The organism is Bacteroides sp. MSSM.1001136sp1_RTP21357st2_D2_RTP21359_211015, assembly GCF_040913205.1.
Taxonomy (GTDB): Bacteria; Bacteroidota; Bacteroidia; order Bacteroidales; family Bacteroidaceae; genus Bacteroides; species Bacteroides ovatus.
Genome location: NZ_JBDFVF010000006.1, coordinates 115,343 through 173,013, shown reverse-complemented (window position 1 = coordinate 173,013; position 57,671 = coordinate 115,343). Strand labels below are relative to the sequence as shown.

Here is a 57,671-nt window from a genome sequence, read left to right as displayed (position 1 = left end):
TAGTTGATAAGGCACTGCCCATGCGCATCCCGCTTCCTGTCCGTTGATGCGGACACGGGCACTTTCGCGTACATCTCCCAAATCAAGAATCCAGTCGTCGGCCTGCAAAGTCGGCAATTCGATGTCTAAGGAATAAACACCGGTTCCCATGTTCGTTTGGGCTGCCGGATGATCGATATGGGTCCATGAACAGGGGCGATCTATATCAAATGTTCCTTGAATTTCCGGTTTGCTTTCGGCGAAGTGTAACTTCCAACCATGATCCAGACGAAGACTGAAAGGTTGCTCTTTGACATACTTCCACGGTTTGGATGCCTGCAAAGGTTGTTGATATGTTTGCAGAATGAACGATTCACCGGATTTTAATTGCAGATAGACTTGTGTTTTTCCGTTTGCCTGTCTTACCTTAGCTTCACCACATTCTCCGGTCATGGGATTGAAGAGAGCGGCTGCGGCTGCATTCGTTCCCAATGTGATCCAACCGTCCACTCCTTTATTTTGCAAGGAAGAGATGAAATAGTGGTGTCCCGTATCATTCACTCTTCGGATCGCTTGTAGTCCGAATTTGGTTTTCATTTCTTCGGGAGAAATATTGCAGCTGGCCAATGTGCGTGCATAATCCGTTCCTGTGATAATCTTCCCCTTTCCGATTGGAGTAACGGTTGTTTCCGAGAAAGAAACAGCCGGAAGTTGCCGGAGCGTACGCTGGTAACTTTGGCGTTTTTGTTCCAACTGACCGTATCCCGGTACATCTGTCGGATAATTTTCGAGGAATACGATAGTAGCTCCCTGTTTGGCCAGTTCATAAAGATGTGCCAATACATCACTCGGCATTAGGTGTGCAGCAGGCACTACCAATGCTTTGTAGCCCGTTCCGCCTGAAGTAACCAACTGTCCGTCTTTGAAACGTGTACTGCGAATAAAGTTATCGGAAATATAATCCCCGTCATACCCGCTGTTGTTGATGCGATGGATAGCGTCGATAAACTTAGGAGCCAGTTTATCCATGTGGTGTATCGTGAATAATAACAATCGTCCCGGTTGCTCATTCCACATATCATATACCGGAAGATAAATCAGGAAATCATTATCCGGCCGTCCCATTTGCAGAAAGCTCTGGCAACGGGTGATATAGTTGAAGAACGAAGGGGCATCACGCCAAATACTGTTTGTCGGACTCATATTGATAGAAGCGTAGAACAACCATCCGGGCCATTCGGCTTCTTTCGGAGAATACGGAGTGCCGTGGAAAAACATGTGATTGACTCCGGAAACAAACATCAAATCCATATCCGGTTTACATTGCGACAGGGAAGTACGGAAATGCTCCGTCAGCCATGTAAATGTCTCGGAAGAAGTATACGTTTTTCCTGCAATATGAGCTGCCGAGGAGGCATATTTCAGCATAGACAGGTCCGAATCATTCTTTTTGGTCAATGAGTCCTGACGCAATCCTTCGATGTGGAACTGCGACAGTCCGAAACCTTCACATTCCGGAATATCCACGGAAGCATAGATATCAATCAGATTACCGGGCGAACCATGTGCCTGATTACGGGTGATACTACCGTTTTTGTGTGCCCAGTCTGTCCATTGATGACTGAAGTTCTCCAATAAGAGGTCGGAAATGGTTTCCCGGTAATCCGACACGATACGTCTGCTAACTTCCGGACGGTTTTTATCCAGGAATTCGGGGAAATGTTCTTCCAGTTTATACCCCCGTCTACGAGCGAACTGTTCCAGGAAATCATCCGTCCAGTCAGCTTGATAAACTTCGTATGAATCGTTGAAGAAAGTATGTGGATAACTTGTCTTGCTACTTTTGAAAGCACGGTCAAAGCGGGAAAGATAATTTTTTACCGCCTTTTTTGAGAGATGATTCATCACATAGCCTTCTCCTCCCGGAGCTGCCCGTTTCACTTTCTGCCTTGTTTTTCCGATGTAAAGAGCGATCACTTTCCATTTGCCGGCAGGCGCTTTCCATTGCAGTTTGTCTTTTTTGACGTGAGCAGTCAGGTTGATACATTTGCCTTTCTCATCATATGCCATCACCCGGCTTAGTACAGAAAATGGTTGTTGCTTGGGATCGGTCACATTAATATCCTGTTCAATCTCTTTGCCGCCCTCTATTTCGTATGTCTGGAAGATAGCCTTGGTAGCCGCATCTTCTATACTAACTTCAGGTCCGCCAAAAGGCCATCCGGTTCCGGTATTCATATCAATCTCAATACCCGTACGTTTTCCTTCCGTTTGTGTATGCTTAAGCATTTCCATCCAGCGGGGAGAAAGGAACTGAATTTCATTCGCGTCATTGCCTTGCACCCCATAGATAGGAGTAATTTCTACTGCTCCCATTCCGGTACGTGCGTATTCTTCCAGATTATACGTCAGATTCTTTTCGTCTACGGCACTTCCCAGCCACCACCATCTGGCGCCGGGACGTGCTTCCACCGGAGTGTCCGGCCATTGTTGTGCTTGCATTACTCCACCTGCGGCGAGCAGGCAAAGAACTATCAATTCTCTTTTATTCATCATTCTTTCGGTGTGTTATAGTATTCTATATTTTCTGCGTCATCAGTTACAAAAAGCGGTCGTCCGTCCGGCTGTTCAAAGTGGAAGCGGATGCCGTCGAAGGTAATGTTCCGTGCGTGGCGGATATAAAACCCTTTGGCGGGAATAGTGCCGAACATCCAGGGTTCGGGGTATACTTTCTCCTGTTCGGGCGGAATACGTTTGCCATCCTCTTCGCTATATCCTCCTTTATAATAGAGGTGAATATTCCGAAAAGTTACGTCCTCAATACATGCACCCGGCACTCCGTTGATGATAGAAGCATACCGGCTGTCGGCATTCCATACATTGATATCGCTGATAAGAATACGTTTCATGGTACCTACAGGAGTACCTTCAGGACTGCGCATACGTGCGCCCAACCGAAGGAAAATAGGCGCGTTGACTATATTTCTCATTGTAATATTACTGATTACAATATCTTCCAGATGTCCTCCGTCTACCGTTTCCAATGCCAATCCACGGCAATGTTCAAAGATACAGTTCGTAATCGCAATATTGCGGAAACCTCCACTACTTTCTGTGCCGAGTTTGATGCGTCCCGTACGGAAACCATGATCGGGAGCCTGCGGTTCGTCCAACTGCCAAGTGCCGTCCATTACACTGCCTTTGTCAAAGCCGCTGACATAACAATCACTGATCGTCACATTTTCCGTATCTTGGAAGCGTCCTAATCCATAAGAGGCTTTCAATACAATGGCATCATCCCAGGGGGAGTTCACCGTGCATTGGCTGATACGTACGTTCCGGCAGCAATCAATATCAAAGCCATCCCGGTTGGTGTCTACTTTCAGATTCTGAATCGTCAGATGATCCACTCCGGTAGCCAACAGGGCGAAATGCCCGCAATGCAGCATGGATAAATCTTTCAGGGTCACATTTCTGCAATCTTTCAGGCTGATAGCCTTATTGCCTACCCCCGGTAGGCGACTCTCTTCACGGGTCAAGCCTTTGCCATAGATTAAGCCGGGACCACTGATCGTAATATTCTCCAGTCCGATTCCCCAAATTAAAGAGTTTTTCCAATGGCTGTGACCGAAATCCTGATACTTATTATGTTCATTCGGTTCGGCGGTATCATATCCTTCCTCTTTTCCGGGAAAGGCGGCAATGATACGGGTGCCCTGTTCCAAATAGATATGAATGTTACTTTTTAACCGGATGGAATAACACGCATATTCTCCCGCAGGTAGATATACTGTGCCTCCTCCGGCCTGTGCGGCCGCTTCAATCGCACGATTGATGGCAGGCGAATCAATCGTTTTCCCATCCGCTTTGGCTCCGAAGTCCATTACATTATAAATGGCTGCATGTAGATAGATGCAACCTATTAACAGACTGAATAATAAATAGATCCTTTTCATTTTTTGTCGATTTTGGCAAAAATATCCGGTAACATATAGTAGTTGTAATCCGCTTTTTCATTCTGTTCGTAGAAACAGAAGTAAAGCCGGAAAGGCTTGCTTCCTTCGTTTCGCGAAGAAGCCGGGGAGAGACTGCAACGTCCGGCCAGTACAGGGCGGTCGGTTCGTTTGCCTGATTCGTAAAGCATCAGGGGAGTTGCATCCTTATGTCCGTCACTCAAGCGAATATCATCGGTAGGAGTGACAGCCTGCAGCGTCCGTAATTGCATACTTTCTCCGTAGTAGCAAGTGAAGGCTTGTCCCTCCACGCTGAATACATTGATGTCCGAATCCGGTTGGCAATCGCCGAAACTCCAAAATAGGGCATCGGCTTCCGGAGCAGAGGCGACTTCTACTTCCAGAATAAATCCACGACTATCGGGCAGTGCTTTCCATTGGAAGGACACTCCCCGTATCTTTTCTTTAGGCTTTAGCCAGTGGCTTTCATTTCCTTTTGATATACCCAACCGGAAAGTGCCGGCAGGTGGCGTCAGTGCTTGTGCTTGCGCATCAATGAGCAAGATTCCCAGCAGTACGATGGTCAGGAGATGTCTTAACATAGTTGAAGTTGATATTACTTTGTTCATTCTCTTTTAGTTCAATGACATTCTTTTCTTCTGTCTTTAATGTGATTTCAGACAAGTTGAAATTCTTCGTATAGCAGATTTTGCCCGGTTTGTCGGTCTGCGCTTCGATGGCATAAAGATAGAAATTTTCCAGACGTAACGAATCATTCCATCCCGAAGCGGAGATAAATTCGTCCACATTTTCCGCTTTTACCTTTGATACGTAGACATTGCGGAAACGCGGATAACCTTTTTCGGGAGGCGTTACCGGAGTCAGCATGATTCTCCAGTGCTCCGGGATTTCTTTCCCTTCATACTCTTTGGGTAAAGTGCTGTAACTGTAACTGGGGTTCCAGTTCAAGTCCGCCGCCAGCACGTGACGGACGTTTTCCGCTTTTACTTCGGTCATATAAATGTTTTCGATTGTCCCTCCACGGTTCATGGCGCTTTTCAACCGCAGCACGGCGGAGGTGCCGATTGCTTCCAGATTATATCCCAATACATTCCGTATGCTACCGGAAGTTTCGCTTCCGCAGGTGATAAGTCCGGCACCTTTGCGGGCGATGCAATTGCGTATGACCACATTTTCCGTAGGAAGGTTCACCCGCAGTCCGTCTGCATCCCGTCCCGATTTGATACAGATATTATCATCGTTACAGTCTACATCGCAGTTTTCGACCAAGATATTGCAGGAAGAATCAATGTCGATACCGTCCGTGCTCGGACCGTGTCCACCTATATTGTTGTTGATGGTCAATCCGTCTATCGTGCAATAATCGGAGTAAAGAATCTGACATCCCCAAAAACCGGTACGCATCAGGGTAAATCCTTTCAATGTAATGTCCGAGCTACGTTCTATGAGGATGCCCCGTACCCGTTTGCAGTCGTAATCCACAATCCAGCGCAATCCTTTTGCTTCGTATTCTTTCCGCATTTCCCAATATTTATCCCAAAATACTTTTCCCCGGCAGTCCAGCGTTCCTTCTCCGCTGACGGAAGCGTTCTTTTCATTGACAATGTTGATAACTGCCGCGGGCCATGTCATCTCGATTCCTGCAATCCGCGAACGGAATTCGGGATAATGATGAATGGATGGGCTGGCCAGTAAAGTCACCCCTTTGTCCAGTTGCAGGTTGACACCGCTTTTTATGAACAGTGCGCCAGTCTGATAATATCCCGGCTGGAGAACTACCGTTCCTCCACCGCTGACGGCACAACTGTCAATTGCTTTCTGGATAGCTTCCGTGCTAAGCACCGTGCTGTCTGCTACTGCGCCAAAAGAATTAGCGGATAAAATTACATGGTTTCCGGGCATTTGCCGGCTGCCTACACTATCGGCCCATGACAAATCCGGTTGTTGCGGTACTTGCCCCCATTCGAAGCTGTTGTTTCCTGCCTGTTTAACCGTTGGGGTGGCGCAAGCTGCTGTCAAAAGTGTGCCTGCCAATAGGAACAGGGGGAAGATGCTTTTGGTTTTCATATTTATCTAATGCCTGATTCTTAATACTTAATACCTACTACTTATCTCTTAATTTCCGTCCGGTTTTTCAATTTCCGTGAATGGTGATTCGTTCCAGTGGAAACCATTTACATCGTCCGGCTGTGCCGGATTATAGGACGGGTCTATTTTCAGGTGTTTAGCCAGTTCCGGTACGGCTTTCTTCATTCCTTCAATCACACATTGGGCTATTTGATAGGCTCCGTATGGATTGAAGTGGGTGTTATCCTCAAAAGCTTTGGTCTGTCCCGGATAAGTGCCTGCCGGATAGTGTACGAAAGCACGTTTCGACGTTTCTGTTCCCAAAGCTTCATAAAGCGTACGGGTCATTTCGTTGAGGTCGATCAACGGAACATTTTCTTTAGCTGCCAGCCAGCGCATGGCTTCCGGATAATCTTCGTGTGTGTCACGGATATGTCCGGTTGCGTCGAAACTCCGGCGTTGGGTGGGAGTGACCAGTACGGGGTATGCTCCCCGTGCACGAGCTTCATCAATAAATGTTTTCAGGCTGGTCATAAAAGAGTAATAAGCTCCTTTGCCCGGTCCTTTTTGCTTTTGGTCGTTATGCCCGAATTCCATGAAAAGATAATCTCCTTTCTTTATCTGGCTCAATGCTTTTTTCAAACGTCCTGCGGCAATAAACGTATTGGCTGATTCGCCCGATTCCGCATAATTGGCGATACAAACGTCCGTACCGAAAAAATGAGGTATCATTTGTCCCCAGCTTGCCCATGGCTCGTTGTCCTGGTCGACTACGGTACTGTTACCGCATAGAAAAACGGTAATCACCGACGGATCGGCAGGCTCGATGCTGATACTCTGGCATACGGGTGCATCGCCGTTAAATTCCAGCGTCAGTTTATCGTCCCAGTTCAGTTTGGCTTTTTCGCGGGGTTTGATACGTACGGATTCTTTTTCGGAAATGCGGGGGTTGCGTTTGTTGATGATAAATGTTTCATCTACGAATTGTCCCTTTTTAGTAGCGAGGTTATCAATGAACAGTCGGCGTGATTCGCCTCTTACTGTTGTCACCCCTGCCTGTTTCTTGCTTCCCAGGCGAACGGTTACTTGATAGTTACCGTCCGGCACGCGGACAGAAAAGAAGAAGGGTGCCTTGCTGCCTTTTTCGGGAGTAGCGACGAGATCATATCCATATCCCGTCTCCTCACTGTAGCGGGGAGCATCTGCCAACTGGTATGTTTGGGCTTTCTCCTGTGCATTGACACTTGCCGTAGCTAAGAGTAGCAAGCCTATGATCGTAGTTTTCATGTAAAATGATATTTAATGTATATTGTTTATGGAATTTAGGCACGGATTACACGGATTTCACGGTTTTTAGAATTACGCTTTTATAAAGCAACAGCGTAATCCGTGTAATTCGTGCCTGATAATTCCCATTTAGTTAATTTTCGGTTTGAGCTCGTCAGGAGAATCTTTGGTATAAGATTTCACATCTCCCGCCACTTTGGTGAATAATGCTTGTATCAGCTCCGGAGCTATCTTGTCTGCCGGACGGAAAGCATCCGAATTCATATAATTCAGGATTGCTTTGTGCATCTGGCGGGCAACGATTCGTTTTTCCGGTTGGGAAGTAATGTCCATACTGGTCATCATCAATTTACCGTTCAAGACCTTTGCTTCGAACAACATGCCGATTTTCCGGCTGATAAACCAAGTATCAATACTTTGAACCGTTGGCTGGAATGTTGCCGGGAAGTCGGTGAATTGCATCACCTGCGCTTTGTTCAGCAGTTCCCACCATTGAAGGTTACTATGATATTCGGTAGGGAATTCGCGGAAAAGAGGGTGATATTCATTCAGGAAAATACCGGTTGTGTGCGGCGGACGCATCTTGAACCAGGAAGTATTCCAGAATACGGGAGTGAAGTATTGTTTGACTTCTTTGCCGTATTGTATCTTTCCGGCAGCCGTAATCAGCACATTTCCTCCGTCTTGTAACACAGCCAATGCCTTGGCGTCCAAGGTGTCGGTGGTATATACTGTTCCTTGTACCAGTTCCACTTGTGCCGGATATACCCAGAAATCCCAGTCGTTTACGGCATCACAGCCTTCGATACGTACTTCCAGATTTAGTTTCTGCGGTGTATCGATTCCTTCCAGAGTCATATCTACACTACCCAGAGAATAAAGATTTCCGATGGGAATGTGATGGGTGCCGACAGTTCCATGAGCATATACTTTTCCGAATTTATCCTTAATGGTATATACTGTTTTTGCACTTTCTAAGGGAGCAGCTCCGAAATGAGATACTTCAATGTCGGCATGGAATGTTTCATTGTTGGCATATACAAATTTAGGAATACGTGCCAAAAGTACGGTCGGACTGCAAAAGCGTCTGAACTGTTCTGCGTTGATATATCCTTTTTCTTCAAAGAACACGTCCAGTACACCGACTAATGCAGTTCCCTGGCCGGAATAATCATTGAGAGCCAGCAACTGGAATCCCGCATAGTCCGGAGTACGCAAGGTCTTTTCAATCTCATGTTTGTAGCAGAGTGCCTGCAATTTGCCCGAAGCCATCATAAAGTCGTGACTCTGGCTTCCCATGTGGTTATCGTTCAGAATATCCCGGAAGATTTCAAAGTTCTTCGCTTTGTTGACTCCGGTATATTTACGGATCTCATTGAAATTCGGGAATACGCACCATTGACCTGTTTCGTGTGATACATACGGTTGTTTCACCGTGTCGATTCTTGCACGATAATCCGATTCACTTTCCGGTTGCGCACCTGCCCAACTAAGTCCGCGTGCGCCGGCTTTCACATGATACTCATTGTGAGGTTGCCATTGCCAGCTGTTTCCAACGGAGGCTCCTGTGTATACACGACGCGGATCGGTTGCTTTCCAATAATCCACGAACTTGCTGACCCATGCCACCCAACGACCGGAAGGTTCATTGCCGCAAGCCAGCATGCAGTAAGAAGCGTAATTCCCATATTCCTTGGTCAGTGCAATGGTTTCGTCCATCAGGTATTTGTCAATCGGTTGTCCGTTACCCAGTCTCGGACCGTGGTTCGGCCAGCTCGGTCCTTCCGGTTGCAGATAGAAACCGACCAGATCGGCAGCGATGAAAGCTGCTTCCGGCGGACAGAAAGAGTGGAAGCGCATGTGATTCAGGCCATAGTTACGACAAATGCGGAACACCCGTTCCCAAGAAGCTACATCCATCGGCGCATAGCCTGTCAATGGGAAGTCACAGTTTTCCACCGTACCGCGAAGCATCGTTTTGCGACCATTTACATAGAACCATTTCCCTTCTATCTTGAAATCACGCATACCGAACTGTACTTGTTGTGTGTCAGTTTGCTTGCCGTTGGTTAATTTTGCCGTCAGTTTATAAAGTGCCGGACTGAATTCATCCCACGTCAGAAACTCTTTTCCCATCGGAAGTTCCATTTCCACCGGATTATCTCCCGGACGGATGTTGAAACTTTGATGTACGGGAGCCACTTTGTGCTGAATGTCCGTGTTAAAGCTCGCAGCGGAAAGGGTGATCTCTCCCTTGGTGGAAGAAGCAGACCGTATATTCATGCGAACCAGCGCTTTCTGATTGCTCAAATCGGGATATACCTGAATATCTTCTAAATGGACTTTAGGAGTAGCTTGTAATTCGATTCGTCCGACGATACCGTTCCAGTTACCTTGTGTCTGGTCGGTGATGCTGTGAGAATCTGGACCTACGTTGATTTCTTTGATTCTATTATCGATACGGATGGTAATCAGGTACGTTTTTCCGGGGGTGGTTGCAGCAGTCAGGTCATAGACATGGGGAACACAAAGACTGTTTTGCATACCAAGCTCCTGCTGATTTACCCATACAGTAGTTTCGATGTGCGGACGTTCCAGAAAAAGAGTGATTCTTTCTCCTTTCCAGTCAGCCGGAATTGTCACTTTCTTTTGATACCAGGCCACACCTACATAATGTTTGTCGGGAGTCAGAAAGAAGGGTAGCTTTACTTGTCCCTCTATCTTGTATTTTTCCATATATGGGTTGAAGTAGTAAGAACTGTCGTAGAGGCTTCCGGTCCATTGGGTACGGACGGTCACTTCATCTCCTTTCAGTTTTTCGGGCATGGAGCCGGGCAGGTTGATAGAATCGTCGAGGGATTTTTTGAACCATTGTTCCTTGACGCCGGTATCTTCCCGGTCTATCCGGAAATTCCATTTGCCGGATAAGCTGAAAGAGTGATTTTGTCCCGCTACGGTCAGTATGGAGATAAATACGATAGCAATACTTACTAAAAGTCGTTTCATGATATATAGAGTTGATATGTTTTTCATTCTTTTTAAAATCTGCCGCTAAAGTAGAGCTTTTTAAGGGTTTAGTAAATAGAAAGATGTACAGATACATAGAATATTGTATCAAAATGGACATCTAAAAGCGTTCGTGTACAAAACTACATGGATTTGAAATATTGTCCATGCTCTTTATCTTTGAGGAGGGGCGGAGATGCCTTATCTTTGCAAGGTAAACTTTTTAATCTTAATAAGGAACCATGAAAAAAGTAGTAATCTGGATAGCTCTAAGTCTTTGGTCGGTGATGACAGTCTTTGCCGGTGAGACAGCTTACCTCTTTTCTTATTTTATCAATGACAGTAAAGACGGACTGCATTTAGCATATAGTTATGATGGATTGAACTGGCTGCCTTTACATGGCGGACGTTCTTATCTTACCCCTGCGGTTGGTAAAGATAAATTAATGCGTGACCCCAGCATTTGCCAGTCGCCGGACGGAACTTTTCACATGGTCTGGACTTCCAGTTGGACGGACCGGATTATCGGATATGCCTCTTCACGCGATTTGGTTCATTGGAGTGAGCAACAAGCAATCCCTGTGATGATGCACGAGCCGGATGCACATAACTGTTGGGCTCCCGAACTGTTTTATGATGAACCTTCACAAACCTATTATATCTTTTGGGCAACTACGATTCCCGGCCGTCACAAAGAAGTGGCTACCAGTGAAAGTGAGAAGGGACTGAATCATCGTATTTATTATGTAACAACGAAGGATTTTCGTACTTTCTCAAAGACGAAGATGTTCTTCAATCCAGATTTCAGTGTGATTGATGCCGCTATTGTGAAAGACCCGAAGCGGGAAGACCTGATAATGGTAGTCAAGAATGAAAATTCCAATCCGCCGGAAAAGAATTTGCGTGTGACGCGTACAAAGAAGATAGAAAAAGGATTCCCGACCAAAGTATCGGCACCTATTACAGGAAAATATTGGGCGGAAGGTCCAGCTCCTCTTTTTGTAGGTGATACGCTTTATGTCTATTTTGATAAATACCGTGACCATCGTTATGGAGCTGTTCGTTCTTTGGACTATGGTGAAACATGGGAAGATGTGTCCGATCAGGTCTTTTTTCCGAGGGGGATTCGTCATGGAACGGCGTTTGCAGTGGATGCCTCCATTGTGGAGTCACTGATTGCCGACCGGAACTATAATCCGCTTATTCCCGATAATCTGGCGGATCCGTCTGTCTCCAAATTTGGTGATACCTATTATCTTTATGGCACTACCGATCTGGATTACGGACTTGGACGTGCCGGAACTCCTGTCGTATGGAAATCGAAAGATTTTGTGAACTGGAGTTTCGAAGGTTCCCATATCAGCGGGTTCGACTGGTCGAAAGGATATGACTACACGAATGATAAAGGTGAAAAGAAAAAGGGCTATTTCCGGTATTGGGCGCCTGGAAAAGTGATTGAGCAGGACGGCAAGTTTTATTTATACGTTACGTTTGTGAAACCGGATGACAAGATGGGAACTTATGTACTTGTAGCTGATCGCCCGGATGGTCCTTTCCATTTTACTGCGGGACAGGGGCTTTTGCCTCCCGGAGAAGAAGGAACAGATAGCCCGGCTGTCGTTGATGATATTGACGGAGAACCTTTTATTAATGACGATGGTTCAGGATATATCTTCTGGCGTCGCCGGAATGCGGGACGGCTTTCTGCGGACAGGCTTCATCTGGATGGTGAGCCGGTAGCTCTGGCAACAGCCCGCCAGGGATATTCCGAAGGTCCGGTGATGTTTAAGCGTAAAGGTATCTATTACTATATTTATACGTTGAGTGGTCATCAGAATTATGTCAATGCTTATATGATGAGCCGCGAGTCTCCTTTGACGGGTTTTGTAAAGCCGGAGGGGAACGACATTTTTTTATTCTCTTCTCCTGAAAATCAAGTGTGGGGACCGGGACATGGCAACGTGTTTTATGACGAGGGAACGGATGAATATATTTTTCTCTATCTGGAATACGGAGATGGCGGAACTACCCGTCAAGTGTATGCTAACCGGATGGAATTTAATGACGATGGAACGATAAAGACATTAATCCCCGATATGCGTGGTGTAGGTTATCTGGCTGCTTCCCAAGAGACCCGGCCGAATCTGGCATTACAGTCGCATTTTTATGCTTCCAGTGAGAAATCTCCCCGTACTTCCGTGGTCAATATCGAAACGCAACCCAATCAACCGTTGCCGGAAAAAGGTTCGGTGAAGAGCTATACCCGCACGCATACTTATCAGGCTACCCATGTAGCTGACGAATCGAATGGAACCCGTTGGATGGCGGCTGATACGGATAGCAGTCCGTTTATTACAGTCGATTTAAAGGAAATCCGTAAGGTCGGGGAGTGCCAGCTCTATTTTACCCGTCCTACTGAAGGACATACCTGGCGACTGGAGAAGTCTATCGACGGAAAACATTGGCAGATGTGTGCCGAACAAGGGAAAGTACAAGTATGCTCTCCACATATTGCTAAGGAGATAGGAGAGACACGTTATCTCCGTCTTCATATTCGTAGGGGAGATGCCGGTTTGTGGGAATGGAAAATATATGAATAACGTTTTATAACGCTAATAATCAATCGAATTTATGAAGTATATGGTAAAAAGTAAAATTCTGGCTACTTTCTGTGCCGGTCTATTAACCGTTTCTACCGGAATACAGGCAGCAGAGAGACTGGCAACCGGAACTCAACAGAAGCAAGCTCAAAAGACTGTAATTGAAACTTCTCCCTGGTTTGATGATAAAGACCTGACTTTGACGGGTGTCTATTATTATCCCGAACACTGGGATGAGAGCCAGTGGGAACGTGACTTCAAGAAAATGCATGAATTGGGATTTGAATTTACCCATTTTGCCGAGTTTGCCTGGGCGCAACTGGAACCGGAAGAGGGACGCTATGATTTTGCATGGCTGGACAGGGCTGTAGCTTTGGCAGCCAAGTATGATTTGAAAGTTATCATGTGTACTTCTACTGCCACTCCTCCTGTATGGATGAGCCGGAAATACCCCGAAATTCTATTGAAGAATGAGGATGGAACGATACTTGACCACGGTGCTCGCCAGCATGCTTCATTTGCTTCGCCTCTTTACAGGGAATTATCATACAAGATGATTGAAAAACTGGCGCAACATTATGGCAATGACTCCCGTATTATCGGATGGCAACTCGACAACGAACCTGCTGTACAGTTTGATTATAATCTGAAAGCGGAGCTTGCTTTCCGTGATTTTCTCCGTGCCAAATACAATAATGACATTCAACTTTTAAATAATGCATGGGGCACTGCTTTCTGGAGTGAGGTTTATTCGTCTTTTGATGAAATAACGCTTCCCAAGCGCGTACAGATGTTTATGAATCATCATCAAATTTTGGATTACCGCCGTTTTGCTGCATCACAAACCAATGATTTCCTGAACGAACAATGTCTGTTGATAAAGAAATATGCAAAGAACCAATGGGTGACTACGAATTATATACCGAATTATGATGAAGGTCACATTGGTGGTAGCCCCTCGCTTGATTTTCAAAGTTATACCCGTTATATGGTATATGGTGATAATGAGGGGATTGGTCGTCGAGGCTACCGGGTAGGTAATCCGTTGCGGATAGCCTGGGCAAATGACTTTTTCCGTCCGATACAGGGAACTTATGGTGTGATGGAATTACAGCCGGGACAGGTGAACTGGGGCAGTATCAATCCCCAACCTCTTCCGGGCGCAGTTCGTCTGTGGATGTGGAGTGTGTTTGCCGGTGGAAGTGATTTTATCTGCACCTATCGTTATCGCCAGCCTCTTTACGGCACGGAACAATATCATTACGGAATTGTCGGCACGGACGGAGTGACTATAACTCCCGGTGGAAGAGAATATGAGACATTTATAAAGGAGATTCGTGAACTTCGTAAACATAGCTCTTCCCGTGAAACCAAACCTGCCGATTACCTTGCCCGTCGTACAGCTATTCTTTTTAACCATGAAAACTCCTGGAGCATTGAGCGACAGAAACAGAACCGGACATGGGATACTTTTGCACACATCGAAAAGTACTATCGTACCCTAAAATCATTCGGAGCTCCTGTCGATTTTATTTCCGAAGCAAAGAACTTGTCCGATTATCCGGTCGTTATTGCACCGACTTATCAATTAGCTGATAAAGAACTGGTAGACAAATGGATCACTTATGTAAAGAACGGCGGAAACCTCATTCTGACTTGTCGTACGGCACAGAAAGACCGTTATGGTCGTCTTCCGGAAGCTCCCTTTGGTTCTATGATTACTCCGCTGACCGGAAATGAAATGAACTTTTATGATTTGCTGCTTCCCGAAAATCCCGGTACTGTTGTTATGGACGGAAAAGAGTATATTTGGAATACATGGGGAGAGATTCTGAATCCTCCGGCAGATGCTCAAGTATGGGCTACTTATAAAAACGAATTCTATGAAGGAAGTCCGGCTGTGACTTTCCGCAAACTGGGGAAAGGTACGATTACCTATGTAGGAGTGGACAGCCACAATGGAGCATTGGAAAAAGATATATTGAAAAAGCTATATGTACAGCTGAATATCCCGGTAATGGATTTGCCTTATGGCGTGACAATGGAATACCGGAATGGGTTGGGAATTGTATTAAACTATTCAGATCAGCCTTATACCTTCAACTTATCGAAGGGAGCCAAAGCATTGATCGGGACTACAGAGATTCCTACAGCGGGTGTATTTGTGTTTTCAGTGAAATAAGTGTTGAAAAGAATTATGTTACAATTAAATTATTTATTATGAGACTGTTGAACTATTGTTTTTTGATTGGAGGAATATTAATTGCTTCTTGTGTTGGTAATTCGAGTAATAAATCTCAAAATGATAAGAAAATAAATCCGGCGGATACTATTTATTTAGGAGATTTACGTGAAAAATTTGAAGGAGATTCTGTCTTTTTTGCAAAAGTGGCACCGGATCTGATATTGACAGATTATCAATATTTCTGGGCGGCAACAGAGTCAGATGCCATAGCCAATGGGTTAACAAAAGATTATTATAAGAAAGTAAAACAAGAAATTACTGCCACAAATGAAGCAATAAAGAAGGGAGTAATGAAAGGCGCTAATGTGAAACGAATTCCCGATTTTCAGAGTGTGAAATAGCTAAGAATGTTTTATCTTGGTATGTTGGATAATAGAGTAATGATATGATTAAAAGATATTTTCTAAGTTTAATAACTTGTACTTGTTTTTATTTGTTAGCCGCTTCTTTTACTTCGAAAAATGGCAACTATGAAGTGCTTAAAGTAACCGCTCCTTTTCCGATGCAACCTATTAAAGTGTTTATCTATCCTGATAAGGACTTTATAATTACAGACTTCGGTGCCGTCAATGGAGGAAGAGTAGATAATACAAAAGCAATTACTAGTGCTATTGAAGCGTGTAACCAATCCGGTGGCGGACGTGTTGTTGTTCCGGCAGGTACATGGCTGACCGGTCCCATTCATTTTAAAAGTAATGTGAATCTTTATTTGGAGGAGAATGCGGTTTTGAATTTTACGGATAATCCTTCTGATTATCTTCCGGCAGTGATGACTTCATGGGAAGGCTTGGAATGTTATAATTATTCGCCATTACTCTATGCTTTTGAATGTGAGAACGTGGCGATTACAGGTAAAGGGACTCTTCAGCCGAAGATGGATACCTGGAAAGTATGGTTCAAACGTCCTCAGTCTCATTTGGAAGCATTGAAGGAGTTGTATACAAAAGCTTCGACTAATATCCCTGTGATCGAACGTCAGATGGCAATAGGGGAGAACCATCTTCGTCCGCATTTGATTCATTTCAATCGTTGCAAGAATGTTTTATTGGATGGGTTTAAGATTTGTGAAAGTCCGTTTTGGACCATTCATCTCTATATGTGTGACGGGGGATTAGTGCGTAATCTCGATGTAAAAGCACACGGACATAATAATGACGGTATTGATTTTGAAATGAGCCGTAACTTTTTAGTGGAAGATTGCTCTTTCGATCAGGGGGATGATGCAGTAGTGATTAAAGCCGGACGTAATCAGGATGCTTGGCGGTTGAATACTCCTTGTGAAAACATCGTTATCCGTAATTGTCAGATTCTAAAAGGACATACTTTACTTGGTATCGGAAGCGAAATATCGGGAGGAATACGGAATATTTATATGCATGACTGTACTGCTCCGAATTCTGTGATGCGCCTTTTCTTTGTGAAAACCAATCATCGCAGAGGTGGATTTATAGAGAATGTTTATATGAAGAATGTAAAGGCAGGAACGGCTCAACGTGTACTCGAAATAGATACCGAAGTGTTATACCAATGGAAAGATCTGGTACCTACTTATGAAGAACGAATTACTCGTATTGATGGTATTTATATGGATAAGGTGACTTGTGAATCGGCAGATGCTATTTACGAACTGAAAGGTAACTCCAAACTTCCGGCTAAGAATGTAATGATTAGGGATGTAAAAGTAGGAGAGGTAAAGGAGTTCGTGAAGAAAGTGAATAATGTAGAGAATGTAGTGGAAAAGAATGTGACTTATGATAGGAAAGGGAAATGACCCTTTCCTGAAAGTAGTAGAAAATTTCATGCTATAATTTTAGTATAATGTAGTATCTTAGCAGCAAAATTGAAAACTTTATGCTAAGATGAAGAAATCCTTTTATTATTACTGCTAATCACTCTATATAGCAGTATCAGCTTTGCTCAAAGCCTGAAATCTATATCTATTTTAGGCGATTCGTATTCAACATTTGAAGGATACCTGCAACCCGATACCAATAGCATTTGGTATTATGTTTCTCCGCGACAGCAAACGGATGTAACTTCCGTAAAGCAGACCTGGTGGCATAAATTCATCAAAGAGAATAACTGCCGCCTTTGTGTCAACAACTCCTTTTCCGGTGCAACGATTTGTAATACCGGTTATAATCAGGCTGATTATTCGGATCGTTCTTTTATTACCCGTATGGATAAGCTGGGATGTCCGGATATCATCTTTATTTTCGGTGCAACGAATGATTGTTGGGCCGGCTCACCGCTTGGGGATTACAAGTATGAAGGGTGGACCAAGGAAGATTTATATACATTCCGTCCGGCTATGGCATATCTGCTTGACCACATGATTGATCGTTATCCTAATGTTGAAATCTACTTTCTGCTGAACTCTGGTTTAAAGGAAGAGTTTAATGAATCAGTCAGAGCTATCTGCAATCACTATAACATTGATTGTATTGAACTGCATGATATTGACAAAAAGAGCGGTCATCCTTCGATAAAGGGGATGGAGCAGATTAGTGAACAGATTAAGATGTTTATGAGGAAGACGAAGTGAAAAACAACGGAAATATAAGAAATAATATTGCCACTTGCTACTCTTTGATTAGGAATACTATTTCAAAGAGTGCCAAGTGGCAATAAGTTTAGTTGTTTATCTTAATATCCCGGATTCTGCATTGCTTTCTTTTCTTCATTGCTTAGTGCAGAACCATTTGAATTGGTGATACCGTCCAAGAAGGCTTGGGGGATCGGACGATAGTAATGTTTCTCCGATTTGAATTCGCCAAGACCTCTGCTGGCACCGTCGTTGAATTTATGCCAGCGGGCGTCTAACGTCTTGGTACGTGCCAGATCTTCCCAGCGTTGCAATTCGCCACAAAGCTCACGGGTACGTTCATTTAATAGGAAGCACATCATTTTGTCAGCATTGGATGTACATCCCAGTTCGTTGTAGATAGGAGTGTCGACTGTAGAGTTATAAACGTCTGCCACACTATTTAATTTCATCGTAGTTTTGGTAGAAGCAGTAGTCTCCTGTTCGATATTGTTTGACTCATAATAGGTGTTTTCTTCCCAGTAAATAGCACCTTCGGAGGAGTGACCGCCTCCTTTCCCGGAACAATAAGGATTATTCTTATAAGCTTGTCCACCATCTACGTTCTTACTACGGTCTTCACCAGTTTTATAACCGGCACGTTCACGTAGTTTGTTCATCCATTCGACAGCTTTGTCATAATTGGCTTCACCTTTACGAATATATGCTTCGGCAACCATTAGTACATCATCTGCCGAACGGGCGATGATAGCATCGCGAGTACCGAATTGAGATGCGATGGAAACACGATAACCATCACGGAATTTAGATAAAGCTACTGAACGCTTGTGAGGTATGATATCGTAATAATTACCTGTTTTCTCATTTATATTCCAGCTGTGTTCCTGTCCTTTGAAATAGCGTACATATGTATACGTGTTACACATTTTTCCATCTTTCAAAACAGTATATGCCGGAGCGTTGGGATATTTCTCATAGCGATTGTCTCCCGGGTCATTCACGATGTATTTCATACCGAGTTCACCTCCACTGAAACGTTTGTCACCTTCTTTTACACCTGCCGGAGCGTATGGCATATCTTCTGCTGTCCAGGTGGGAGCACTTTTGGTTTCGTTGGCTCCATAACAGGTGATGAATGATTTCCAGAAACGAGAGTCATTGACACGGTCAAATACCTGCATGGTATACTCTGTAGCACTTACGTATGAGAATTCACGTCCTCCGGAGATGTCACGTTTACATCCACCTATATCATTACCTTGGTATACGGCCGGATAATAAAGATGCATCTGGTTTCCATAACGTCCCCATGTTGATTCATCATTAGAGAATTGAGCTGCTAGAATCACTTCACTTACTTTTTCATTGGCTCCGTTCGGCTGTTCATAGTCCCAAAGTTCTACATAATCATTACACAACGGATGTGCGTCTACAACTTCCGAACCATATTGAATAACAGCATCGAGGTCGGATGCTATATAATTACTATTCCAATCGCTGTACAATTCGGAGGCACGGAATAAATGTGCTTTTGCAAGGAAATGGGCAGCAGCATATTTGTTAATTCGTCCGATTGATTCACCTTTATCCGGAAGTAGTCTGTAGGCTTCTCCAAAATCAGCTATAACCTGTGTGTATATTTCTTCAGCAGAATTCCGTGTGAAGTACGTTTCCGCGCTTGTAGACGGAACTAATTTCAACGGTACACCACCAAATTGCTTCACTAATTCAAAATAAGCATAGGCTCTTAGAAAGTGTGCTTCTCCCAAGCGTGTGTTATATGTGGGTGAACTTTGGTTATAATATTGAGGTATGTTTTGGATCAATATGTTTGCGGGTTCAACCAGTCCGTAGTAATTGTCCCAGATAGGTTGGTTAGCGGCATTTTCAGATGAATTTAAATCTTGACTATAGTGATTCCATGCTGGAATAACATTATTAGCATCAGTAAATTCATCCACTCCCATGTTGTAGCACTGAATCCCCCATATATAGTTGAATTTGAATTTCAGTTTCTGATAGGCTCCAGTCACTAATTCATCAAGACCTTCTTGTGTCTTAAAGCGGTCGGTACTATGTTGAGTTGTTAAATTCTCATCAAGGAAAGATTCACTGCATGAAGTGATCGAGCTTCCTGTTACGCTGGCCATTAAAGCTGCAAATAATATTCTATTTAATTTCATAATGTCTTTACTTTAATTTGTTTATTAGAATCCGATGTTGACACCTATTACAAAACTCTTCAAAGTGGTAGGTGAACCAAATATTTTGGTATTATTGTCATAATTTACCAAGTCTGTATCCAAAAAGTCACATGCTTTATAGATATTGAATGGATTCATGGCTTGAACATATAGCTTCAAATTATTGATACCCAAGTTCTTTAATTGTTGTGGGGTAAAGTTATAACCCAATGAGATATTACGAACTTTGATGTACGAGCCATCCTGATAGTTCATTGCGCTGTTAAAGGCATCGGCTCCTTCACCGTTGGAACCGGGTGAATAGTATTTTGCATTCTCATTGGTACCGGCTACCCAATAGTCTATTTTACGTTGCATATAGCGACCGTCAAGAGTAACAGCTCCCTGTGGAACAGTAAATCCCCAACGTGATAAAATAAAGAAGGATAGCTCAAAATTCTTATAGCTGAAAGTGTTACTCCAGCCACCTGTCCAGCGTGGACGTGTATGCCCTACAATTTTCTTATCGTCATTGGCATCTATTGTATCATCATTATTTAAATCTTTCACTTTGATTTGTCCCGGTTTACGTCCGTATTTGGCAGCTTCTTCAGCTTCTTCTGTTTTCCAGATGCCATCATATACCCAGTCGTAATAAACACCGATTTCCTCACCGACAAACCATTTATTGTTCACATCTTCTGTTCTACCATTAGACAATTCGTCGATTCTGTTTCTATCCATTGACCATGTTAAAGTAGTGCTCCACGAAAAATCTTTTGTTTGTATAGGTATTGCATTTACTTGTAGGTCAATGCCATATCCGGATGTTTTACCTACATTGGCATAAGTAGAAACATAGCCCGTTAGTGAAGGAATTGACATTTCCAGTAACAAATCATCAGTTTTCGTTTTGTATGCATCGATACTACCAGTAAGTCGGTTATTAAAGAAACCGTAGTCAACACCGACATTGTATTGTGTAGTTCTTTCCCAGCCTAGAGTTGGATTAGCCATTTTGGCGGGTTCCTTCTGTGAAGGATCTGAAGGTACATAGCCCAAGGATGACTCATTCTGTCCCCAGTTATAGTATAAGCCTGTGATAGCGCCTTTAGTTGCATATGCTTTGATTGCCGCATTACCTGTAACACCCATACCTATACGAAGTTTCAACTGATTCAGCCAACTGATGTCTTTCAGGAAATCTTCTTGATCCATTCTCCATGCGATAGCAGCAGAAGGGAAACTTGCCCATTTGTGCCCTTCGGCTAATTGAGAGGCGCCGTCCCAACGCATAGATGCTGTCAATAAGTACTTATCTTTATAACCATAGTTTAGACGAATCATATAAGATGCCATTTGAGTCTCGGTCAGACCTGTGCCAAAAGAGTTTAGTGTACCGGCAGATCCTATATTATACCAGAGCTCATCTGATGAGGCTACATTAGTAGCTCTCATATCTCCCATCTCGTAATGGTAGGCAGAAGCGGATTGCATCAATGTCATGCCTAAATTATGTTGACCCAGGGCTTTGTTATAATAGATCAGGTTATCCAATGTCCATGCACGTTTTTGTTCGTTCTTGTATTGTGCGCCATTGTTACCATCTCCATTAATACCATCTGCTGCATTAGCGACTCCTAAAGTGTAGAATTGGAATTCAGGACCAAACTGAAGACGATAAGATAAGCCTTCCAGTGGTTTCCAGATTTTACCGAAATCAATTTGCGAATACAAACTGGCAGAAGCACGGAAAGTGCGGCGTTGGTTGGTGTTGTAGTCTAATTCACGAATAGGGTTGATGATATTTACATCCCCACTCGGATAACGGACATATTCACCGTTTTCGTCATAAGGTACTGTCCACGGAATCATACTTCTTAATGCGCTATAGAAATCACCCGAACCGGTTACAGACTTGGAGAAACTATATCCATAGTCTTGAGTGGAATAAGATGCATTAATTGAAGATCCCATTTTGAACCAATTGACAGGAGTCACATCAAATGAGGTTTTTAACGTATAACGTTCATATGCTTGCCCTGGTTGTGTACCTTTCTGATCCAAATAACCGAATGAGGCATAGCCTTGGAATTTGTCAGACCCTCCGGATGCACTTAAGGTATGTTCGTGAGTGATCCCCGTCTGTTTACCGTGCGAAGCCCAGTCATATGATCCTACTAAAGATGGATCGTAGACTCCATTTACCCATGCTTTTTCGATGTTTTTCCATGAAGCAGTTACGCTACCAAATGCAGCTTTATCGGCTTCATAAGTTGGAGTGGCAGAAGCATAAGAACCTGCATTGTATTTGGCTAAGCGGGCATAATCCAACCATTCGGCGGCAGACATCATTTCTGTAACATCGTGTAGCGTTTCAAAAGTGACAGTACCGGAATAGTTTAGGGTCACTTTACCTTCTTTTCCTTTTTTGGTAGTTACAAGAATCACACCGTTGGCACCACGTGAGCCATAAATAGCTGTGGCTGAAGCATCTTTTAAAATGTCAATAGCTTCAATGTCGGAAGGATTGATATTTTCAATGCCTCCATTTTGAATTACCATACCGTCTACCACATACAGTGGACCCTGTTCCGCATTAATAGAGCGTTGTCCACGAATATTAATGTTGCCCACCTCTCCGGGACGCTGACTGGATGTAATATCTACACCGGCTGTTTTACCTTGCATCCCTTCTAGTGCATTTCTTACAGGCATTGCTTTCAGTTCTTTTTCACCTACGCGAGCCATAGCACCGGTTACGTCACTTTTTTTCTGTACTCCATAGCCTACAACTACTACTTCGTCTAAGGTCTCGGTATCTTCTTGAAGAGTAATTTTAAAGTTGGTATTTCCTGCTACGGATACTTCTTGTTTTTTATATCCTATATAAGTGATAGTGATTGTACCTTTGGTTGGTACATTGGAAAGAGAAAACTTGCCATTTAAATCAGTAATTGTACCATTAGTAGTACCATTAACCAACACACTGGCACCAATAACCGGTTCTCCGGTAAAATCTGTAACTGTGCCCGAAATTGTCTTATTCTGGGCATAAGATTCTACTATTAAAAAGGAGAACAAAGTGAGAAGAAATAGCCGTCGGATAGTATCCTTATAGGCATACAGGTGATTACCTTTTTGGTTGCTTTTCATACTTTAATTATTAAGTTATAAATATTGGTTTATAGATCCTTTATTGTTGATTTATCTTTTTATCCTCTAATGAAGACTCTTTGTTTCTTTTTATATGGATATTCCTGTAACGTAGTACTTTATAGAGGTTTAGTAGTATAATATATTGTATGATATTAATATATTTACATAGCGTATTTATTATAGAGTTAAACAAAAGTTAGATTCTCTTTTTAAACATAACTACCTGCGCATCAAACGACTACATACAGCTAGCAATCAATTGAGGATAAGATTTGAACAATTAGTACCATTAATATCTTTTTTACCTATTATGAGTTATCCGGTATGCGAATCTTTCTTCGTTCCACTATAGTTATCTTTGCGTTTGACTATAGTTATCCGCAAGGGTAACTATAGTGTACTTTGCGGATAACTATAGTGGAACGAAAAAAGGATAGCGATCGGAATGAAATCGATTAGCAAAAGAAGGAACTAAAAATAGCAGTGAAAAACTATCTATACTATAGCAATTGGTCAAGTACGGCACGGAACACCTTATCGGCATGTTCTTGCATAATCTTAATATAATTAAAGATAGGACGGTTATTTTTCATACTGTGTCCGATACAGTATTCTATTTTTTCAATTTGAATGCCTAAATCATATCCGTGTTGTGCAAATGTCTTTCGGGCGGAATAGTAAGTAACCTTTTTCTTTACCCCCGAAAGTTCTGTTACCTTATTTATATGTCGGAAGACTAAACTATATATTTGTTTATAAGATGAATATTTACCAAACTGCAAATGCCCATTTCTCGACATATATTTATCTATGAGCACTTTTGCTTCAGGCTGCAAAGTAAATACAATTTCATTTTCTCCCTTCTTGCTATTACGTGTTTTGTGACGCACATAACGCATATCGTTCTTATTTTTAAAATCATATACTAATAAATCTCTCAGGTTGATACCGCCTAAATAATAGGTAAGCATAAAAATATCTCTCACCATGGATAAAGAAGGCTTTAAAAGCCGGACATCACGTATTCTCTTCAGTTCATCTATTGACAAATCAAGTTCCCGCACATTACTTGCCGGCATCTTAAAGAGGACAAAAGGATGAATGGAGTAAGATACATAATTCATCTTACCGGCATAATTTAATATCACCTTTATCAAAGTCAGATATATTCTGATAGTTGTATCTGCCAGATTCTCCTCGTGAAGAACTTTGGCAAATTCTTGGATATGTATAGGTGTCAATTGAATTAAAGGAAAATCCCCTTTCATATATTTGACTAATCTTTCGGAAGCTATCTTATAAAGTTTATAAGATTTCTCCCGCTCTTCTCCTTTCATGAAATTCATGTATTCTTTTGCAACAGCTTGAAAGGTTATACCTTTTTTCTTTTGTTCATAAGTAATTATACGTATAAGCTCGGTACATGAAATTGCTGGTAAATAGCTGATCGATGTAATAATTTCTTCATACTCATTGATTAGTTTCCGAAGACAAGCATTCATATTCGCTGCATTCTCATGCCTTACTACTCGACCATTTTTTAGTTGACTGGCAGAATCCAAAGTAAATTGGGTAGATATATATCTGGTTTGAGAATGATGTGCTACGGCTATCCTTATTCGATGTCTGCCATTTGATAATTTTTTAGTTGGAACAACTACAATTGAAAAATTCGCCATATCATTTTTAGGTTTATAAATTACTATTTTCCATACAATAAAATAGAAACAAAAAGGTTCATAGTCATTAGGGACTAATCGAAAATCGCTCCCACAGCATGGAATATCGTGCAAAAGACGGTATTTTCCATGCATTTGTACGATTCTGCATTGCTATATCTTGATTAAGTCGTTATGTTTGCAACACTTTTTCACAGGTAGAGTGTGAAAAGTTATGTTTAAAAAGAGAATCTAACTTTTGTTTAACTTAACAGATATAACTAATGAATATGGAAAACAACAAAAAAAAGGCTTCATTTATTTCAATTACTGGTTGGAAAAGAATGCAGCCATTGTCTTTTTTACTTTACGACGATTTTACTAATCAACAAAAATATGTTTAACTTTAAAAAACATGGTATGAAAAAAAACTATGTCACAACTGCTGTTGCCTTACTACTTTTAGCAGGATGTAGCAACGATATTAAAGAAACTGATATTCAGTTTACCGGTGATACGGGAGCGAAAGTTTCTTTTAGTGCAGTAATAAACAATCATGAGGCTAGCAATCTTGTTACAAGAGCTACGGAAACAAACTGGGAGGCAGAAGACTCGGTAGGAATCACTTGTGGTACGGAACAAGTGAATATTCATTACAAATACAAGGGCAATGGTCTTTTTGCAGCAAAAGGAGGAAATGCAGAAGAAATTTGGGTATTAGGTTCCGGAGAGTATGATGTAGTGGCATACGCTCCATTTTCTGGTACATCAGGTGAAGAACAACCTGCATTAGAAGTGACTACAGCTAGTGAAAATCAAGCTACAGCAGAAGAACGTGCGAAGATAGATTTTCTTTTTGCCAAAGGGAAGGCTACATCACAAACCCCGAACGTGACATTAGCATTCAATCATGTGATGAGTCGTATTAGATTGGAGTTTCAAGCTGGCGAAGGTGTGGACTTGGCAGATATAACTTGTTATCTTATTGGGCTTAAGAATAATGGTACATTTAATCCTAAAACAGGGGAGACAACAGTCAGTGAAGACCCTGTTACGGATAAAGATGATATTTATTGGGATAAAATAGGAGAGCAGGATAATTATACAGTACAAGCTATTTTACTGCCACAGAAGGTGCAAGGCAAAGTAACTATCCAAGCTAGAATGAACGGTTATCTTTATGAAGCCGAGTTTGCTAACTTGACAGAATTGAAATCAGGATTTTCTTATAATTACATCATCAAGACAAATAAATACGAGGACAATAATTATGTGTTGACAATTACAGAACAAACGCAAATAATAGGATGGGAGGATGAAAACCACGATCCTATAACATCCGACCCGAGTATAGCTGAAACTGGAACAGAGATAACTAATCCTAGTTGGAATATTACAGAAGAAACCGTAACTCCACAGCCTGTTGTGAAGTGATCTGTTTACCAATCTAATATAGATAAAAATGCTAAAAATATAAACATGAGATTTATGAAAATATATAATTATATATCAATGCTTTTTCTGGCTGGCGCAGCCGTAGTTGCGTCTTGCTCGCAAAATGAAGAACTGACCGGAGAAACCCCGGATTCTTTGCAGGGATTTCAGATTAGTGTGTCTGATGAAGGATTTATGGACGAAAGTGGTAAGACACGTGCTACAGAGAATGGATATACTACCCGATTTTCTAACGGAGATGCTATCGGTATATTTGCGGTAAGAGGAGAAACGGTGGTAGAGGATATCAAGAATCGGAAATTCACACTGACAGATGGCTATTGGGAATTGACTGATGGAGGGGATCCTATTGAATACAAAGGTTCACAATTTCAGCGGATGACTTTTTATGCATACTATCCGTATAATGCGAATGTGACTTTTGATCCGACGAAGGTGGATCCTTTTGAAACATACGTCAACAATTGGAAAATAGGCAGTGAACAAAATGAAGGAAATTATACACAATATGATTTGATGACCAGTACGGGTAGTGTTCAGGGGGATCGTTTGAAAGGGCAGATCGCTTTTACTATGCAACATCGGATGGCTCTTGCGGTAGTAAAGATGCCTAATTTGACCTATAGCTTTACAAATGGTGGTATAGATGATTATCTGTTACCTTTGGCTGCCGGTTCGTTTACAGTGAACAATACTCAAGCAACTCCTTATTATCAGGAAAGTACAAATACATACCGTTTTTTGGTTAATCCGAATAAGGAATTCTCCATAAAGGGGACTTATGTAGGAGTAAGTGAAATGGAATATGAAGCTAAAGGTACCTTGGAAGGAGGAACAGCGAAGATGTATACCATCGAAGATAAGAGTAAGATTAACCATACTTTGCAGGTAGGGGATTATTTTTGTGCGGACGGAAAAATAGTTTCTGTAGATGCGGAGGCGGTGCCGGAGAATGTGATTGGTATTGTTTGTTATGTGGGTAATTCACAGCCCAGTGTAACACATCCCGAACTTTATTCTGCTGAGATTGATGCTTTGCGTCGTGACTTCCCCGCTTGTACGCATGGGATAGTATTATCTACAAAGAACTCATTGGTAAAAGATGATGAACAAAACGATATTGCCTTGCAAATGTTTCATTCTAGTAAGGCTGGTTATTACTCAGATTGGTTTAATTCAGATGAAGATTGGAAGGATAAGTTTGTAGGTTGTAACACCGAGAGGGATGTTAACAAAAATGATGCATCAAAGGTTTTTCCCGCATTGATGGGGTATAATAACACAAAAATACTTACTATGTGTTACGAAGGAATGGGTAGTATATCTACTTGTGATTATGTTTATGACTATATCATGGCTTATCGTAAGGCAGAAGCCGTTCCTTCTGGTGTAACTCCTTGGTATCTACCTTCTGTGATGTGCTGGGATCAGGTTGCCAAGAATATGAGTGGTATTAATAGTAGTCTTCAGAAAGTAAATGGTGATAAGATGGTTACTTCTGATCTACCTGTAAATAACAAGGCTGCTGGGCACTATTGGAGTAGTACACAGCGTTCTGCAGTCAATCAATGGACACATAGCATGGGAAATGGAAGCTTTCACGTCACTTGTGAACGTGCTTCATGCGCCGGCTATTTCCGTATGATGCTCGCATTCTAAAATAAACATGACGGTATATAAAGTCCGTCAACTATACTTATATCATGAACATATACATATATGAATAAGAAAAACTTTATAAAGGGGACAACCTTACCTGTCGCTCTGTTTTTCACTATAGCAACTTTTGCACCTGCATGGGGATTGCAAACAGCTTCGGCAGCCATCGAAGTTGTACAGCAGCAAAGTACTATAAAAGGAACAGTAGTAGATAGCCAAGGCGAACCGATAATTGGAGCAAGTGTACTTGCGGAAGGAACATCTAACGGTACAATTACCGACATTGACGGTGTATTTAGAATAAATGTACGTCCCGGTACTAAACTGAAAGTATCTTTTATAGGTTATACTGATAAAACAGTTGTAGCAAAAAATGATATGAAAATCATCCTAGTAGAGGATGTGACTGCTCTTGAAGAGGTGGAGATTGTAGCTTATGGCACGCAGAAGAAAGTGACTATGACAGGAGCTATCGCCAGTGTGAAGGGAGAAGAATTGACCCGTGTATCTGTAGGTTCGGTTTCCAATGTATTAGGAGGGCAGATGACAGGTTTGACTACCGTACAATATTCCGGTGAGCCGGGAGCGGATGCCGCTGAAATTTTTATTCGTGGTAAAGCTACTTGGGAAAATTCTTCACCGTTAATTCAGGTAGACGGTGTGGATCGTGAAAGTATGAGTGATATCGACCCGAATGAAATTGAATCCATTTCTATCTTGAAAGATGCTTCGGCAACAGCCGTATTTGGTATTCGTGGAGCAAACGGGGTCATTTTGATTACAACTAAACGAGGAAAGGAAGGAAAGGCGAAAATTTCGTTTACTACTTCTGCTTCTGTATTGATGCCTACAAAAATGGTAGAACAGGCAAGTTCCTATGACTATGCCCGTTTTCATAATCAAATGATGTCCGGTGATGGCAAATCTGCCTTATTTAGTGATGGAGTGATTCAAAAATTTGCAGATGGTTCCGATCCTATTCGTTTCCCAAATATACAATGGGCTGACTATATTATGAAAAGCTCTACGCTTCAGAGCCAGCATAATCTGAACATCTCGGGAGGAACAGATAAAGTACGTTATTTCATCTCTGCAGGTGCTTATACGCAAGGAGGACTTTTTAGTGAGTTTGATCTTCCTTATAATTTAAGCTATCAGTACCGTCGGTTTAACTATCGTACAAACTTGGATATGGATGTCACTAAAACGACTACTTTGTCATTCAATATTAGTGGTAATGTGAATAATTCAGATCAACCGCGTACGAGTCAGGGATCTTCCGGATTGATTAAAAATATGTATTATGCTACTCCTTTCTCCAGTCCGGGAATCATAGACGGAAAATTAGTAAATTCGAGCGATGAGACTTATTCGGACGGGCTGAAATTACCATTTACTGGAGGTACAGGTATGGGATATTATGGAAATGGATTCAGCCAGACCAGTAACAATTCGCTGAATGTAGATGTGATTCTGGATCAAAAAATGGACTTTTTGACTAAAGGACTTTCTTTTAAAGTGAAAGGATCTTATAACAGCTCATTTACAGTTAATAAAGTAGGTTCTGGTGGGTCTATTGCTACATACACTCCTGTATTGATGGATGACGGTAGTATTGCTTATCGTAAGTTTGGAGAGAATACGGATGTGAAGTATTCGTATACTACAGGTAAAGCGCGTAATTGGTATATGGAAGCCAGCTTTAATTATAATCGTACTTTTGGTGATCATACAGTGACAGCTTTATTCTTATATAATCAACAGAAAGAATATTATCCGAAAGTATATTCGGACATTCCTCATGGATATGTCGGATTAGTCGGACGTGTCACTTATGATTGGAAGAGCCGCTATATGGCAGAGTTTAATGTGGGGTATAACGGTTCGGAAAACTTTGCGTCCGATTTGCGCTTTTCTTATTTCCCGGCTGGTTCTATAGGTTGGGTGATGAGTGAAGAGAAGTTTTTCCGTCCTTTGAAGTCGGTGGTTAGCTTTTTGAAATTACGTGCCAGTGTCGGTTTAGTAGGTAACGATAATATTGGGGGATCGCGATTTATGTATATGGCTGATCCATATAATGTCGGTTTAGGTGATTTGGCGAATCGTGTAACAGCAAGTGGAGGAGCGACTAACGCTTGGGGATATGGATTCGGTACAGATAATGGTACTGTTAGTCTAGGGGCACGTGAGGTAGCTAAGAATAATGCTGCTGTGACATGGGAAAAAGCTCTGAAACGGAACTATGGTGTTGATATTAACTTCCTTGATGACCGTCTGAAAACAACCTTTGAATATTATAAAGAACGTCGTAATGACATCCTTTTGCGTGACGGTACAGCTCCGGGAATGTTAGGGTTCATTACTCCCTATTCAAATTTAGGAAGTGTAGACAGTTGGGGCTGGGAACTTTCTTTAAAATGGAACGATAAGATTGGCGATAATTTCCGTTATTGGGCGGGTATTAACCTTTCTTATAATCAGAATGAGATTCTTGAAAAGAAGGAAGCCCCGCAGAATAATTTATATCAATATCAGAAGGGACACCGTATCGGTTCGCGTAGTCAATATGTTTTCTGGCGCTTCTATGATGAGGATACACCTGCACTATATGAGCAGACATTTAATCGTCCGTTCCCCACTCACGAGAGTATTCTTCAAAATGGAGATGCAGTATATGTTGACTTGAATGGTGACCGTAAGATTGATGCAAATGATGCAAGTTATGACTATGGCTTTACAGACGATCCTGAATATATGCTAGGTATTAATTTAGGATTCAGTTGGAAGAATTTGGAAATAAGTACTCAATGGACAGGGGCCTGGAATGTAAGTCGTATGATTTCGGATGTATTTCGTCAACCGTTTTATTCATCTTCCAATAGCGAGCAGGGAGGATTGTTGGCATACCATTTAGATCATACATGGACACCGGAAAATCCGTCACAATCTTCGGAGTATCCGAGAGCTACCATTGATAATGCAAAGAATAATTATGCTACTTCCACTTTATATGAGAAAGATGCCAAATACTTGCGTTTGAAAACTCTTCAGGTGGCATACAATTTTCACTTCCCATTAATGAAGAAACTTGGACTGAATACATGTCAGTTGGCTTTTGCAGGATATAATTTGTGGACTATTACACCTTATTTGTGGGGTGATCCGGAGGCAAGAGCTACTAATGCACCTTCTTATCCATTGTCCAAGACTTATACGTTGAGCTTGAAATTAGGATTCTAAAATAGATAAAGGAAAGATACAATGAAATTACAAAATAAATGGTTCATCGGTGCAATGTTGGGAGCGGCGGTTTGTTTGGTTTCCACTTCATGTGTGGACGAAATTAAATTCGGAAACTCTTTTTTGGATAAGGCACCGGGCGGAAATGCTACTATTGACACAGTGTTCAATAGTGCGGAATATACGCGCCAATTTTTGAATACCTGTTACAGTAGACAGTATTACGGATTACCTTATAATACGGATAGTAACGGTAATATTCCTGATTCTTCCAGTCCTTATTTAGGAAAGAAGGATGCGCTAACAGACTGCTGGTCACTTTATTTTAGTGATGCGACTGTATATCAGCAGTATTATTTGGGTTCTCTCAATGCCAACTATGGCACGCGTGGTAATATTTTCCCATATACACGGGAAATGGTATGGGAAGTAGTGCGTTGGTGTTGGTTGCTAATGGAAAATATAGATAGAGTGCCGGGTATGGATAATGCTGAAAAAACTCAGTTGGTGGCAGAAGCTAAATGCTTGATTGCAGCACGCTATTTTGATATGTTCCGTCATTATGGAGGTCTTCCATTGTTATATGCTTCATTCACCGGTACGGAGTCAGGTTATGAAATCCCCCGTGCTACGGTAGAGGAGACTGTTAACTACATGATAAAGATGTTGGATGATGCTATCAATTCCGGCGGATTGGTGTGGGCTTATGCTGATGCCGATCTTGCTAGCAAGGCCGGACACTGGACAAAGGCTGGTGCGATGGCATTGAAATGCAAAATCTGGCAATTTGCCGCTTCTCCGTTGTTTAACGATGTCAACGGATATGCAGGAGGAACCTCAGAGGCTGAACAGCAACGTCTGGTATGGTACGGTGGCTATCGTGCGGAGCTTTGGGATAACTGTTTGAAGGCTTGTGAAGCATTCTTTAAAGAGCTGGAGAGTCAAGGCGGGTATAGCCTGAATAAGGCTTCGGAAGAAACACCGGAACAGTATCGTCAGGCATATCGTATGGGGTATATTCGTCAGAACAGCAAGGAAGTCTTACATTCTGTTCGCACGAATATGTCGGACGCTTTCAACTCAAGTTCTTATATGTGGCATTCTTGGGCTGTTCCGTCACTTTGCCGCACTGAATATCCGCCTACACAGGAATATGTGGAGATGTTCCCATGGGCTGACGGCACTCCGTTTGACTGGAAAAAGGCGGAAACAGAAGGTAAGTTGGATGAAATGTTCTTGACCGGAACATTTAAAAATGGAGAACAACTATTGTCGGAAATCGTATTAACTCGTGACCCTCGTCTGTATGAGCATTGCATGGTGAATGGACTACCGAAGATGTTAGACTGGAGTGCCGGAACGATGTCCGGTTTACCTTATGAATTGTGGGTCGGAGGATACGATGAAGGACAAAATGCGGCACTTGAATCTGGTAACTATGCGACTGGTTATAAAAATATGAAATATTATTTGGGAACTGAGTACCAACGTCAGTATACGCACTGGGTTTATCTTCGCTTGTCTGATATTTATTTGACTTATGCGGAGGCTTTGCTTCAAGCTAAGAACGATCACCGGGGGGCTATTAACCAAATGAATATAGTACGTGCCCGCGTGGGATTGAAGAAAGATTTGGCGGAGTGTGTTACAGATAAGAATTTACTTTCTGACAAAGCTGCCTTATTGGAAGAATTGCTGTGTGAACGTGTTCGGGAATTGGGGCTTGAAGATAGCCGTTTCTTTGATCTTGTCCGTTACAAACGTGCCGATCGTTTCGAGAAACGTCTGCATGGATTACTTGCCTATCGTTTGGATGATACTGGTAATCGCATGACAGGTAATACAAAATGGAATGAAGGAGATAAGAACAAAGGAGCATTGCAACCTACTCGATTTGAATATGAAAGGTTTGAATTATCTAAACCGGTTCGTCGTTGGTGGACATACGGATTTGATTCCAAATGGTATCTTTCTCCATTCCCGCAAACGGAAATTAACAAAGGGTATGGATTGATTCAGAATCCGGGTTGGTAATGTGAGACAACGAAACAGATTAAAACAATACTTGAATATTGATTTATATGAGAAAAAATAAGATTCTGATACTGGCTTTACTAGTTTGTTTGAGCATTCCGGTCAGAGCGCAGAATACAGACAACAACATTATAGGTATTGTTGTTGATAAATCGGGAAACCCAGTCTATGGAGCGTCCGTTAATGTGGAAGGTGGCGCAGTGGAGACCCGGGTTGAAACTGATAAAGATGGTAAATTTGAGATTGCGGTCGAGAAGGGACAACGCTTGAGTGTCTTTTCTGCCGACAAAGGCTCTACCACAGTTGTGGTAAAGGCTGATGGTCCGATGACTATTGTGATGGGATATGCAGCTCAGACTATTGATGTGGGAGCTAACCGGACATTCAATCGTCATGAATCAACAGCAGCTGTTTCTACCACCTATAATGAAGAGTTTAATAAGCGGTCTTCCCGGAATATATCCAATTCTTTATATGGATATGGATTGGGTCTTACTACTTTGCAGAATGCAGCTAGTACAGGTTTAATGGCAGATCCTACCTTTTATGTACGTGGTTTGCAGAGCTTGTCAAGTAGTACGCCGCTTGTGCTGGTTGACGGTTTGGAACGAGACATGAGCTTGGTGAGTCCGGAAGAAGTAGAATCCGTTTCCATCCTGAAAGATGCTGCGGCTGTGGCATTGTACGGATACAAAGGAGTGAATGGTGCGATCTTGATTACGACGAAGCGTGGTAAGTACAAAACAAAAGAGATAACGTTTACGTATGATCACATCATTAACACTCAGTCTCGACGTCCGGAATTTGTAGATGCGGCTACGTATGCTTCTGCTGTGAATGAAGCGCGTGGATATGAAGGTTTGGGAGCTCGATATACTCCGGAAGAAGTCGACGCTTTCCGTAATGGAGTAGGCAGTGGAGGAGCTTCCCGTATGTATCCTTATCTCTATCCTAATGTGAACTGGATTGATGAAACCTTTAAAGACAGAGGAGTTTCTAATAAATACACGATCGAATTCCGTGGAGGAGGAACAAAGTTCCGCTACTATACTATGGCGAATTTATTAACAGACAAAGGGTTTATCAAGACCCCGAATGCAAATGACGGATATTCTACACAGAATATGTATTCACGTGCTAATTTGCGTACAAATCTGGATATTGATTTAACGGGCACTACCAAATTGAAGTTAAATCTTCTCGGAACATTATCCGAATCTCGGATTCCGGGGGCTTCGGTTAACTTATGGGATATGATTTATTCGATTCCTTCTGCAGCTTTTCCGGTTCGTACGGAAGATGGCAGTTGGGGAGGAAGTACCACTTGGGCGGGCACGTCGAATCCTGTCGCACAATCGCAGGGAGCTGCTTATTCTAAAGGACACTCTCGCAGTTTGTTTGCCGACCTTACTTTATCACAAGATTTGTCTGGTTTGCTGAAAGGATTAGGAGCTAACTTTCGTTTAGCTTATGATAACTATTCCAATATTTTAGAAGACCATAGCAAGACTTATACGTATGCTGGTTATGCAACAAGCTGGACAACTAACGGGCCGTTTTATACTGCCATTTCAGGTGGCGAATCCAGTGAAATGGGTTCGGGTGCGGGTATTGACAATTGGGCGCGTCAATTTAATTTTGCAGGTAGTGTAGATTATAATCGTTCATTCCAAAAGTGGGATGTGTATTCTCAATTGAAATGGGATTATGAATATCGTGATTCATACGGTCTGAACACTACTATTTATCGGCAAAATGTTTCTTGGTATAATCATGTAGGTTTCTCTAATCGCTATTATTTGGATCTGGCATTGGTTGGCTCGGCTTCCAGTTTATTGGCACCGGGACATAAATGGGCTTTTTCTCCTACCATTTCTGCTGCTTGGGTACTTTCGGAAGAAAAATGGTTGAAAGATGTGTCTTGGGTGAACTTCTTGAAATTGCGAGCTTCATTTGGGGTGATCAATGTTGATTATCTGCCTAAAGACGGAAGTACTACCGTATATGACTATTGGGACCAGATTTATACGACTACCGGTACGCAATATAAGTTTAACAGTAGTTACGACTCTGAATTCGGAAGTACTATTATCGGTCGCTTGGCAACTGCTAATTCGACACATGAGAAAGCGTATAAATATAATGTTGGTGTTGATGCTATGTTGTTCAATGGATTGAATGTGACGGCAGAAGGCTATTATCAACGGAGAAAAGATATTTGGGTTTCTTCCGAGGGTAAATATACCGATGTACTGGGAGTTGATGCTCCGTTCGAGAATGCCGGAATCGTTGATAGCTATGGTATGGAACTAGGACTTAACTATACGAAAAGGTTAGGAGATGTAGTGTTTAATCTTGGCGGTAATTTTGCTTGGAATAAGAATGAAATTAAGGAACAACTGGAAGAACCGCGTTTGTATAAGAATCTTGTGCAAACAGGAAATCGGTTGGGTCAAGTATATGGAATGGTAGCTGAAGGTTTCTTCAAAGATAAAGAAGATATAGCAAACAGCCTTACACAAAACTTTACTACGGTAGTGCCGGGAGACATAAAATATAAAGATGTGAATGGAGACGGAATCATTGATGCTAATGACAAAACTGCTATTGGTTATAGTACGACAGCTCCGGAAATTTATTATTCTTTCCATTTGGGAGCCGAATGGAAAGGGATTGGGGTAGATGTAATGTTTCAGGGAACAGGTAACTATTCTGCTTTATTGAATACGAAGAGTATGTTTTGGCCATTGATAAATAATACGACACTTTCTACTCATTATTATGAGAATCGTTGGACACCGGAAAATCAAAATGCCAAATATCCTCGTTTGAGTTCACAGAGTAATGCCAATAACTATCAGGCTAATACGGTTTGGTTGGCAGACCGGTCATTCTTGAAGTTGCGTAATGCGGAGGTGTATTACAGATTCCCGAAAGAATTGATGAAGAAGACTAAGATATTGGGGAGTGCCAAGTTATATGTTAGAGGAACAGACTTGTTCTGTTCAGATCACATTGATGTGGCAGATCCGGAATGTTATGGTGTAGCGACTCCGCTGAATAAGAGTGTAGTAGTCGGTGTTACGATTGGTTTTTAATCATAAAAACAAAGCGAAAGAATGAAACTGAAAAACATTATCTACGGAATGATGTGTGTAGTCACACTCGGTTCCTGCTCAGATAAGATGGAATATCATGAGTACAATAACTATGATGAGGATTTTGTGAAGCTCAACTTCGGTAATGTGGGAGGGCTGATAACAAATATCTATTTGTCCATGGATGTGGACTTTGGAAACTATAGCGGGGCAATTCTTGGTTCTGCTACTGATGAGGCTGAATATGCTTATTCGGGAAATCAGATTGAAGACTTTTACAATGGTTCTTGGAGTCCGTCAAATGCTAAAAGTAGTATGTGGACGTCCTGTTATGAAGGGATAGCCAATTGTAATTTATATCTGGAGAAGTTTACCGGACTGACATTTCCCGAGTTGGCTTTGAACAGTGATTATGCACAACAAATGTTCCGTTATACCAATTACCAGTATGAGGTGCGCTTCCTTCGTGCATATTTCTACTTTAACTTGGTACGACAATATGGAGATGTGCCGTTTAGCGACCATATATTAACAGCCGAAGAATCGAATACATTGTCGCGCAGGCCGGCACAGGAGATTTTTGATTATATCATAGCCGAATGTGATGATATAAAGGATAAGATTATTGTCGATTACAGTAAACTGGGAGATATGGCATTGCCTAGTAGTCCGGCGGAAACAGGACGTGCCAACCGTAAAACGGTATTGGCCTTGAAAGCTCGTGCTGCGTTGTATGCGGCAAGTCCTTTGTTTAACCCGACTGATAATAAAGAGCTGTGGTATCGTGCAGCTAAAGCCAATAAGGAAATTTTAGATGACAGTAATGGATTTGCTGAAAAGGCAAAACTCTTAGTGGAGGATTATTCATCACTTTGGAGTAAGGATAATTACAATGACGCTACTAGTGAATTGATTTTTCTCCGTCGTGCCACTACTACCACTAATTCTTTTGAGGGATATAACTTCCCGGTAGGGTTGGAAAATTGTAAAGGTGGAAACTGTCCCACACAGACACTGGTGGATGCGTATGAGATGAAGGATACAGGGTTGCGCCCGGACGAGTTGGATAACTACGATCCTACTAATCCTTATTATACCAACCGCGACCCTCGTTTCTATCTGACTATTGCCAAGAATGGAGACGAAAAATGGCCTAACTGGAATACTGTTCCTCTGCAAACCTATCAGGGCGGATTAAATGCGGAACCTTTGAGTGGCGGAACTCCGACAGGTTATTATCTGAAGAAGTATTGTCAGACGGCAGTAGACTTGCGTGCCGGTACAGCTTCAAAGACCTATCATTCATGGATTACGTTCCGTTTTGGAGAGTTCTATTTGAATTATGCGGAAGCTGTATATAAGTATCTGGGTAGTCCGTATGCAACGGACAGTGAATTTACAACTTCGGCTGTAGATGCTATCAAAGTAGTTCGTACACGTGCCGGAATGCCCGGATTCCCTCAAGGGATGACCAATGATGCTTTCTGGAAGAAATATCAGAATGAACGTATGGTAGAATTGGCTTTTGAAGGACATCGTTTTTGGGATGTACGTCGTTGGAAGGAGGGGGACAAACATTTCAAAAACATTGTTGAAATGAAAATTACGAAAAATGGGGATGATACTTATACGTATGAGCGTAAGGTAAAAGAAAGAAGTTGGGATGATAAGATGTATTTCTTCCCGATTCCTCAGAGTGAAAAATCGAAAAATCCTAATTTGGAGCAGAATCCGGGTTGGTAACTTAACCGGAATACTGATGAATAGAAATAGGATATTCTTGCATAGAACGGATGTTTATAGAATAAAAAACGAAAGAAATGAAGATACATTATATAATATTGGGGCTGTTTTATTTGCTGGCTATAGTTGCTTGCTCAGATAATGACCCCGTCGTTGAAGTGAACAATGGCAATCAAACAGAAGAATTGCCTCCTCTGCCGACCGAAGTCATAACGGGTAGCCGCGCCATGTGGGTGAGTTATGATCCTATTTCGGCTTCTGATCCCAATAACGCATCAGGGATTGCATCCGCATTGATTAGCTGGAGATTATTGAAGACCGATCCGTCTAATGTTGCTTTTGATATTTATAAATCAGTAGACGGTGAGATGGAAGTGAAATTGAATGAAGAACCTATTTCAAATACGACTTCCTGGGTGGATGCAGATATTGATGTATCAAAAACGAATGTATATCGGGTTACTCTTGCTAATCAGGCTGAAACGCTTTGCGATTATACATTTACTTCTGAAATGGCAGAAAAGTTTTATCATGAAATTAGATTAAACATGAATGTACCCGATGCATCGATTACATATTCTCCTGATGATATTCAGCTAGGTGACTTGGACGGTGACGGTGAATTAGAGATTGTGGTGAAGAGAGAACCGTATGATGGTGCCAACCAGGGGGGATGGAATAATGGTTCGACCTTGTTGGAAGCTTATAAGATGGATGGTACTTTTTTGTGGCAAATTGATTTGGGAATCAATATTCGTTCCGGTTCACATTATACTTCATATATTTTATACGATTTTGATGGAGATGGTTTATGTGAAATAGCTTTCCGCTCTTCAGAAGGTACAAAGTTTGGGGATGGTAAGGGCATTACCGATGCTTATGGTAATGTGAACGATTATCGAATTCGTCAGACTGACGCTGTGGGCTGGTATTCGGGAGCAAGTATTAATACAATTTGCGGTTTGATAATGGAAGGTCCCGAATATATCTCTATTTGCCGTGGATATGATGGACGTGAAATTACCCGGGTGGATAATATTCCTCGTGGTGGAAGTGGTTCAAAAGCGTCGCGTGCTAAATATTGGAGTGAATATTGGGGAGATGATTACGGAAACCGCATGGACCGTTTCTTTATCGGGGTGGCTTATCTGGATGGTATACCTGACGAAGCGACCGGAGTGAGAACAAGCAACCCCAGTCTGATCATCAGTAGAGGTATTTATCATAATTGGCAAGTATGGGCACTCGATTTGAAAGGGAATAAACTGGAAACCCGTTGGAAGTTTGATACAGCCGAACATTCTTCAAAATGGTTGTCCATGTGTTCGCATAGTTTTCGTGTAGCGGACTTGGACGATGATGGAAAAGATGAAATCTTGTATGGTTCTGCGGCTATAGATGATGATGGAAGCGAATTGTGGTGTACCGGAAACGGTCATGGTGACTGTTTATGTGTTGGCAAATTTATAAAAGACCGTTCAGGATTGCAAATTGTTGCTTCATTTGAAGAACCGGGCAATTATAATGGACAAGGACACGGTTATGGATGTCAAGTGATTGATGCAAGAGATGGTGGCTTGATTACCGGCCATGGAGCGGGTTCGACTACTGATGTCGGTCGTTGTATTGTGGCAGATATCGATCCGGATAGCCCGAATTTTGAGTACTGGTCTTCTTTGCAGGAAGGGGTATTCAGTTGTAGTGGCAGTGGATTGGTATCCAGTACATATCCTACAGGTATTGGTGGTGGAGTTTTGTATAATGTAGCCATTTATTGGAGCGGGCAGCCGACAAGAGAAATGCTGGACCGTGCTTGTGTCGTGAGCTATAAAGAGAACCCTGATGTAAACAAGACGAATAAGACTCGTTTGGTATATTTTGGAACTTACGGTAGCAATGACGGTAACCATAGCACCAAATACAATCCTTGTTACTATGGTGATTTTCTCGGTGACTATCGTGAAGAAGTAATAATGGGTTCAAGTGACATGAAATCTATTTATATATTCTCCACGAATCATCCTACCGAATTCCGTCTTCCTCACTTGATGACCGATCATAATTATGATATGTCTCAAGCGATGCAGAATATGGGATATAACCAGGGAACTAACTTAGGTTACTATGTAGGTGCTGAAACTTTGAAAAAAGCAGAATAAAAAGGTTTTTGAATAAGAAATCTCTTATTTGATATGAGTTTGTTGAAAAAGAACAATCCGGCTAACTGTCGGGTTGTTCTTTTTTTCATAGTTGAACGAATCGCCATATATATGGATAATATTCTATTTCTTAATTGATCGGCTCTCCCTACCTTTGTAAGGTGAGATAGCAAATATACATATGAAAAAACTCTTTATCCTTTTGTTCCTCTTCATCACTTTAGGAACAAACGCACAAAACAATAAAGTTTCCGGCCTCAACGCCCGCCAGTTTCATAAATATTGGAAGGTAGAGTCGGAATCTCCGGATTATAAAGTGACATTTCAGGGTGATACCGCTGAAATACTATCTCCTAAAGGCCTTACCTTATGGAGGAAAGAAAAGATGAGCGGGCGGGTAACCATTGAATATGATGCGTGTGTAGTTGTAGAAAAAGAAGGAGACCGTTTGAGTGACCTGAATTGCTTTTGGATGGCTTCGGACCCCAAGCATCCTGATAATATATGGAAACGTGAGAAGTGGCGTAGCGGAATCTTTCTGAATTGTTATTCTTTGCAACTCTATTACATGGGATATGGTGGAAATTATAACTCTACTACACGCTTCCGTCGTTATGACGGCAATGAAGCAGGAATCACAGATCCCAAAGTACGTCCTGCCATATTGAAAGAATATACAGATACCGAACATTTGCTAAAAGCGAATCACTGGTATCACATTAAGATAACAAATGAAAATAATAGGGTTAGTTATTACATAGACGGCAAGCGACTGGTGGACTTCCGCGATGCCGAACCTCTGACAGAAGGATGGTTCGGCTTTCGTACCACCTTATCCCGTACCCGCATTACAAACTTCCGCTATGAATGTTTGCCGCCCCAAACGTCTACTGTTCCTTTACATTGGATCGGCAATACTCCTGAACAAGACAAAGCTGTAAGCTTCGGAGTTCCTTTTGATGAAGGCTACCTATTTCCAGAAACTTCATTGCGGTTAAAAACAGATAGAAATCAAGAGATTCCGGTAGATACTTGGCCATTGGCTTACTGGCCGGATGGTTCCGTGAAATGGAGCGGAGTTGCCGGAGTCATTCCTGCCGGAACAGAAAGACTGACATTAGAAAAAGCCCCCCGGAAAGCAAAAACTATCAATAAACAGCCTAATACTTCTATTGCAATCACTGAAACGCCTGAAGATATTCAAATTGAAACAGGGCTAATTTCCGTATTTATTCCCCGACGCGGAGATTTCCTGATTGATAGCCTATTATATAAGGGAACTAAAGTAGGAGAGAAAGCGCGTCTGATTTGTAATACGCAAAACGAGCCGATTCAAGAAAATACATCTCAAATATCTTTTACTCATTACATAGGAGAAATAAAATCAGTAACCATAGAACGTCTGGGCTCTGTACGGGCACTTGTAAAGTTGGAAGGGATACATCGGAACAGGAATAAGAAGATTGATACGAATCACTCTGAAGGGGAAGGGAACTATGCGAATAACTCTGATATGAACAAACGGAATAACCGTGAGTGGCTTCCTTTTGTGGTACGTCTCTACTTTTATGGTGGTAGTGAACAGATCAAAATGGTACATAGCTTCATCTATGACGGAGATCAGAAGAAAGATTTCATTCGTAGTTTGGGTATCCGTTTCGATGTTCCTATGCGTGAAGCTCTGTATAATCGTCATATTGCTTTTTCGTGTGCAGATGGAGGAGTGTGGAGCGAGCCGGTACAACCATTGGTAGGGCGTCGCATACTCACTTTAAATAAGACAGATAATAAGAAAAACAGTAATGAAAAGAAAGATGCACAACAGATGCCGACTGATGAACCCTCCCTGCAACAGCAGCAAATGGAAGGCAAACGTATTCCGCCTTATGAATCTTTCGATGAAAAGAACCGCTCTCTGCTCGATAACTGGGCTTCATGGAATGACTACCGTCTGTCTCAACTCACTGCCGATGCTTTCTCCATTCGTAAACGTGCCAATAACGATAATCCCTGGATAGGAACCTTTTCCGGCACACGTAGCGATGGATATATTTTTGTCGGAGATATTACCGGAGGATTAGGACTTTGTATGCATGACTTTTGGCAGTCTTATCCCTCTTCTATTGAAATTTCAGACGCACGAACCCCGGTAGCTACCCTTACCGCCTGGTTGTGGAGTCCGGAGTCCGAGCCTATGGATTTACGGCATTATGATCGTATAGCTCATGACCTGAATGCCAGCTATGAAGATGTCCAGGAAGGTATGAGCACGCCATACGGCATTGCCCGTACAACTACGTTGACACTGATCCCACAAAGTGGCTATGCCGGAAAAAAGGCTTTTGCTGATTATGCCAAACAATTTTCTAGCCCTAGTCTGTTAATGCCAACCCCGAATTATCTTCATGCCCGCCAGGCTTTCGGGATATGGAGTCTCCCCGACCGTACTACTCCATTCCGTACTCGTGTAGAAGACCGCTTGGATGCTTACATTGACTTCTATCAGAAAGCAATCGAACAAAACAAGTGGTACGGTTTCTGGAATTATGGTGATGTGATGCACGCTTATGACCCTGTTCGTCATACCTGGCGTTACGATGTCGGAGGATTTGCCTGGGACAATACGGAACTGGCTTCTAATATGTGGCTATGGTATAATTTCCTCCGTACCGGGCGTATTGATATTTGGCGTATGGCAGAAGCTATGACGCGTCATACAGGCGAAGTGGATGTCTATCATATCGGTCCCAATGCCGGATTAGGCAGTCGGCATAATGTAAGTCATTGGGGATGCGGAGCTAAAGAAGCGCGAATCAGCCAGGCCGCCTGGAACCGTTTCTACTATTACCTTACTACAGACGAACGTTGCGGTGATTTAATGACTGAAGTGAAGGATGCCGACCACAAACTCTATGACTTGGACCCTATGCGCCTGGCCCAACCTCGCAGTGAATATCCTTGTACCGCTCCCGCCCGTTTGCGTATCGGTCCCGACTGGCTGGCTTATGCCGGTAATTGGATGACAGAATGGGAGCGCACAGGTAACACTGCTTATCGTGATAAAATAATAGCAGGAATGAAAAGCATTGCCGTCCTGCCTAACCGCCTCTTTACCGGCCCCAAAGCTCTAGGATTTGATCCGTCAACAGGAATCATCACAACCGAATGTGACCCCAAATTGGAAACAACCAACCATTTAATGACGATCATGGGCGGATTTGAGATAGCCAATGAAATGATGCGTATGATTGATATACCCGAATGGAAAGACGCCTGGCTTGATCATGCTGCACGTTACAAGAAGAAAGCATGGGAACTTAGCCATAGCCGTTTTCGTGTCTCCCGTCTGATGGCTTACGCAGCTTATCACTTGCGCAATACCCAAATGGCTGAAGAAGCCTGGAAAGATTTGTTTACCCGGTTGGAACATACACCTGCACCGCCTTTCCGCATCACTACCATACTTCCGCCGGAAGTACCGTCTCCATTAGATGAATGTACGAGCATTAGCACGAATGATGCTGCTCTTTGGAGCTTGGATGCTATTTATATGCAGGAAGTTATTCCGAAGGATGAATAGCAGAAGCATTTATTTCTTCACATTTCACCATATCCCAACCTTGGAACTGAATTAATAATAGGTGAAGTGTCGTTCCAGTAGCCAGTTTCTGCACAACTTTATCCTTACTGTATCGCAACAGTTGCTGTCTTCCTTCTTCTGCTTGGGCTTCAAGTTCAGCATTGGTAGCTGTACGTGTAGCGTATTTCAACTCCAGGATATAGCTGTGTTCTATATCGGAATAACGCATTTTGTCCGGCAATAGGAAGAAGTCACAATAGCCATAGTTCATTTCCAGTTCCGGCTGTACGAGATAATAAGAAGCAATGGCAAGATAGGCTTTTAGGAAACCTTGCAGGTTTCTTTCCCCTTCTATCGCATCACGTATGGAAGAGTTCTCCCGATAGGCACGGGCGATGGTTTCGAAGAATGGTTGCCAATGACCATCGAAGGCGAAATCATCTATCAAGTCTTTCAGATGTGAAAGATTCAGGGTATGGGCCTGTTGATAGTAGTCGCGCAAGAATCCAAGGTACTGCTCGCGCACACAATTGTTAGGTATGCACATTTTCAGACGGTCGCCACGGGTGCCGCACATGGTAAGTAAACCATAATAATAGAGCAGGCTTCGGAAGTTCTCTATATCTGCTATCTTTTCTGACGGGAACGAAGTATGTAAGTCTACCAGTATTTCACCTTTTGCCGCAATTTCTTCGATAGTACTCATGCGGCTTCCCTCATGGGTGTTGTCGTGGTCAATGCGTGCCAGCATTTTCAGTTTACTGTAATCCGTACGGATATTCTTGTCTACCATATTTTCGGGTGGACGGTGAAAATCAATTTGGTTACGTAAATAGTATAAAGTCATATCGCAATTAAACACACGGTCGTTGTCCAAAGATGTTCTGGCGAAGCAATAATTGTCATACCACGGTTTCATTTCTGTAATCATCGCTTCTACATCACCGACCAGCTTTCCATTTTGTTGGTAATAACGGAGCATTTCACGTACTTCAGTTTCATCAAATCCTATCATGGCATTAAAACGGGAATCAGTCGATATATTCCAGTCAATATTATACCCGCTAGATAAATCATCCAGTGTGATAGGGCTGACTCCCATTAGGAAAATTCGGTCAAACATACCTTTGAACTGCTTGAAGTATTCACGGTAGAAGCCGCTGGCATGAGTCAGGTCATGGAACATTTTCTGTCCGTGTTCGCTCAATATGACGTTGGTAAAGTTGTCATATTCGTCAATTATCAGATAGAGAGGATATCCTTTTTCTTTAGCCTTTACTTCTATATATGATAATTTTGCTTTAGCGCTTTCAATGCTTTCTACTGTTGACTTGAAATCTTCATCATAATAAGATGCGTATGCATGGGCAAACTGGTTGATGATGATACTGCAATATTCATTAAAGCTACTCATCAAATCTGCTCCCGGCAGTGAGCAGCCTGCTTTTGAGAAGTCGAAGAAAAGGACCTGGAAACTGTTATGTTGTTTGGTTGGACGGCTTCCTATCCATAAGTCACCGAAATACTTGTCGAAGTTATCCTTCTGTATTATGTCGTAATAAGTACGCATCATGCTTAGGAATAAGCTTTTTCCGAAACGTCTCGGACGAATAAGGAAAAGGTAACTGGGCATTTCCTCGATAAGGGGCAGATACATGGTTTTATCGACGAAATAGAAGTTTTCGTTCCGCATCCGGTTGAAGTCGGATATTCCGTATGGTATTCCTTTCACTTGGCTCATATTGGCAGGCTTTTAATTTGTACAGGCAAAGTTAATCTATTCCGTGGAATAAATCAATGATTTGCGACTGTATTATGGAAAGGTGACTGTTTGTTGTTGTACAAAGTAGCACTAGCTGTCCCCAAATCTATTAATAGAAAAGTTCTTCTGCATTAAGGGTAAACTTCCTTTCCCTTACAACCAAACTGGCAATTAACTTATTATAAACTATAAACGCAAGTTCTGTTTTTATAAATGAAGCTTTTGATTATAAAAACAAAACTTGCATTTTTATAAACGGAACTTGCGTTTATAGATTAGTCTTAAGCAACTGATACTTTGGTACTAATCCAAAAGAAGTTTGCAAAGGGATAAGAGTAACTTTTCTATTAATAGATTACGGGATAAATAGCGTACTTTATCCCGTATGCTCTTACTTTAAATAATTCTTTAACGGGCAATCGCTCTTTTTCAACCCTTCAGCAATGCTTTTTGCATTCATGTGCGCTCCTTTCAAAGAAGAGTGTGTATGGTCATGATTATAGTAAGTTGCTGCTTTCTTCACACCTTTCTTTTCTAGTTTATCGGCACTAATCTTATTCAGATCGATAAAATAAGCTCCCGTAGCTTCCGCAGCTTCACGTGTCCACTTGCCAAAAGACTCGGTGTTGCGTTCTATCTTTCCCTCTTTCCATTTGTTGCGTGGAGTATGGCTTAAAACGATGGGAATGGCGCCTTTCTCCTGAACGTCCATGATGAACTTCCGAAGATACCAGCCAAACGTATAAATAACCTGATACTTACCGGTCTTTTCCATTAAAAATACTTTGCTCTCGTCACCGGAACCACGTAATTCGGCACGGGCCTTTCCTACATTAATATCTCCTGCATCATTATGTCCGAACTGAATCAGAACGAAGTCTCCCGGTTGCAAAGCATTATATACCTTATCCCAACGACCTTCGTCCAGGAAAGTGCGGGCACTGCGTCCTGCCATGGCACGGTTTTCTACAGATATTTTATTCAGATTGAACTCGTCGGCGATTACGCTTCCCCAACCCCACATACCATTTTTGTCTTTATCCTCATTTCGGACCGTACTGTCTCCGATGGTAAACAATACCGGACGTCCATCTTTACGGCTGGAACCTGTTACAGTATCTTTCTCAATGGGCTTTAGATAATTGGCCAATTCCAGTCCCTCATAAGCACGTATTCCATCCGCAGCAGATTCCGCATTGACTTTAGCACCGAAAGCACTTGTGTGTATACGGTCGATGTAGAACATATATTTCACCTTATTCTTACCGAACTTCTCGAATTTGCGGGCACTGATATCATTCAAATCAATAAAAGGAACCCCCTGTTCTTCGGCTACTTGCTTTGCCCACAATCCGAAAGTCTTGTTGACACGTGTGATGATGGTGCTGTCTTTATCTTCCCAGGCATTACGGGGAGTAAGCGAGAATAGGATCGGATGAGCACCTTTTGCTTTTACATCCTGAATAAAACGGCGCATATATTCCCCGTATGTATATACGGTTTCTTTCACTCCGGTCTCTTTGATGGTTACGTTCAGCGTATCTTTGCCGATTCCCGGAATAGAGGCGCGGGCACGTCCGCTGTCATAAGGACCATTGTCATTGTGTCCCAATTCGATGATAACCCAGTCTCCGGGGCGTACACCTTTGATTACATCCGGCCAAAGACGGTTGTAGAAAGTACGGCTGCTGGTACCTCCCAACGCATGATTCTCAACAGTAATCCGGTTGGAATCGAAATATTCACCAGCAAAATAGCCCCATCCCCATTGTCCGTTGTTGCCATTGCCTAAAGTTCCGGTACGCATGGTCGAATTACCTACCAGAAACAGAACAGGGTTGTCACCTTTCCGGCTGGAACCGGCTTCCGGTCGCGAGGTACGTGCTTTATTCAGGCTATCCAGCGTGTTGTCAACCACCTGATTGACATCTGCCATGGGAGCGGAAACTTTATTTTGCGCTTGCAGTTGCAAACTGAACGTAATGGCTGTCAGCCAACATATATACGGGAATAATTTGTTTTTCATGAATCTGTTTTCTTTGAAATCCCTCACTGACCGGTGTCTAAACAGTCAGTGAGGGAACTAGCTACTAACTAACCTCTAACTAAACCTAATGAATGATTATCTTTAAACCTAATGAAAAAACTGTGTATGTTATTTTAATTTATAAACTTCTGTTCCGGCAAGCAGGAAACAACCGACTCCGTAGTCTTCAAAGTCGGGCACACTCTTATAAGTAACCGGCTGTCCGTCTTTAGGCTCCTTACCTGTTCCCTGCACATATCCCAGGAATCCGTTCGGATGTACGGCATCTTTCACCATAGCGTTCCATGCTTTTAAAAGGACGGGAAGATACTCTTTACGGTCGAGCAATCCGTTGCGGACTCCCCAAGCCATACCATAAACAAATAAGGCTGTACCGGAAGTCTCTTTTCCTCCGAAGTTCGTCGGGTCGTGAAGACTGACATTCCAGAAACCATCTTCACGCTGACATTTCTTCAAAGCCTTGCTCATGGTCAGGAAATCATTGATATAGTCCTGACGGTGTTTCTCGTCAGAAGGAATTTCATCCAATACACGTACCAAGGCAGCATATACCCATCCGTTTCCACGACTCCAATAGCAATCTTCGCCATTCGGCTCTTTATATGGAGGATTAAAATCCTGATCGCGCCACCACAGACCGTCTTTGGGGTTGAACATACCCGTTTTATCGTGTTGGCTGCGTGTGTAGTAGTACATATCCCACATCTTATCGTAGTATTTCTGTTCTCCGGTCATCTTTCCGAATTTAGCGAAGATAGGCATTGCCATTTGCACAGCATCAATCCACCACCAGTCGTTCACCTGCGGGGTGTTCACCACCATATCGATACTTGCTTTGATATTCCGAATCATGTTCGGGTCTGACGGGCAGATTTTATAGATATCAATGTACGCCTGTCCGCAACAATGGTCGTCCGCATTACGGGTAGTATTGCCGTTGCGCATTCCCCATTTGTGGAAATCGGCCCAGTCGTAAGTATACTTATAATAATCCTCACGCGGATAAATAGAATAGAGAGCCATCAATCCTTCATAATATACACCACGCGTCCATATATTGCTGGGACGTACACGACCGTAAAAACTGGGAGTAGTGTAATCGGCATACTTTTTCATAAAGTAGTCATTTACCTTTATGATATTCTCTAAAGTCTCTTTTTGTGTCGGGAGTTCTTGTGCTGCGACCGTATGGACTGGTATCAGACAAGAAAGAAGTAATCCTGTAAAGAGTAAGAATAGTGGTTTCTTCATGGTACAATAGTTCTGTTTTATTAATTTGCTGTTTATACTAATTTCTATGGCAAAGGTAAGAGACGTTCTTTTCTTTTTCAATGGATTTCCGTGCAAATGTCTTTAAATTCGTTCACGAGACGACAGAAAATAGTGTTAAAAGTACGTCTAATGATGATTTCTACATATATCTGTACAATATTCTATTTTATCAATGGGCTGCGTCCTTTACTTTTGTGTTGTAATTTGATTAATCGATAAAACTATGAAGTGCATAACTCTTTTTTTTAGTTTCTGCCTGATAGCTATCTTCTCGATAGCTCAGCCAAACTATGACTTTTCGAAGTTGAAACGCGAACGTCTGGGACGTGGTGTAATTGCTATCCGAGAGAATCCGTCTACTGTGGCTGTTTCCTGGCGTTATTTGTCTTCCGACCCGATGAATGAATCTTTTGATATTTATAGGAACGATGAAAAGATAAACAAACACCCGTTGAAGGATGCCACTTTCTTTCAGGATACCTATGCAGGGACAGAATCTGTACTTTATACCGTGAAAGCAAGGGAAGGTAAAACGGAAAGTAGCTATCAATTACCGGCAAATGCCCCATTGGGTTATCTGAATATTCCGTTGAACCGCCCCGAAGATGGTACGACTCCGTCAGGGCAAAACTATTTTTATGCTCCGAATGATGCCAGTATCGGTGACGTGGACGGTGATGGCGAATATGAGATTATTCTGAAATGGGACCCGAGTAATGCACATGATAATTCACATGACGGCTATACGGGAGAAGTATATGTTGATTGCTATAAGTTGAGCGGAAAACTATTATGGCGTATTAATCTGGGACGTAACATACGTGCCGGTGCACACTACACCCAGTTTATGGTGTTCGATTTCGATGGTGACGGCAAAGCGGAAGTAGTGATGAAGACCGCGGACGGAACGGTGGATGGAACAGGAAAAGTGATTGGGGATGCGCAGGCTGACTATCGGAATGAACAAGGACGTATCCTGACCGGACCGGAATATCTGACAGTTTTTAACGGATTGACAGGAGAAGCGATGCAAACAATTGATTATGTGCCCGTAAGAGGAGACTTGATGGGTTGGGGAGACAGTCGTGGTAATCGCAGCGACCGTTTTCTGGCCTGCGTTGCCTATCTCGACGGCATACACCCAAGCGTAGTGATGTGTCGTGGATATTATACACGTACTGTTTTGGCTGCTTTTGACTGGGATGGAAAGGAGCTGAAACAACGTTGGGTATTCGACAGTAATAATCCCGGTTGTAAAGATTATGCCGGACAAGGAAACCATAACCTGCGGGTAGGTGACGTGGACGGTGACGGATGCGATGAGATCATCTACGGTTCATGCGCCATAGACCATAACGGTAAAGGACTCTACACCACGGAAATGGGACACGGCGATGCCATTCATCTGACTCATTTCGACCCCTCTCGTAAAGGGCTGCAAGTATGGGATTGTCATGAAAATAAACGTGATGGTTCTACCTATCGGGATGCAGCTACCGGAGAAGTTCTATTTCAGATTAAAGACAATACAGATGTAGGGCGTTGTATGGCAGCTGATATTGACCCGACTCAACCGGGCGTTGAAATGTGGTCTGTTGCTTCCGGAGGAATAAGGAATGTGAAAGGAGAGGTGGTAAAAGACCGGGTAAGAGGTTTATCCTGTAATATGGCTGTTTGGTGGGATGGAGATTTGTTGCGTGAATTGTTGGATAGAAATATGGTCAGCAAATATAATTGGGAAAAAGGAGTGTGTGAGCGCATAGCCATTTTTGAGGGAACTCTTTCCAATAATGGAACCAAAGCGAATCCTTGCCTTCAGGGAGATATCGTAGGTGACTGGCGCGAAGAAATACTGATGCGTACAGCTGATAATACAGCTTTACGGCTTTACGTCTCCACTATTCCTACCGACTATCGTTTTCATACTTTCCTCGAAGATCCGATTTATCGTATAAGTATCGCTACCCAGAATGTGGCTTATAATCAGCCTACACAGCCCGGATTCTATTTCGGACCGGAGCTTCAGGGCACTGTATTCAGAGGATGTAAAATACCTAAAAAATAGATTATGAATATTCGTATCATAACCATTGCTTTATTGCTGGCAACTTTGCCGGTTAGTGCACAGAAAAAGAAAACGGTAGTGAATGATTCAAATACTCCTTTGCATTTGCTGCAACCTGCTTATCAGGGCACTTATGGTGACCTGACACCCGGGCAGGTCAAGAAAGATATAGATCGTGTATTTGCTTATATTGATAAGGAGACTCCGGCACGCGTGGTAGATAAGAACACAGGTAAACTGATTACCGACTACACCACGATGGGAGAGGAAGCGCAACTGGAACGTGGTGCTTTCCGTCTGGCAAGTTACGAATGGGGAGTAACCTATTCAGCCTTGATAGCAGCTGCCGAAGCTACGGGCGATCAACGTTACATGGATTATGTGCAGAACCGTTTCCGCTTTCTGGCGGAAGTGGCGCCTCATTTTAAGCGTGTGTACGAAGAGAAAGGCACAACAGACCCTCAATTGCTGCAAATCCTCACTCCTCATGCTCTGGATGATGCCGGGGCTGTGTGTGCAGCGATGGTGAAAGTCCGTGTGAAAGACCGCTCACTTCCTGTAGACGGATTAATTGGGAACTATTTTGATTTTATTCAGAATAAAGAATACCGGTTGGCAGATGGTACTTTTGCCCGCAATCGTCCGCAACATAATACACTTTGGCTGGACGACATGTTTATGGGGATTCCCGCAGTAGCCCAGATGAGCCGTTATGACAAGGCTCAAAAAGAGATATATCTGGCGGAGGCTGTCAGACAATTCCTGCAATTTGCCGACCGTATGTTTATCCCTGAAAAAGGATTGTATCGTCATGGATGGGTAGAAAGCAGTACCGATCATCCTGCCTTTTGTTGGGCGCGTGCCAATGGGTGGGCTATGCTGACAGCATGCGAATTGCTCGATGTATTGCCGGAAGATTACCCCCAACGTGCGAAAGTGATGGATTATTTCCGGGCTCATGTACGCGGAGTGACTGCCTTGCAAAGTGGAGAAGGGCTTTGGCATCAATTGCTCGACCGGAATGATTCTTATCTGGAGACGTCTGCTACGGCTATTTACGTATACTGTTTGGCGCATGCTATCAATAAAGGCTGGATTGATGCCATTGCTTATGGACCTGTCGCTCATTTGGGATGGCATGCCGTGGCCGGTAAGATCAATGCGGAAGGTCAGGTGGAAGGCACTTGTGTGGGTACGGGGATGGCTTTCGATCCTGCTTTTTATTACTATCGTCCGGTCAATGTATATGCGGCACATGGATACGGACCAGTGCTTTGGGCAGGTGCGGAAATGATCTCTCTATTGAAGAATCAGTACCCGCAGATGAATGACAGTGCCGTTCAGTATTATCAGGTGAAACAGAAGACGACTGCACCTATTTTTGCCATCGATACAGAAGAAAAGAAAGATTAACTTTAAATAGATAGAACCATGAAACGAGAAGCTTTTAAAATGTATTTAAAACCCGGATGTGAAGCTGAATATGAGAAAAGACACGCTGCCATCTGGCCTGAATTGAAAGCATTGCTTTCCAAAAACGGAGTGTCGGACTATTCGATTTATTGGGATAAGGAGACCAATATCCTGTTTGCTTTCCAGAAAACGGAAGGTGAGGCCGGTTCGCAGGACTTGGGTAATACGGAGATTGTGCAGAAATGGTGGGACTATATGGCGGATATCATGGAAGTGAATCCGGACAACTCACCGGTGTCCATTCCTTTGCCGGAAGTATTCCACATGGATTGATTTTTTAGTAATTAGGTGAGCCGTTTCTTTCATTATCTCAACTATCTTGACTATTTTTGTCCAACATTTATTATTAATCTTGGAATCTATATGATGCAAAGACACCTTTTGATCTTTACCTTTCTTGTTAGTTTTGTGTTGAATGCTTATAGTGCAATTGAGCTTCGTTCTACACAAATGAGAACGAGTGACGGCCTTCCCAATAACTCTATTCGATATATTTATCAGGATAGTAAAGGTTTTTTGTGGCTGGCTACCTTGAACGGGTTAAGTCGTTATGATGGCAACTCTTTTCTCACTTTCCGTCCGGAAATCGGTGATGAGGTATCTTTGGCAGACAACCGTATTTACGATCTGACAGAAGATAAAGATGGTTTTTTGTGGATTTCTACTACACCTGAATTATATAGTTGCTATGATTTGCAACGTGCCCGTTTTGTGGACTATACCGGTTGTGGCGAGTTAAGGCAGAATTATTCAACGGTTTTTGTCGCTGCTAACGGAGATGTCTGGCTTTCCCATTCGGGAAATGGCTGCCGGAAGATGGTACATCAGAAAAATGGTGAGATGACATCTACCGTATTCAGGACCGAACGTGGAAACCTGCCGGATAACCGGGTGAAATTTGTGAATGAGGATGCCAGTGGCCGTATCTGGATCGGCACTCAATGCGGACTGGTTTCTGTCTCCAACGGACAATATCGGATAGAAGACCGATTAATCCACTTCACTTCTTCGCTGTCCTATAAGGACGATATGTATTTCCTTACAGCAGATGGAGATATCTATTATTATCAGGAGGCTACTCAAAAGATGCAAAAGTTGGCTTCTCTTGCCACTGTGGCAGGGGCGACATCGCCAACCGGAAATTTCCTGTTGAAAGATAAGTGGGTGATCCTGACTACTACCGGAGTATATACTTATAAGTTTGCTACCGGAGAGATGGCCGCAGATCCTCGTTTGAATATTAAAAAGGGAGAATTGATACGTGATAATCGTGGAGATTATTGGATATACAATCATACGGGACGGCTTACATACGTGCTTGCCGAAACCGGAGAGAGTAAGGATTTCCAGTTGATTCCCCAGGATAAGATAAGTTATATCGACTTTGAACGTTATCATATCGTCCATGATTCCCGGGGAATTATTTGGATTTCGACCTATGGAAATGGGCTTTTCGCTTATAATACCGCCGAAGATAAACTGGAGCATTTTGTGGCGAACATTAATGACCAGAGTCATATCAGTTCGGATTTCCTGCAATATGTGATGGAAGATCGTGCCGGTGGCATCTGGGTAGCTTCGGAATATTCAGGCTTGTCCCGTATTTCCGTATTGAATGAAGGAACTTCCCGTATCTATCCCGAATCCCGTGATTTGTTCGACCGGTCGAACACCATCCGTATGCTTACCAGAATGTCTAATGGGGATATCTGTGTAGGTACGCGTAAGGGGGGATTATACACCTTTGATTCGAGCCTTCATTCAAAAATGACCAATCAATATTTCCATTCTAATATCTATGCTCTCACCGAAGACAAACAGGGACGAATGTGGATGGGAACTCGTGGAAATGGTCTCAAAGTGGGGGACACCTGGTATTATAATAATCCTTCTGATTTGACAGCCTTATCCGATAATAACGTTTTTGCCATTTATCGCGACCGTAAAGACCGCATGTGGATAGGAACATTTGGCGGTGGGCTGGAACTGGCTGAACCTACTCCCGACGGTAAATATAAATTCCGTCATTTCTTCCAGCAAACATTCGGGATGAGAATGGTGCGTGTGATAGAAGAAGACGCAAATGGGATGGTGTGGGTAGGAACCAGTGAGGGTATTTGTATTTTTCATCCGGATTCATTGATTGCAGATGCTGATAATTATCATCTTTTCAGTTATACAAACGGAAAGTTTTGCAGTAATGAAATCAAGTGTATCTATCGGGATACGGAAGGGCGGATGTGGATTGGTACGTCCGGTTCGGGACTGAATCTTTGTGAGCCGCAGGATAACTATTGCTCTTTGAAATATGAACATTACGGAACTTCCGAAGGATTGGTTAACGATGTAATCCAGTCTATTCTGGGAGATAAAAAGGGGAATCTCTGGGTTGCCACCGAATATGGTATTTCCAAATTTAATCCGACTACCCATTCTTTTGAAAACTATTTCTTTTCTTCCTATACATTGGGAAATGTGTATAGTGAGAATAGTGCTTGTATGCGCGAAGATGGAAAACTGCTTTTTGGCACAAACTACGGATTAATAGTGATCGATCCTGAAAAGATACAGGATAACGAAACTTTCTCCCCGGTTGTTTTCACGGATTTATATGTCAATGGAACCCAGATGAATCCGCAGATGGAGGACTCTCCGTTAAAGCAATCGTTGGCTTATTCGGACGAAATAACCCTGAAGTTTTTTCAGAACTCATTCTTGATAGATTTCTCTACTTTTGATTATTCGGATAGCGGTCATACCAAATATATGTATTGGCTGGAAAATTACGATCAGGGATGGAGTGCTCCTTCTCCTCTGAATTTTGCTTCGTTTAAGTATCTTAATCCGGGAACTTATATACTTCACGTCAAGTCGAGCAATGGATCAGGTGTTTGGAATGATAGCGAGACTACACTGAAAATTGTAATTGTCCCTCCATTCTGGAAAACGACTTGGGCAATGCTGGGTTATGTGCTGTTATTAATCATAGCCTTGTACTTTGCTTTCCGTATCGTTCGTAACTTTAACGGCTTGCGTAACCGCATCAATGTAGAAAAGCAGTTGACAGAATATAAACTGGTGTTTTTTACCAATATCTCTCATGAATTCCGTACTCCGCTTACCTTGATTCAGGGAGCATTGGAGAAGATTCAACGTGTGACTGATATCCCGCGTGAATTGATATATCCGCTGAAAACAATGGATAAGAGCACGCAGCGTATGTTGAGGCTTATCAATCAGTTGCTGGAATTTAGAAAGATGCAGAATAATAAGCTGGCACTCTCTTTAGAGGAAACGGATGTCATCTCTTTCCTTTATGAAATATTTTTGAGCTTCGGAGATGTAGCGGAACAAAAGAATATGAATTTCCGTTTCCTGCCTTCGGTGCCGTCCTATAAAATGTTTATTGATAAAGGAAATTTGGATAAGGTGACTTATAATCTGCTTTCAAATGCATTTAAATATACTCCTTCCAACGGAACGATTATTCTTTCGGTGAATGTGGACGAAGGGAAACAAACATTGCAGATTCAGGTTTCGGATACGGGAGTGGGGATTCCTAAAGAAAAGCAGAACGAATTGTTCAAGCGGTTTATGCAGAGTAATTTCTCCGGTGACAGTATTGGGGTCGGTCTACATTTGAGTCATGAACTGGTGCAGGTACATAAAGGCACGATTGAATATAAAGACAATGAAGGTGGCGGTTCTGTATTTACCGTATGTATTCCGACAGATAAGACGGTGTATTCGGAGAAAGACTTCCTTGTTCCGGGCAACGTATTGCTGAAAGAGGCGGATGGTCACGCACATCATTTGTTACAGCTTTCGGAAGAGCTTCCTGACCCGGAAAAGATGGCTGCTCCTTTGAATAAACGGAAAGTGCTGATTATTGAAGATGATAATGACATCCGTGAGTTTCTACGGGAAGAAATCGGTGCATACTTTGAAGTGGAAGTGGCTGCCGACGGCACGTCCGGATTTGAAAAGGCCCGTACGTATGATGCCGACCTGATTATCTGTGATGTTCTGATGCCGGGTATGACCGGATTTGAAGTAACCAAGAAACTAAAAACAGATTTTGATACGAGTCATATTCCCATTATCCTTCTGACCGCGTTGAACTCACCGGAAAAGCATCTGGAAGGAATTGAGGCAGGTGCGGATGCATACATCGCCAAACCATTCAGCGTTAAACTGCTGTTGGCACGTGTATTCCGTTTGATCGAACAGCGTGATAAATTGCGTGAGAAGTTCTCCAACGAACCGGGTATTGTGCGACCGGCCATGTGTACTACTGACCGAGATAAAGAATTTGCAGATCGGTTGGCTGCCATCCTTGAACAGAACCTCGCCCGGCCTGAATTCTCTATTGATGAGTTTGCGCAGATGATGAAGTTGGGACGAACCGTATTTTATCGGAAACTGCGTGGAGTAACGGGATATTCGCCTAATGAATATTTACGTGTTGTGCGCATGAAGAAAGCAGCCGAGTTGTTACTGTCGGAAGATAATCTGACGGTTGCAGAAGTCTCCTATAAGGTGGGTATCAGCGATCCTTTCTATTTCAGTAAATGCTTCAAAGCTCAATTCGGAGTAGCACCGTCCGTCTATCAGCGTGGTGTGAGTAATGATAATGATTCTCCGCAGGATTCATAAGAATAAGATTAACTAAAACAGCATAGTATGAGACTAATTTCTTTTTGTAAAATATTACTTTTAAGCGGTTGCTTTACAACTGTTTGTACTTCTATGAATGCACAAGACAAAGTTATGAAAAAACAGGATTCGCCTATTGATATAGATTTGTGGCAAAACGGCTTACCCAATACGAATGGGATGGAAGCCCAGGGATATGATGATAAAAAGAATAATTTCAAACCTAGTATCCGGGTATATTTGCCGAAAGCTTCTCAACAGCCGGCGAGAGCTGTTATTATATGTCCGGGAGGTGGATACGGGCATTTGGCAATGGCTCACGAGGGGTATGACTGGGCACCGTTTTTCAATGAACAGGGAATAGCAGCTATTGTCTTAAAGTACCGTATGCCTAATGGTAATCGGGAGGTTCCCATGTCGGATGCATACGAAGCTATTCGTTATGCGAAAGAACATGCTTCTGAATGGAATATTAATCCTGATTGCATTGGTATCATGGGATTTTCGGCAGGTGGTCATTTGGCCTCTACAGTGGCTACGCATGCTTCCGAAGAACTTCGTCCTGCTTTTCAGATTCTTTTTTATCCGGTAATTTCGATGGAACCTAAATACGGGCATGGTGGATCGTGCAGACAGTTTCTAGGTGAAAAAGCAACGGAGGAATTGAAAAAGGAATTTAGTAATGAGTATCAGGTGGATTCGCTTACACCAAGAGCGTTTATAGC

Annotated in this window: 30 protein-coding genes (2 of these 30 running past the window's edge); 18 read left to right on the top strand and 12 right to left on the bottom strand. The window is 42.5% G+C overall.

Annotated features, from left to right (window positions below; translation table 11 throughout):
• From AB5217_RS06510 to AB5217_RS06485, 6 genes are all read right to left on the bottom strand, one after another.
• Positions 1-2,535, bottom strand: partial view of a glycosyl hydrolase gene (locus AB5217_RS06510; RefSeq protein ID WP_004320957.1) — the 5' portion only. It extends 231 nt beyond the left edge of the window; 2,535 of the gene's 2,766 nt are visible here — the first part of the coding sequence; its start codon is at positions 2,533-2,535; the stop codon falls past the left edge of the window.
• The gene (locus AB5217_RS06505; protein ID WP_032847393.1) at positions 2,532-3,935 is read right to left on the bottom strand and encodes a glycoside hydrolase family 28 protein; all 1,404 of its coding nucleotides are present in this window, start codon (positions 3,933-3,935) and stop codon (positions 2,532-2,534) included. The genes AB5217_RS06510 and AB5217_RS06505 overlap by 4 nt, the downstream gene beginning before the upstream one ends.
• Positions 3,932-4,534 carry a DUF4450 domain-containing protein gene (locus AB5217_RS06500; protein WP_032847391.1) on the bottom strand — a complete coding sequence of 201 codons (603 nt, stop codon included), beginning with the start codon at positions 4,532-4,534 and terminating at the stop codon, positions 3,932-3,934. The genes AB5217_RS06505 and AB5217_RS06500 overlap by 4 nt, the downstream gene beginning before the upstream one ends.
• On the bottom strand, positions 4,485-6,020 hold the full coding sequence (locus AB5217_RS06495; RefSeq protein WP_032847390.1) for a glycoside hydrolase family 28 protein: 1,536 nt from the start codon (positions 6,018-6,020) through the stop codon (positions 4,485-4,487). Before AB5217_RS06495 ends, AB5217_RS06500 begins: the two co-directional genes overlap by 50 nt.
• A 48-nt stretch (positions 6,021-6,068) precedes the next feature.
• Positions 6,069-7,307, bottom strand: a complete 1,239-nt coding sequence (locus tag AB5217_RS06490) for a rhamnogalacturonan acetylesterase (RefSeq protein ID WP_004305254.1) — start codon at positions 7,305-7,307, stop codon at positions 6,069-6,071.
• Positions 7,308-7,436: 129 nt separating this feature from the next.
• A complete protein-coding gene (locus AB5217_RS06485) occupies positions 7,437-10,313 on the bottom strand; it encodes a sugar-binding domain-containing protein (protein ID WP_032847388.1) in 2,877 nt (958 codons plus the stop codon).
• A gap of 242 nt (positions 10,314-10,555) precedes the next feature.
• Here AB5217_RS06485 and AB5217_RS06480 point away from each other — a divergent pair, with 242 nt between their 5' ends.
• The 5 genes from AB5217_RS06480 to AB5217_RS06460 all read left to right on the top strand — a co-directional run bounded on the left by AB5217_RS06480 (position 10,556) and on the right by AB5217_RS06460 (position 17,703).
• Positions 10,556-12,913, top strand: coding sequence for a family 43 glycosylhydrolase (locus tag AB5217_RS06480; RefSeq protein ID WP_004309136.1), 2,358 nt, complete (start codon positions 10,556-10,558; stop codon positions 12,911-12,913).
• A gap of 31 nt (positions 12,914-12,944) precedes the next feature.
• The gene (locus AB5217_RS06475; protein ID WP_004305251.1) at positions 12,945-15,095 is read left to right on the top strand and encodes a beta-galactosidase; all 2,151 of its coding nucleotides are present in this window, start codon (positions 12,945-12,947) and stop codon (positions 15,093-15,095) included.
• 38 nt (positions 15,096-15,133) lie between these two features.
• Entirely contained in the window at positions 15,134-15,499 is a 366-nt protein-coding gene (locus AB5217_RS06470) for a hypothetical protein (RefSeq protein WP_004301557.1), read from the top strand.
• A 44-nt stretch (positions 15,500-15,543) separates the two neighbouring features.
• Positions 15,544-16,929 (top strand): glycoside hydrolase family 28 protein, encoded by a 1,386-nt coding sequence (locus AB5217_RS06465; protein WP_004309137.1) that lies wholly within the window; start codon positions 15,544-15,546, stop codon positions 16,927-16,929.
• 96 nt (positions 16,930-17,025) lie between these two features.
• On the top strand, positions 17,026-17,703 hold the full coding sequence (locus tag AB5217_RS06460; protein ID WP_032847384.1) for an SGNH/GDSL hydrolase family protein: 678 nt from the start codon (positions 17,026-17,028) through the stop codon (positions 17,701-17,703).
• Between the two features lie 101 nt (positions 17,704-17,804).
• Here the strand turns inward: AB5217_RS06460 and AB5217_RS06455 are convergent, their stop codons facing one another.
• The 3 genes from AB5217_RS06455 to AB5217_RS06445 form a co-directional block, all read right to left on the bottom strand.
• The gene (locus tag AB5217_RS06455) at positions 17,805-19,886 is read right to left on the bottom strand and encodes a RagB/SusD family nutrient uptake outer membrane protein (RefSeq protein ID WP_032847382.1); all 2,082 of its coding nucleotides are present in this window, start codon (positions 19,884-19,886) and stop codon (positions 17,805-17,807) included.
• 24 nt (positions 19,887-19,910) lie between these two features.
• The gene (locus AB5217_RS06450; protein ID WP_032847379.1) at positions 19,911-23,042 is read right to left on the bottom strand and encodes a SusC/RagA family TonB-linked outer membrane protein; all 3,132 of its coding nucleotides are present in this window, start codon (positions 23,040-23,042) and stop codon (positions 19,911-19,913) included.
• Positions 23,043-23,545: 503 nt separating this feature from the next.
• Positions 23,546-24,724, bottom strand: coding sequence for a tyrosine-type recombinase/integrase (locus AB5217_RS06445; protein WP_004323749.1), 1,179 nt, complete (start codon positions 24,722-24,724; stop codon positions 23,546-23,548).
• A 399-nt stretch (positions 24,725-25,123) separates the two neighbouring features.
• Between AB5217_RS06445 and AB5217_RS06440 the strand changes: the two genes are divergently transcribed.
• From AB5217_RS06440 to AB5217_RS06405, 8 genes are all read left to right on the top strand, one after another.
• The gene (locus AB5217_RS06440) at positions 25,124-26,137 is read left to right on the top strand and encodes a fimbrillin family protein (protein ID WP_157452186.1); all 1,014 of its coding nucleotides are present in this window, start codon (positions 25,124-25,126) and stop codon (positions 26,135-26,137) included.
• A gap of 54 nt (positions 26,138-26,191) precedes the next feature.
• Complete coding sequence (locus AB5217_RS06435) at positions 26,192-27,817, top strand: fimbrillin family protein (RefSeq protein WP_032845772.1); 1,626 nt, start codon at positions 26,192-26,194, stop codon at positions 27,815-27,817.
• 60 nt (positions 27,818-27,877) lie between these two features.
• Positions 27,878-31,057, top strand: a complete 3,180-nt coding sequence (locus AB5217_RS06430; protein ID WP_004312580.1) for a SusC/RagA family TonB-linked outer membrane protein — start codon at positions 27,878-27,880, stop codon at positions 31,055-31,057.
• A gap of 21 nt (positions 31,058-31,078) precedes the next feature.
• On the top strand, positions 31,079-33,091 hold the full coding sequence (locus AB5217_RS06425; RefSeq protein ID WP_032845774.1) for a RagB/SusD family nutrient uptake outer membrane protein: 2,013 nt from the start codon (positions 31,079-31,081) through the stop codon (positions 33,089-33,091).
• Between the two features lie 47 nt (positions 33,092-33,138).
• Positions 33,139-36,189, top strand: a complete 3,051-nt coding sequence (locus tag AB5217_RS06420) for a SusC/RagA family TonB-linked outer membrane protein (protein ID WP_032845776.1) — start codon at positions 33,139-33,141, stop codon at positions 36,187-36,189.
• 21 nt (positions 36,190-36,210) lie between these two features.
• Positions 36,211-37,932, top strand: coding sequence for a RagB/SusD family nutrient uptake outer membrane protein (locus tag AB5217_RS06415; RefSeq protein ID WP_032845778.1), 1,722 nt, complete (start codon positions 36,211-36,213; stop codon positions 37,930-37,932).
• A 77-nt stretch (positions 37,933-38,009) separates the two neighbouring features.
• The gene (locus tag AB5217_RS06410) at positions 38,010-40,091 is read left to right on the top strand and encodes a hypothetical protein (protein ID WP_032845780.1); all 2,082 of its coding nucleotides are present in this window, start codon (positions 38,010-38,012) and stop codon (positions 40,089-40,091) included.
• 181 nt (positions 40,092-40,272) lie between these two features.
• Complete coding sequence (locus tag AB5217_RS06405; protein WP_004301571.1) at positions 40,273-43,671, top strand: DUF6250 domain-containing protein; 3,399 nt, start codon at positions 40,273-40,275, stop codon at positions 43,669-43,671.
• Here the strand turns inward: AB5217_RS06405 and AB5217_RS06400 are convergent.
• From AB5217_RS06400 to AB5217_RS06390, 3 genes are all read right to left on the bottom strand, one after another.
• Positions 43,652-45,412, bottom strand: coding sequence for an ATP-binding protein (locus tag AB5217_RS06400; protein ID WP_004301572.1), 1,761 nt, complete (start codon positions 45,410-45,412; stop codon positions 43,652-43,654). The two genes, AB5217_RS06405 and AB5217_RS06400, sit on opposite strands and share 20 nt — an antisense overlap.
• A gap of 412 nt (positions 45,413-45,824) precedes the next feature.
• Positions 45,825-47,459: a rhamnogalacturonan acetylesterase gene (locus tag AB5217_RS06395; RefSeq protein WP_032845781.1), complete on the bottom strand. Its 1,635-nt coding sequence runs from the start codon at positions 47,457-47,459 to the stop codon at positions 45,825-45,827.
• A 129-nt stretch (positions 47,460-47,588) separates the two neighbouring features.
• Positions 47,589-48,731 (bottom strand): glycoside hydrolase family 88 protein, encoded by a 1,143-nt coding sequence (locus AB5217_RS06390; RefSeq protein WP_004301577.1) that lies wholly within the window; start codon positions 48,729-48,731, stop codon positions 47,589-47,591.
• 244 nt (positions 48,732-48,975) lie between these two features.
• Between AB5217_RS06390 and AB5217_RS06385 the strand changes: the two genes are divergently transcribed.
• From AB5217_RS06385 to AB5217_RS06365, 5 genes are all read left to right on the top strand, one after another.
• Positions 48,976-50,817 (top strand): rhamnogalacturonan lyase, encoded by a 1,842-nt coding sequence (locus AB5217_RS06385; protein ID WP_032845783.1) that lies wholly within the window; start codon positions 48,976-48,978, stop codon positions 50,815-50,817.
• A 3-nt stretch (positions 50,818-50,820) separates the two neighbouring features.
• Complete coding sequence (locus AB5217_RS06380) at positions 50,821-52,230, top strand: glycoside hydrolase family 105 protein (protein WP_032845785.1); 1,410 nt, start codon at positions 50,821-50,823, stop codon at positions 52,228-52,230.
• Between the two features lie 18 nt (positions 52,231-52,248).
• Positions 52,249-52,563, top strand: a complete 315-nt coding sequence (gene rhaM / locus AB5217_RS06375; RefSeq protein WP_004301580.1) for an L-rhamnose mutarotase — start codon at positions 52,249-52,251, stop codon at positions 52,561-52,563.
• Positions 52,564-52,653: 90 nt separating this feature from the next.
• Positions 52,654-56,946: a two-component regulator propeller domain-containing protein gene (locus AB5217_RS06370; protein ID WP_032854615.1), complete on the top strand. Its 4,293-nt coding sequence runs from the start codon at positions 52,654-52,656 to the stop codon at positions 56,944-56,946.
• Positions 56,947-57,060: 114 nt separating this feature from the next.
• Positions 57,061-57,671, top strand: partial view of an alpha/beta hydrolase gene (locus AB5217_RS06365; RefSeq protein ID WP_229115798.1) — the 5' portion only. Its footprint extends 190 nt past the window's final position; the window shows 611 of its 801 coding nt (coding positions 1-611); it begins with the start codon at positions 57,061-57,063; its stop codon lies off the right edge, out of view.

Coding starts and splice junctions, on each gene's coding strand:
- AB5217_RS06505 (WP_032847393.1), bottom strand. CDS start 3,935: ATGAAAAGGATCTATTTATTATTCAGTCTGTTAATAGGTTGCATCTAT.
- AB5217_RS06500 (WP_032847391.1), bottom strand. CDS start 4,534: ATGTTAAGACATCTCCTGACCATCGTACTGCTGGGAATCTTGCTCATT.
- AB5217_RS06495 (WP_032847390.1), bottom strand. CDS start 6,020: ATGAAAACCAAAAGCATCTTCCCCCTGTTCCTATTGGCAGGCACACTT.
- AB5217_RS06490 (WP_004305254.1), bottom strand. CDS start 7,307: ATGAAAACTACGATCATAGGCTTGCTACTCTTAGCTACGGCAAGTGTC.
- AB5217_RS06485 (WP_032847388.1), bottom strand. CDS start 10,313: ATGAAACGACTTTTAGTAAGTATTGCTATCGTATTTATCTCCATACTG.
- AB5217_RS06480 (WP_004309136.1), top strand. CDS start 10,556: ATGAAAAAAGTAGTAATCTGGATAGCTCTAAGTCTTTGGTCGGTGATG.
- AB5217_RS06475 (WP_004305251.1), top strand. CDS start 12,945: ATGAAGTATATGGTAAAAAGTAAAATTCTGGCTACTTTCTGTGCCGGT.
- AB5217_RS06470 (WP_004301557.1), top strand. CDS start 15,134: ATGAGACTGTTGAACTATTGTTTTTTGATTGGAGGAATATTAATTGCT.
- AB5217_RS06465 (WP_004309137.1), top strand. CDS start 15,544: ATGATTAAAAGATATTTTCTAAGTTTAATAACTTGTACTTGTTTTTAT.
- AB5217_RS06455 (WP_032847382.1), bottom strand. CDS start 19,886: ATGAAATTAAATAGAATATTATTTGCAGCTTTAATGGCCAGCGTAACA.
- AB5217_RS06450 (WP_032847379.1), bottom strand. CDS start 23,042: ATGAAAAGCAACCAAAAAGGTAATCACCTGTATGCCTATAAGGATACT.
- AB5217_RS06445 (WP_004323749.1), bottom strand. CDS start 24,724: ATGGCGAATTTTTCAATTGTAGTTGTTCCAACTAAAAAATTATCAAAT.
- AB5217_RS06440 (WP_157452186.1), top strand. CDS start 25,124: ATGAAAAAAAACTATGTCACAACTGCTGTTGCCTTACTACTTTTAGCA.
- AB5217_RS06435 (WP_032845772.1), top strand. CDS start 26,192: ATGAAAATATATAATTATATATCAATGCTTTTTCTGGCTGGCGCAGCC.
- AB5217_RS06430 (WP_004312580.1), top strand. CDS start 27,878: ATGAATAAGAAAAACTTTATAAAGGGGACAACCTTACCTGTCGCTCTG.
- AB5217_RS06425 (WP_032845774.1), top strand. CDS start 31,079: ATGAAATTACAAAATAAATGGTTCATCGGTGCAATGTTGGGAGCGGCG.
- AB5217_RS06420 (WP_032845776.1), top strand. CDS start 33,139: ATGAGAAAAAATAAGATTCTGATACTGGCTTTACTAGTTTGTTTGAGC.
- AB5217_RS06415 (WP_032845778.1), top strand. CDS start 36,211: ATGAAACTGAAAAACATTATCTACGGAATGATGTGTGTAGTCACACTC.
- AB5217_RS06410 (WP_032845780.1), top strand. CDS start 38,010: ATGAAGATACATTATATAATATTGGGGCTGTTTTATTTGCTGGCTATA.
- AB5217_RS06405 (WP_004301571.1), top strand. CDS start 40,273: ATGAAAAAACTCTTTATCCTTTTGTTCCTCTTCATCACTTTAGGAACA.
- AB5217_RS06400 (WP_004301572.1), bottom strand. CDS start 45,412: ATGAGCCAAGTGAAAGGAATACCATACGGAATATCCGACTTCAACCGG.
- AB5217_RS06395 (WP_032845781.1), bottom strand. CDS start 47,459: ATGAAAAACAAATTATTCCCGTATATATGTTGGCTGACAGCCATTACG.
- AB5217_RS06390 (WP_004301577.1), bottom strand. CDS start 48,731: ATGAAGAAACCACTATTCTTACTCTTTACAGGATTACTTCTTTCTTGT.
- AB5217_RS06385 (WP_032845783.1), top strand. CDS start 48,976: ATGAAGTGCATAACTCTTTTTTTTAGTTTCTGCCTGATAGCTATCTTC.
- AB5217_RS06380 (WP_032845785.1), top strand. CDS start 50,821: ATGAATATTCGTATCATAACCATTGCTTTATTGCTGGCAACTTTGCCG.
- rhaM (WP_004301580.1), top strand. CDS start 52,249: ATGAAACGAGAAGCTTTTAAAATGTATTTAAAACCCGGATGTGAAGCT.
- AB5217_RS06370 (WP_032854615.1), top strand. CDS start 52,654: ATGATGCAAAGACACCTTTTGATCTTTACCTTTCTTGTTAGTTTTGTG.